We start from the raw sequence: 55943 nt of genomic DNA, 5'->3' as shown, positions 1-55943 counted from the left end.
GGCGTCCGCCAGACCGTCCAGACGGACACCGGCGACAGCGCTCTCTCGATGGCCTCCAATTGCACACTCCACTCGTTCAGCCCCATCGTCCGCGAGAGCAGCAGGGCTGGGGCTATACCCCAGCACAGTACGGGGACGCCGCCCGAGGCGGCGAGATGCTGGAGCGCGGAGCGCACAGGCTTGGGCACGACACCGTCCTCCCGAAGGCAAGTTGCGCCCTCCAGCACGTCGATGTCGGGGATGGTTGCCTTTCGTTCCCGGAGAAGCTTCAGGATGCGCCGGGTGTAGGGGGCCGACCCGGCGGAGTAGCAGGCGTACGCCCGGGCCAGTGTCAATACAGGGTCGGGTTCCCATGCCTTCGCCGCGGAGAGGAGGCTCTTGGGGTCATGCCCACTCAGGCGGCCCAGGGTCAGGAGGTCGTCCCAGTCCGTGGAAGGAGTGGTCGACAGTGGTTCCGCCCGAGGCGCGTCTTCGCTCATGTCCAGTGCAAGAGGGAGGAAAGGATGCAGCGGGAATCTCACACCGGTGTCGGGAAGTGATACCCGGACACCCCACATGGACTCTTTCACTCCCACTTCGAGTAGCCAGTTGCGAGAGTCGGGCAGAGAATATGGGGATATCTTGTCCTGCCAGTCTCCGTGGATTATTGCTTTCCGTGGCTGCCGGCCGATGCCGACGACCGAATACCCTGGAAGATGTTTCCATGTGTCACCAAGTATGGTGACTCTGAGGGGTACGTCACCGCTTCCGACGGTGGACGGCAGTTGCACGCTCTTCGTGAGCCCGTCGAGTACTTCCACCAACTCCGACCAAGACCCCCATGGAAGGTTGACTCGGACCGGGACGAAACCGGGCACCACAGCGATCACCGGGTCTACTGCGATCTCACGCAGGGTTCTTGCTGTCCCGCCGACGGATACGCTGGGAGAATCAATCAAGGGGCCGGATAGCCGCTCTGCGCCACCCTCTGGCAAGGTGATCCGCACTGCGGATTCCGAGAATATCTCAGATTCCTCGATCACTGCGGACGTACCCTCCGGTGCAGTGGTAGCAATGGCGGAGGCGATATCCGAGGCGAATCCCAAGAGCAATTCACGGTCGTCCAGATTTCCGGAGAGGAATAGACCTCCTTCTTCCTTCGAAATCTTGATCCTAGCCGGTGGATCCGTCAGATGTGCTGCGATGCGTCCCTCAACACCAGTCAGCGCGGAGGCGGCTGGGGTTCCGCTGGAATCCACACCCCCGACGTAGACCCAGGTCGGGCTTTCGCCGCTCGGTTTGGCTCTCAGGTAGCGGTCGACGTCATGGGTGGCCGCCCACGACTTGCCGCGGTCGCCGCCTTCCGGTCCGCGCTCGGCAGACGCGGCGCTGCGATCGGCGCGAGGGGGCGATCCCAGGTTGAGGACGATCTGGCGGTCCCTATCGCTGACGCGAAGCCGACGCTCTAGCGGTTTCCGTCGGCGAGTAAGGTTCTTCAGTACGCACTTAACGCTCAGGTTCGTATCCTGGGGCACCCGGTTTTCCCATGGAACGTGCACCGTCTTCTTCGGTGGTACGGGGGCCTCTCTACGCCAATATGGTTCGTCCTCGACCTGCACAAGTATGGCTTTGACGTCCTTCGCCGCGGAGGGCGGTCTGACGCCGATGGACAACTGGACCACCGGAGTCGGCGGCAGGTGGAGGGGCGGCACGCGATGCGCGGTACCAGCTCCGTACACCTCGATCCCGGGCCGCTGACGAACGCGAGGTCGTTGTTCCCAGGCGACCGCCGTGACCTCCGGGCCGACGATCTCGGTGACTGCCTTGCGCAGGTCGATAGTGATCTCACCCGTCTCAAAGTCCAGGTGGAGAACCTGCGGCAGGGGGTCTTGTGTGTCGATGATCGGCAAGAGGTTTTTCAGGAACAACCCCCGACCATCTATCTCTACCGCTCTTTCGCGCTGCTGACACGCAAAACAAAAGACCAGGGTGTTCTCCTGCTTGGCATTGAAGCCCGTCACGCCACTGTGCATGTCGGCCTTGATCGTGGATCTTTGGCTCTCGCTGTACGGAAGGTTCTGACATCCGTCCATGATGAGGAGCTGCTCTGGAAAGTCCATAGATCGGAACAGCTCGATGTACTGCTCAATTCCCAGATTGGTCACCGCGTCCGTCGAGGCTTCTCGCGTGACGAAGAGCCGCTTCGTGGAGGGTTCATAGAGTCCGTGCCCCGAGAAGAATACGAAAAGATGGCTTCCGCTCGATTTGCGAAGCCGGGCAATGGACTGCCATATATCAGGCTCGCTCGCATCACGCCACGGAACACCTGTTCCAAGCGATTCAAGCGAGGGGAGGCTGACGGGCGTCGGCTGTGCGTGCAGCAGAATGTGGCCGTCGGGAACGCCCGCTTTACGCAGCCAGTTGACCGCCTCGCACGCATCCATCACGGCGCCGGTCAGATCCTTGATCTCCGGATCGTCGTACGCGTCGATTCCGACCACCAAGGCCCAACTGTCTTTGTACGTGCTCGTCATGGCCAGTTCTCACCGATCAGGGTGTATGTCTTTTCCTGGAGCCAGTACGCACTGTGCGACTCCGGGAACGGCACGCCGGCGTCAACTTCCCTGTCGACTATCCCATCCACCCCGTCGAACGCGGGCGACGCACGGAAGGATAGAAAGTCTGCCTGGCTGTAGATATTTAGCCAAGGAGTGAAGGGCTTTCTTCCTTTGCCGGGCCGAAGCGACTCGAGGGCGTCCAGGAGGTACAGGTACGGGGCCTGTGAACCGACCGTCACCAGCAAGTTCACGCGCGGTGCTTCTTCTCCGGACAAGAGGTCCACCATGGCGATCCCGCCGAGGCTATGCCCCACCACCACAATGGGTTCGTTCTGAGGCAAGTCGGAGATGGCATTGGCGAGATATTTTCGGACTGCTTCGCCGCGACGTAGATAGAACGCCACGTCACGAATGAAGTCGGAGAACGGATTCATCAGCTTGGCCCGATTCTCCCTGGCCTTGGTGTTTCCGACGCGCAGTGCCAGAGGTCCGATGGTTTTCCAGAGTGCCCGCGTCACCCACGCCCTGGTCGCCACGCCGGCCATAGCGGAGCCAATCGCGATCACCAGCTGCGTTCTTGCGTCTTCGGAGAGCGCGATGGCCGACAGTTGCGGAGGATCGGTCGATCGATGGCGGTGCAGGATGCTGGCCACGACGGATCGGGACACGAATGCGAGCAGCTCCTCGTAGTCGGTATCGCTCGCCGCTCGCGCGGCTCCGATGAGGGCCTCCGAACCGCGGACGAACGAAAGGGCAGAACGGACCTCGTCGGGCGTGACCTCCGCCGCCAGCAGCGCGTCCGTGGATACCTGGACCTCGTCGAGCAGTTGCTGCACTTCGACCTCTCGGGGGTCGCCTCCGAAAATGGGACCCTTTACGGCAGGGGTTGCGGTGGCAAGAATCCGTAGCTCGAACAACGGGTCGTCGATGAGTAGCCCCCACGTGGCTACGTCGGCTTCGCTGCCTTCGAGTGTCTCGTCGTCGACTACAGCACGTGTGCTCATTGAGGGCGGCAGTACCCGCGTCACGTCAAGGTCCGCCGGCCCGAGCTCTTGGCCCCAGGCGGGCCCGGATATGGACTCGGGAGGCAGCTCCAGCCATTTTGATGCGCCATCACGGACCCGCTTGAGCGTTTGCTCAAGCCCCTCGCGAACGCCAGTGCCGTGCACGAGTACCAATGAGCCCCGCATCACTACCCCCAACGCATCTGAAGAGCATATGAAGCTGGCTAGGCGTGGTTCTTCCAGCTTGCAACCATCAGGTGCGGTTGTCCACTGCTTTCAAGGCCCTCTGGCAACCGGCCTGATGGGCCGAGACCGGTAAACTTGGGATTCAGCCCGGTGTGGATGTCCGACGCTCGGGAGGCGAGAGAAGTGGTGGAACGCAATACTTTTGCATTGGAAATCTCGGGCAAGGATGGCAGCTATTCGGTCAGTGCAGCCGCGGGAACCGCACCACCGGTCACGGTTGAGAATGTTTCATTGAATGTCGAAGGTATTAGGGAGCGATTCGGCGTGCTACAGGAGGGCACGCAGCCGACTTCGCTGATCAGTAGATCCCCGCACGGGGCCTCCGCCGCGAGGGGGCTGTCCGCCCGCGAAATCGGTGACGAGATGTTCTGTGCTCTATTTCCCGGTGATGTGGGCGGGCTCTATTCCGAGCGGCGGCGGCAAGCCGCGGCTCGGGGTGAAAAGTTGCGGATGTTGCTCTGCATGGACGCCCCGGAACTGACCGCGCTGCCTTGGGAGTTGATGCACAACAAGGAATTTGGATACGTGTGCCTCGAGGACGAGATCGTCCGCTGTGTGAATCTGTCCCGGCCTCTCGGGCCGCTTTCGACACAGCCCCCGGTCCAGGTGATGGGACTTGCATCCGTGCCGCCCTTCGGAAAGCCCCTAGACGTGGTGAGGGAGCAGCGCGACCTGAGGAACAGTCTGAGACAGCTCACCAAAGGGCGCCTCGCCCAAATGCGCTGGGTGAATGCGGAAAACTGGACCAAGATGCTAGACCAGTTCATCTCCGAGTCCGGTGGGTGCCATGTGCTCCACTACGTCGGCCACGGCGAGTACGACCCTGAGGAAGAAGAAGGCGCACTCGTCTTCGGTGACGAGCTTGGCCGCAAGCTGCTTATCCATGCTGGCACTATGGGCAAGGCCATCCAGCAAGCCCACCCGCAACCGCAACTTGTGGTCCTGAACGGGTGTGAGACCGGAAAGGGGAGCGAGGACGACCTCTTCTCCAGTGTGGCTGCGGCGCTGCTGCGATTCGTCCCGGCCGTGGTCGCCATGCAGTTCAGGGTGACCGATAGGGCGGCGATCGCGTTCTCCCGTTACTTCTACCAGGCACTGGTCGGTCTCGGCCGCCCCATCGACGTGGCGGTGCACCAAGGGCGGCTCGCAATGCTGCTGAGCGACGACAAGAGTCTCGAGTGGGCGACGCCTGTGCTCTACGTACGAGACGACAAGGACATCCGACTGTTCGACTTCGAGCGGCACGAATCCCAGCAGGAAAGGATCGCGGAGGATGTTCGGCGCGACGAGGAGCGGCTGATCGCGACCAGCGCCTCCAAGAGCGCGCATATTAGCGGCAACCCGGTGCTGATCCAGACCAAGCCCGGAGGCTCCACCGAGGTCAGGCCCGGGGAGTTCACACCCAGCGACTTCGAACTGGTCTGCCCCGGGCCGAACTGCGGGCTCATCTACATGCGTCGCAAGAACGACGTCCACGGCGTCCCCTGGGGCGCCCCCTACCCCATCGAGCCGAGCATGGGGAAGATCGACGCGATAGGCATGGTGGAGAGTGCGCTCGGCGAAGGCCGGAGCAGTGTGGAAGTCGTCGCCAGGGTAGGTGAGGAACTGCGCTTCCTGTGGAATGACAGCGGGGAGCCGGCCGATTGGCACCTGTCGCCAGAGCCGATCACCGGGCGGGCGACCGGCAATCCAGCGCTTATCCAGACCAGGCACGGGGAGCCCGGTGACTTTCATCTGGTCTGCCCTGCTCTGGGTGGCGGCCTGATGTTTCTGCGTCGCAGGAACGACATGCAGGGCTATCCGTGGAGCACCCCCTATGTCTTCGCCCCAGACCTCGGAGAGGTCGCGGCGGTGGGCGTGGTGGAGAGCGATCTTGGCGGCGGCCGGGGCAGTCTTGACGTCGTGGCCAGGACGGGGCATACGTTGCGGTTCCTCTGGAACGAGACCGGGGAACCGACCGACTGGCAGGAGATGGCGGGCACCCTTGCCGGTGGGGCGACGGGTAATCCGGTCCTCATCCAGGACCGGACCGCAGAGCCCGGTGACCTCCTCTTGGTATGCCCGGCCGAGAGCGGCGGGCTGATGTTCCTGCGCCGCAGAATCGACGTCGCCGGTGGCCCGTGGAGCCTGCCCTACCTGATCGCGCAGGATCTGGAGATCGCTGCGGTGAGCATGATCCAGAGCACCTTCGGCGGCCAGAAGGGCAGGGCGGGGGCCAATTTGGAGCTCATAGCCAGAGTGGGCGACTCGCTGGAGTTCTTCTGGAAGGGCCCACCGCCGCAATTCTGGATTCACAACACTTTCGGGCCCCAACACCCCCTGGTGGAGGTAGTAGATGCCCCGACACCTCGGACAGCGTGACCCAAGGGCTGGCTGTGAGAGGGGCATGCCGGATCGAAGCGAGCCGCGAACAGACGCTGGCCTAACGCAGGTGGTCCTGAGTTCGACCGTTCCTCACCCGGACCGGACGTACTCGCCCTGGTGTCGGCGTGCTCGTCTACTGAGGTTTAACTCGTGGTGTCGTATGGGCTGAGGGCTGCTGGGTCCGTGCGGTAGGACCGGGGCATGCGGTATCCACAAGGGGGCGGACTGACCGCCGAACGCCAGGAGTTTCGCGAACGGTTAGGGCTCCAGGCCGCGGAGCGGTTCGCTCGGGGTGAGGCGAGTGCGGTGATCGCCAAGGACCTGCGGGTCAGCGTCCGGTCGGTGCAGCGGTGGCGGCAGACGTGGGATGAGGGCGGTCCGCGAACTCGGCGGTCGCAGGGCCGGCGTCGCTGCCGAGGCTGAGTCAGAAGCAGTTCACGCAGCTGGAGGCGGAGCTGGCCAATGGGCCTCCCGCCCACGGCTGGGAGGACCAGCGGTGGACGCTTGCGCGGATCAAGACAGTGATCGGTCGACGCTTCCACCTGACCTACACGATCCAGGGCGTGCGGAAGCAGATGGTACGCAACGGCTGGTCCTGCCAGGTGCCAGCCCGACGGGCCATGGAGCCGGGACGACGACGCGGTGGCCGGGTGGGTCAAGGAGGTGTGGCCCTGCGCGGAAGACTCGTGGCGGCCCGTGGAGCCTGGCTCGTCTTCGAGGACGAAGCCGGATTCTCCAGGACGCCAACAAAGATGTCTGGCCATCCGACTGCTTGAGCACCACGCGACTTCACGGGTTCAACTTCAGTAAGTGGCTCTGGCAAGATTTTCGTAGGTGGAGATCATTTCGCGGCGGCGGCGGTTGATCGGTCGTGCAGTGGGCACCCTCTGGCTGTGTTCTGTTGAACTGCCGAACTTATTACCGCAGTTGGCCAATGTGCTGGTGATCTCGGCCGATGTTTCCGATGCTGCTGTGTCGGTCCGCGCCCGCACGCGGTCCGCTGCTCCAGCGGGATGTACGGGATGCGGCGAGCTCAGTGAGTGGTGCCACAGCCGCTACGTGCGGCACCTCGCCGACTTGTTTATGCGCGCGGCGATCCGGCGCTCACCGTCCGGGTCCAGGTCTTCCTTCAGCCCCTCCGGGTCCCAGCCGCTGTGCCCGCATGCCGGAGTGGTCGCGCAGGATGACGAACTGAAACTTCAGAATGGGTCCAGCGTACGGAAGTTGGCGCGACCGGTGCGCTGATCGTTCATATGATCCACTCGTGCTGTGCACCCCCCGCCCGACGGACGGAGCCGAACTGCACACCCACCCGCTCGAAGCCCCACCCGGCCTCGGCGCAGGCCCGGCGCGTCAACTCGAACGTTTCGGCATCGCGCGGTGCGATGCAGTTGTCGGCCCGGACGTCGACGACCACGGCCGAGCCATCCGCGCGGCGCATGGAGAAGTCCGGGGCATGCCGACGCTCACGCGTACCGTCGTGCCAGTGCAGCCAGAACGCCTGGGAGGCGACACTCACCACAGCCGGGTCGAAATCCATGAGCACGAGACGGTCCCGCTCCAGCCACGACTCGAAACCGACATGCTGCCGAGTCGTCGCCGCCCAGTACCAGCCCGGGAAATAGCGCCCGCCCGGCGGCCACCGAAACGGCCCCGCCGGACGAGCGTCCTTGAGCCTGACCGACACGCAGTCCAACAGCGGACGCCGTCGACGCTAGCGCCTGCCCACCACACTCGACACCTCGACGTACGGCGCCGCCCCTTCCAACCCAGCCGATACCGACATACGACACCCCCAGCCCGCACCCCCTCACGACTAACTTGATCTTTAACGTGCGCCATCGAACGGTACGTCGTACTTGATCACTCGGTTCGGGATCCGCCGTACGCGGAAGCGGCCTTCGTCTGAACATGTGCTCCGACCAAGGAACACACACGTCCAGCACGAAGGCCGTGAGGATGAGTCTGCTGCATCGCGATGTCCGGCAGGAACCGCCAGCCGAACTGTCACGCTTCCGGGGCGAGTTCTACTGCTGTCTCACCGCTCGTTCGGATGCGCTGTTCGAGCTGGCCGACGCGATCTTGTGCGGTGACGGGCCGGTGAAGTCGCCGGTCGAGCTGTCGCTGGTGGGCGAACACCGCCGTGGTCACGGGGGGCCTCTACGCCGCTGTCTCAAAGGGCCGGGTCGACGCGGATCGGATGCGGCAGGCCCTGGCCTCGGTGTCGCTGCCGCGGGCGGCCGATGGCCGGCTGGTCCTGGCCGTCGATGTCACGTGCTGGCTGCGGCCCGACGCCCACACCTCACCAGAGCGGATCCTGTGCCACACCTACGGTCGGAGCAAGGACCAGCACATCCCCGTTCCCGGGTGGCCGTACTCGATCGTCTGCGCGCTGGAGCCGGGCCGCAGCTCGTGGACCGCCCCGCTGGACGCTCTGCTGTCTGGCACCCGGAGACGACACCGCCACCGTCACCGCCCGGCAGCTGCGCGAGCTGATCGAGCGGCTGATCACGGCAGGCCAGTGGCAGGTCGGCGACCCGGATGTCCTCGTCATCGCGGACACGGGATACGACGCACCCCGCCTGGCCCACCTCCTGCGGGATCTGCCGGTCCAGCTCCTGGCCAGGATGCGGTCGGACCGCGTCCTGCGCAGGCCAGCCCCGCCGCGGCAGCCTCACACCACGGGCCGGCCGCCCCGGCACGGCGGCGAGTTCGTCTTCGGGCAGCCCGACACCTGGGGCACCCCGGACACCGAAACCGTCACCGACACCCGCCTCTACGGCACCGCCCGAGCACGCTCGTGGGACCGGCTCCACCCCAAACTCACCCACCGTTCTTCCTGGGCCGCGGCCGACGGCACCCTCCCGATCGTCGAGGGGACCGTGATCCGCCTGGACATCGATCATCTGCCCAGCGGAGCCACCCCGAAGCCGGTCTGGCTGTGGTGGTCGGGCACCGACGCCACCGAAGCGGACACCGACCGACTCTGGCAGGCATACCTGCGTCGTTTCGACATCGAGCACACCTTCCGCCTGTTCAAACAGACCCTCGGCTGGACCTGCCCGAAGGTCCGCACACCCCAGGCGGCGGACCGCTGGACATGGCTGATCCTCGCGGCCTACACCCAACTGCGACTGGCCCGGCCACTGGCGGCCGACCGACATCGTCCATGGGAGAAACCCACCTCGTCCGACCGCCTCACTCCAGCTCGAGTCCGTCGCGACTTCCGGCACATCCGCCCCAACACCGCCTGCCCAGCCCAAGCACCGAAACCCACCCGCCCCGGACCTGGACGTCCACCAGGACGCAAGAACACGCGGCCCACCCCACGTCATGACGTCCACACACCCCGCACAACGGTCACTTCAGCGTCCAGGAAGGCGAAGCCGACGACCCCACGACCCCGCCGCACAGGTTAAAGATCAAGCTAAAGGTTGTCCCGTAACTGGTGTGGCTGCTGCGGCGTTGACTGGGCATGGGTGGGGTGATCGGCTAGCAGCGCGGTCCCGTCGTCCGGGACCGGCATCATCTGAATCGCCGGGCCGGCAGCAACGCACGCGGCAACGACACCGCGACCGCCACCTGCTGCTGATCACCCGGAACGGGGGCCGTCGGACGCGACGGCCCCCGACTTCGTACGTGAGCCGGCCGTGAAGGGATCCTGGCCTGGGATTTCGTGGCAGACGATGGGCTGGACCGCGTCCGTCCGAGGGAACCGACCTCGAACAGGGCACGCCGTGGTGATCGTGGGCCCGCCGACGGGCCATCGTGGTGCGGCAAACCGATGGCGCTACGGATGGGGAACGCGGATGTCCGAATCGACCCGGGCCATGAGCCGGCGCAGTCTGCTCATCGCCGGCGGGGCGTTGGCGACCACCGTCGCTGCCACGGGCGAGTCCAGCGCTCTGGCCAGGGGGGAAGCGGTGCCGCGGGGCTCGGGGAGCGGCGATGACGCCGGCCGGGCAAGGATCGACGTCCACCACCATTTCACCGCTCCGGCATGGGTGGACTGGGCGGAGCGTGAGGGCCTGGTGCGGCGGCAGGAGCTGCTGTGGTGGGCGCGTTGGGATCTGGACTCCACCCTGGCGCTGATGGACCGGGTAGGAATCGCGACCGCGGTGCTCAACCCGACCATGCAGGACCAGTACCGCACCGCGGCGCAGGCCAGGGAAGGTCTCACCGTCGTCTTCGAGGCGATGGCCGACCTGGTGGCCCTCCACCCGGGCCGTTTCGCCGTCCTCGCTCCTGCTGTCCTGGACCATCCCGAAGTGACCACGTGGGCTCTCCGCCGCGCCTTCGACGAGCTCGGTGCCGTCGGAGCCAGCGTGAAAGCCAACCACAACGGTGTCTACCTCGGTGATCCCTCGCACGACCGCTTCCTCGCCGAACTCGACGAGCGCGCCGCGGTCCTCTTCACGCATCCGCTCGACCTCCCGGGCGGAACACCCGGCGTGCCCACCGTCCCCGGAATTCCGAACTTCATGTGCGATTTCCTGCTGGACACCACGCGTGCTGCTGTGAACCTGATCCGTACCAGGACACTCGACCGCTACCCGCACCTGTCAGTCATCCTGCCGCACGCCGGAGGATTCCTCCCTCAGATCGCCACCCGCATGGAGGCCTTCGGCGGCTTCTGCACTCCACCCCTCGATGCTGCCCGTGTACGGGACTACCTCCACCGCTTCTACTACGACACGGCGGGCCCGTCGGCCCCCTCGGGCACTCTGGTGGCCACCGCCGGCGCCGACCGGATCCTCTTCGGCACCGACTGGCCGGCCGCCTCCCCAGACATCATCACCGACTTCACGGTGCCGGCCATCGAGACCGACCCCGTCTTCACCGACCGCCAACGACGCGGCATCAACCGCGACAACGCGCTCCGCCTGTTGCCCGCGCTGAGGCGCGCCTAAGGGCTGTCCCGCTGATCCACCAAGGATTACGGACAGCCCTTAGCGCCGCCTGGAGAGCTGATCGCGATTGAGGACGGCGTTGGTCACGGGCATTCTTGCCGGCTACGGGCGGCGAAGGTGGCCAGTGTCTGCTGGTGTGAGGGTGTACCTGAGCTTGCTCTGGCCCGTGTATGGCCCGGATCTTCTCCACGAGGCGGGATCTCAGCGGGAAACAGCCGAAGAATGAACGGATTCGATTACTGTCATGAGGTTTGAGAGCGGCGCCTGGCAGGGCTTTTATGCAGGCCAGACGCCGTTCTCTCTTGCTTAGAAGAATCCGAGCTTCTTGGGGGAGTAGCTGACCAATAAGTTCTTCGTCTGCTGGTAGTGGTCCAGCATCATCTTGTGCGTCTCGCGGCCGATCCCCGACTGCTTGTACCCCCCGAACGCCGCATGCGCCGGGTACGCGTGGTAGCAGTTCGTCCACACCCGGCCCGCCTGGATCGCGCGGCCCGCGCGGTAGGCCGTGTTGATGTCGCGGGTCCAGACGCCCGCGCCCAGGCCGTAGAGCGTGTCGTTGGCCGTCTTGATCGCGTCGTCGAAGTCGGTGAACGAGGTCACCGCCACCACCGGGCCGAAGATCTCCTCCTGGAAGATCCGCATCCGGTTGTCGCCCTCGAAAATCGTCGGCTGGACGTAGTAGCCGCCCGCCAGCTCGCCGTCGTACTCGAGGCGCTGACCACCCGTCAGGATCTTCGCGCCCTCCTGCTGGCCGATGTCCAGGTAGGAGAGGATCTTCTGCAGCTGGTCGTCGGAGGCCTGCGCGCCGATCATCGTGTCCGTGTCGAGGGGGTGGCCCGGCAGGATCCGCTCGGTCCGGGCGACCGCCGCCTCCAGGAACTCGCTGTAGTGGCCGCGCTGGATCAGCGCGCGCGACGGACAGGTGCACACCTCGCCCTGGTTCAGGGCGAACATCGTGAACCCTTCGAGCGCCTTGTCCCGGAACTCGTCGTCCGCCGACCAGACGTCGTCGAAGAAGATGTTCGGCGACTTGCCGCCCAGCTCCAGCGTGACCGGTTTGAGGTTCTCGGAGGCGTACTGCATGATCAGCCGCCCCGTCGTGGTCTCCCCGGTGAACGCGATCTTCGCCACCCGCGGCGACGACGCGAGCGGCTTGCCCGCCTCCGCGCCGAAGCCGTTGACGATGTTCACCACACCCGGCGGGAGCAGATCGGCGACCAGGCTCATCCAGAAGTGGACGGACACCGGGGTCTGTTCGGCGGGCTTCAGGACGACCGCGTTCCCGGCGGCCAGCGCCGGCGCCAGCTTCCACGTCGCCATCAGGATCGGGAAGTTCCACGGGATGATCTGCGCGACCACGCCCAGCGGCTCGTGGAAGTGGTACGCGACGGTGTCGTCGTCGACCTCGCTCAGCGAGCCCTCCTGGCCGCGCAGGGCGCCCGCGAAGTAGCGGAAGTGGTCGATGGCCAGCGGAATGTCGGCCGCCAGGGTCTCGCGGACCGGCTTGCCGTTCTCCCAGCTCTCCGCGACGGCCAGCTCCTCCAGATGCGCCTCCATCCGGTCCGCGATCTTCAGCAGCACGGCGGCGCGGTCGGCGGGCGCCGTACGGCCCCAGGCCGGCGCGGCCGCGTGCGCCGCGTCCAGTGCGCGCTCGACGTCCTCGGCGGTGCCCCGGGCGACCTCGGTGAAGGGGCGGCCGTCCACCGGGCTCGGGTTCTCGAAGTACTGCCCGCGCGCCGGGGCGACGTACTCCCCGCCGATCCAGTGGTCGTACCGCGACTGGTACGACATGACCGCGCCGTCGGTGCCGGGCGCTGCGTAACGCGTCATCGAACCGCCTCCCTCGGAGCGCACCGGCCGCCCTTGGCCGGCGCTCCCGGCGAGGCTAGGAGCCTTGACGTTGCAACCCCGTTGCACCGGCGGACAGTTCGGCGTCCAGCGCCCGCAGCCGGGCAAGGACCGGAGCCCGGCCGCTCGCCGGAACCACCCGCGCGAGCGCCCGCCACACCACCGGATCGTCCTCGCCCCACGCGCTGTACGCCCAGTCCGCCAGCAGCCGCGGATCGCCTCGGTCCACCAGCGCCGCCCGCAGCTGCCCCGCGAGCCGCTCCCGCAGCCGTACGACCCCGGGGGCGCACGAGCCCGGCAACAGCGGCCCCGCGTACACCCCGAGCGCCGCCGACAGCGCCCCCGAGCCGAGCCTGCGCGCCACCGCGTCGAAGTCCGCGTCGACGGTCCTGGCCAGCCGGTACGGGCGTGAGCGCAGGACGTCCGCGCCGAGCAGCCCCCGCAACCGCGACAGTTCGGCCCGCAGCGTGACCGGCGGCACCGACGCGTCCTCGTACAGCAGCGTCAGCAGCTCCTCACCGCTCACGCCCTCGGGACGGCGCGCCAGCACGACCACGAGCTCGCTGTGCCGACGGCTCAGCCGCACCCTGCGCCCCTCCAGCGTCAGCAGTGCCTCGCTGCGGCCCAGCGCCTCCAGCCGCATCCGGTCCGTGTCCGGGGGAGGGGCGAGCAGCGCCAGCTGGGACTCGGCGGCCCGCGCCACCGCTTGGACGAACGCCAGGCTGTGCGGATGCGCGAGCCGGTCGCCGCCGGTGATGTCGACGGCGCCGAGCAGCCGCCCGCTGTGCGGATCGTGCACCGGCGCCGCCGCGCACGTCCAGGCCTGCACCGACCGCCGGAAGTGCTCCGCCGAGAACACCTGCACCGGCCGGTCCAGCGCGACCGCCGTCCCCGGCGCGTTCGTTCCCGCCGCCGACTCGCTCCAGCGCGCCCCGGCCACGAAATTCATCGGCCGCGCCCTGCGCAGCGTCCCCGGATGCCCCTCCACCCACATCAGCCGCCCCGACGCGTCGCACACCGCGACCAGATGCTCCCCATCCGTCGCATAGGCATCCGTCAGCTCCCGGATCACCGGCATCGCAGGGGCGAGTGGATGCGCCTCCCGGTACGCGGCCAGATCCTGCTCGTCCAGCTCGACACAGGCGGCCCCGTCCGGGCTCACCCTCGCCCGCGCCGAGCGCCGCCACGACTCGGCGACCAGCGCCCGCACCGGCGGCCTTGGCAGCCCCCCGCCCGAGGTGAACGCGTCGTGCGCCCCGCGCAGCGCCCTGGTGTCGGACTCCGGACCCACCCACGCGTCACCGGCCAAACCGGCCTCCCCGTCCAGGACTTCGGCCCTTGTCGGCGGGCCCGCGGCATCATCGTGACCGCACCCCGGGACGCCGACAACCCTCCCCGCCGCACCCTGTCCGGTCTCCGCCCCTGGGCCTCACGTACAGTAGGCGCGGGCCGTGACTGGCGCGTGAGGTGGAGTACCACCGGGGAGCGGCCCGACGGGCTCCGACCGGACTCCGCCACTGCCGTGCGCCTGGGCGACGATCACGACCGATGCTCAGGAGTGGCCCATGCCCACCGTTCCCGCCGCACGCCTCATGGACGGCACCGCGCTCGCCCGCCGCACCGTCGAGGAGACCGCCGCCCGCGCCGCCGAGATCACCCGCCGTACGGGTACGGCCCCGTGCCTGGCGACCGTCCTCGTCGGCGAGGACCCGGCCTCCGTGACGTACGTACGGATGAAGCGCGCCCGCTGCGAGAAGGCCGGAATCCGCTCCCGGCACATAGAGCTGCCGGCCGCCACGACCACCGAGGAACTCGTCGCCACCCTCACCGGGCTCTCCCAGGACCCCGAGGTCAACGGCATCCTGCTCCAGCACCCGGTCGGACCGCACATCGACGAGCGGGCCGCCTTCGAGGCGATCGCGCCGGAGAAGGACGTCGACGGCGTCACGATGACCTCGTTCGCGGCGATGAGCTTCGGCCTGCCCGGCTTCGAATCCTGTACCCCCGCCGGCATCATGCGTCTCCTCGACGCCTACGACGTGAACCCGTCCGGGAAGCGCGCGGTGGTCGTCGGACGCAGCGCGATCCTCGGTAAGCCGGCTGGCATGCTGCTGCTCGCCCGGGACGCGACGGTCACCTACTGCCACTCCCGCACCACCGGCCTCTCGGAGATCGTCGCCGAGGCCGACATCCTCGTCGCCGCCGTAGGCCGTCCCCGCTTCATCCGCGGCGAGGACATCAAGCCGGGCGCGGTCGTCATCGACGCGGGCTACAACCCCGGCAACGTCGGCGACGTCGACTTCGACAGCGCCGCCGAGCGCGCGAGCCTGATCACCCCGGTGCCGGGCGGCGTCGGCCCGATGACCATCGCGGTCCTGCTCGCTCAGACCGTGGACGCGGCCGAGCGCCAGCTCGGGCTGTAGCGGCCGGCTGGCCGGGCGGGCCGCTGCCCCGCGCCGTACGGACCCGGCGGCGGGGGCCGGACCGCCTTCCGCCCCCGGCTGCCGCCCCGGGCCTCCCCGTACGCACCCTGCTAGGGGGCCGGGCCCCCCGGGGCGGCCGGCCCGGCATCCGCCCCGCCGCCCTTCCAGCCCCCACCCCACCCCACCCGGCTACGGTCGGCCCGGCTCCACCGTCACCCCCACCAGCGCCGCCGCCGGATCCGGATCCGCCGGGCCCGAGGGGGTCCAGCGGCCGCGGGACTTGGTGTACGGCCACCAGCGGCCGTCCTCGCCCAGGCGTAGTTGTACGTCTGCGCCGATCACGGTCCAGCGGGCCGGGCCCGTCTGGCGCAGGGGCGGGCGGTCGGGGTCGTCCCAGGCCTCGGCGAGCTGGGTCAGCGCGCGGGCCAGGACGTCCGGGGCCGGGGAGACGTCCTCCTCCAGGACCTTCAGGGCCGGCGCGCCACCCAGGCTCCACGCGCGCGTGGCCAGGTCGAGTTCGGCGCGTCGGCGGCCCGTGCCCGACGCCAGCCGGGCGGCGATCCAGGGCGCGGCCGGGGCCGCGGCCAGCCGGACCGCGTCCTGGCCGACCGTCAGGGCCGGCTCCACCGGGTGCCGGTCGTGCCCCGGTGCCCGGGCCTCGGCCAGCATCCGGTGCGCACGGGCCGCGGCGTCGGCCGCCAGGAACTCCAGCGCCGCGGGGTCGAGCCCGGGCGCGGGGCCCGACTCGGTCTCCAGGGAGGGCGGTTCGCCGGGCGCGCCGGGCAGTGGGGGCGGGGCGGGCAGCGGGGGCAGGATGCCGCGCGCCGCGAACGCCTCCTCGGCGGGGACACCGGCCGCTTCCGCGACGGGCTCGGGATGCTCCGACGCGGCCCGCGCCGCGCTGCGGACCTGGAGCTCGTCGAGGAGCCGTCGCTCACCGCGGCCCCGCATCAGCAGCAGGACGAACGGATCCTGGTCGAGGAGGCGCGCCACCTGGTAGCAGAGCGCGGCGGTGTGCGGGCAGTGGTCCCACGCCTCGCAGGTGCACTCCGGCTCCAGGTCGCCGATGCCGGGCAGCAGCTCCACCCCGGCCGCCGCCGCGTCCTCCACCAGGTCCGGCGGCATCTCGCGGTCGAGGAGCGCCGCGATGTGTCCGGCGCTGTCGACGGCCATGTCCAGGAAGCGGTGCCAGCCCTCCGCCGAGAGCTCTTGGAGCAGGACGTCGCTCCGATGACCCGTGCCGTCCCGGTCCCTGACGACCGCGGTGATCCGCCCGGGCCGGACCGTCACCGCGCCGACCGAGCCATCGCGCGCGTGCTTACGGCCCTTCTTGAGCTGCTGGCCGTCGAGCGCGGTGTCCTCCAGCGCCTTCAGCCAGGCCCGTCCCCACCAGGTCCGGGCGAACGTACCGCCGTGTACCGGCGGCAGCGCGGCGAAGGTCCGCTCCTCCTCCGGGGCGGCCCCGTCCTCGTTGTCGTACGCGTCACTCATCGCCCTCATCGCCCTCATCGCCCGTTCCCTCGCAGCTCCACCAGGTCCGCCAGCTCGGCGTCGGTCAGTTCGGTCAGCGCGCCCTCGCCGGAGCCGAGGACGGCGTCCGCCAGCTCCCGTTTGCTCGCCAGCATGTCGGCGATGCGGTCCTCGATCGTGCCCTCCGCGACGATCCGGTGGACCTGCACCGGCTGGGTCTGCCCGATCCGGTACGCCCGGTCCGTGGCCTGTGCCTCGACGGCCGGGTTCCACCAGCGGTCGTAGTGCACCACATGACCGGCGCGGGTCAGGTTCAGGCCGGTGCCGGCGGCCTTCAACGACAGCAGGAACACCGGCACTTCGCCGTCCTGGAAGCGCTGCACCATCGCCTCCCGCTCCGCCACCGGGGTCCCTCCGTGCAGGAACTGCGTCCGCACCCCCCGGGCCGCCAGATGCCGTTCCAGGAGCCGCGCCATCTGCACGTACTGGGTGAAGACGAGCACGGCCGCCTCCTCGGCGAGGATCGTGTCGAGGAGTTCGTCGAGGAGCTCCAGCTTCCCGGAGCGGTCCGCGATGGTGGGGTTGTCCTCCTTCAAGTACTGCGCCGGGTGGTTGCAGATCTGCTTCAGCGCGGTCAGCAGCTTCATCACGAGGCCGCGGCGCTCCATGCCGTCCGCCTCGGCGATCGCCGCGAGCGTCTCGCGCACCACCGCCTCGTAGAGGCCGGCCTGTTCCTTGGTCAGCGACACGGCCCGGTCGGTCTCGGTCTTCGGGGGCAGTTCGGGCGCGATCCCCGGGTCGGACTTGCGGCGGCGCAGCAGGAACGGGCGGACCAGCGCCGCCAGCCGCTCGGCGGCCGCCGGGTCGCCGCCCTCGACGGCCTGCGCGTAGCGGGTACGGAAGGTGCCGAGGCGCCCGAGCAGGCCGGGGGTCGTCCAGTCCAGGATCGCCCACAGCTCAAAGAGGTTGTTCTCCACGGGCGTTCCGGTCAGCGCCACGCGCGCCTTCGTACCGATGGTGCGCAGCTGCCGGGCGGTGGCCGAATAGGGGTTCTTGACGTGCTGGGCCTCGTCCGCGACGACCATGCCCCAGGCCGGCTCGGCCAGCCGCGCCGCGTCGAGCCGCATGGTGCCGTACGTGGTGAGGACGAACTCTCCGTCGGCCAGGCCGTCGAGGGTGCGGGTCGTGCCGTGGAAGCGGCGGACCGGGGTGCCGGGGGCGAACCTCTCGATCTCCCGCTGCCAGTTGCCCATCAGCGAGGTGGGGCAGACCACGAGGGTGGGCCCCGCGGCGGCCGGGTCGGTCTGGCGGTGCAGATGAAGCGCGATCAGAGTGATCGTTTTTCCCAGGCCCATGTCGTCGGCGAGGCAGCCGCCGAGCCCCAGCGACGTCATCCGGTGCAGCCAGTTCAGGCCACGCAGCTGGTAGTCGCGGAGGGTCGCCCGGAGCGCGGCGGGCTGGGCGAGGTCCTGTCGCCCGCCCTCCGGGTCGGCCAGCCGCTCCCTAAGCCGTGCCAGCCACCCCGACGCCTCGACCGCCACCGGGCGGCCGTCCACCTCCGTCGAGCCGGTCAGTACGGCACCCAGCGCGTCGATCGGGCTGACCTTGCGGTCCTGGCTCTCCCGGGCCCGCAGCGCCTCCGCCGGGTCGACCAGCACCCACTGCCCGCGCAGCCGCACCAACGGCCGCCCGGCCTCGGCGAGCTGGTCGAGCTCCGCGCGGGTGAGGGTGTCGTCGCCCACGGCGAAACGCCAGTTGAAGGAGAGCAGGGCGTCGGCGGAGAGGAACGAGGGCATGCCGGAGCCGTCCCGGTCCCGACCGTGGTCGTCGCCGGCGGGCGGCCCGATCACGGCCCGCGCGGTCAGCTTGCGCGCCAGCTCCCTTGGCCAGTGCACCTGCATGCCCGTCGCCGCGAGCGCCCGCGCCGCCTCGCCGAGCAGCTCGGTGATCTCCTCGTCGGCGAGGTCGACGGCGTCGGGGACGGCGGCGGACAGGAGCGGGGTCAGCGGCGCCCAGGCGCGTGCGGCTCGGCGCAGCGCGAGGAGCGCGTCCATCCGGGCGCGCGGCCCGAAGGCGCCCGCCGCGGGCCCGCTGCCCGCCCACACCTCCGCGGCGTCGGCGACCAGCGCGGCGTCGCTGACGCTGTGTATCTGCAGGACGGCCCGGAAGGCGGGCGCCTCCGGAGCGTCGGCTCCGGCGCCGAGCCCCGACACTTCGACGCGCAGCGAGAGCCGTACGCCCGCGTCGTACCCGGCGGCCACGTCCGCCGCCCAGCCGCGCTGTGCCGGCACCTGCTGCGCGGGAAGCGCCGCGAAGGCCGGGCCGCCGGCGGCGAGGGGCGCGGCGGGGGTGCGCGGTAGCCCGTCGGCGACGGCGTCCAGGAAGGCCCGCAGCAGCCCCTCGGGCTCCGGCAGCCGCGGGGAGGCGCCGTCCACCGCGGGCAGGGGTACGGCATGGGCGCCCGGCGGCATCGACGCCGCCAGCGTCCGTACGAGCTCCAGGTCCTCGGGCGACAGCGGACCGATCCGCCAGGCGTCCCGGTCCGCGGCCGTGAGCCCGGGCAGCAGCAGCCCGCGCGCCACCAGATGGAGACCGAGGAGCGCCGCCGCACCCCAGAACGCGGTCTCGGGCGACGCGTCCGGCGCCGTCCTCGCGCGCGTGAGGACGGGCATGGCCTCCCGTACGGGCAGCAGCCGGGCCCGCACGATCCGGGTGCGGAGGTCGTCCGCGACCACGGTCAGGTCCTCGACAACACCCAGCTCCTCGCCCCCGCCGCTCTCGTGCCGGGGCGGTCCGTCGCCGTCGCGCCAGAAGGCGACCCGGCCGTCCCGTGCCGGGTCGGCGGGCAGGAAGACAGCCGAAGAGCCGAAGAATTCGGACACGCTCACTGATTCCTCAAATTTGACTAGTGGACGGGGCCGCCGAGGGTACTCGATCATGGCGTGGTGGAGCCAGCACCACCCCGCCCCCTGGGCTGACCCCCACTGAACTCGGGGGATGACGCCATGGTTCCCCACCGGCGCCGCTCCGTACGTTTCTGGGGACCGGGGCGCAGTCGGCGCACCGGCCTCACCAGGGGAGACCGCATGCCACAGGCCGCCGCAACGCTCACGGCACCCGAACGGGCCCTCGCGTCCACCGCCCGGCCCCGGGCCGCCGGCAGCGAGTTCGCCCCGCTGCTGCGCACGGTCAAGGAACAGGGCCTGCTGGAGCGCCGCACCGCCTGGTACGCGCGCGGCATCGCGGTGAACCTGCTGGGCCTGGCCGCCGTCATCACAGGCCTGGTCCTCCTGGGCCCTTCCTGGTGGGCGATGACGCTGGCCCTACCGCTCGCCCTGCTCTCCGCCCGCTGCGCGTTCGTCGGCCATGACGCCGGCCATGCGCAGATCGCCGCCGACCGCCGCACCAACCGGCTCATCCAGCTCGTCCACGCCAACCTCCTCCTCGGCATGAGCCAGGAGTGGTGGAACGACAAGCACAACCGCCACCACGCCAACCCCAACCACCTGGACAAGGACCCCGATGTCGCCGCGGACGTGCTGGTCTTCGCCCAGCACCAGGCGGCGGACCGCACCGGCTTCCGGGCCTGGCTCACCCGGCATCAGGCCTGGCTCTTCTTCCCGCTGACCACGCTGGAGGGCATCGCGCTCAAGGTGTACGGCTTCCAGGCGCTGTTCTCCAAGGACGGTCCCTACCGCAACCGGCGCGACCGCCTCACCGAGGGCGCCCTGCTCCTCGCCCATGTCGTCGGCTACGCGGCCCTGCTGCTGAGCACCCTCACGGCCGGCCAGGCCCTGGTCTTCGCGCTGATCCACCAGATGCTGCTCGGCCTCCACCTGGGCATGGCGTTCGCCCCGAACCACAAGGGCATGGAGATACCCGGCGAGGACGGTGAGCGCTGGGGCCATCTGCGCCGCCAGGTCCTCACCTCCCGCAACATCCGCGGCGGCCCGCTCACCGACTGGTTCCTGGGGGGCCTGAACTACCAGATCGAGCACCACCTCTTCCCGAGCATGCCCCGCCCGCATCTGCGGCTCGCCCAGCCGGCCGTCCGCGCCCACTGCCGCGCCCTGGGCATCCCGTACACGGAGACCGGCCTCGTCGACTCCTACCGCCAGGCGCTCGGCCATCTGTACGAGGTCGGCGAGCCGCTGCGCGCGGCCTGAGCCGGCCGCGGACGACGGCGGTTCCTCGGGGGAACCGCCGTCAGGTTTCGGGCGTTCAATGGAAGAAGGCGGCCCAAGGCCGCGAAGGAGGCACGAAGATGTCGACAAACGGGAAGATCGCCCTCGGGGGAGTGGTCGTAGGCCTTGTCCTGATACCGCTGATCGGTTTCTGGCTCTCACTGCTGGTGATCGTCGGCGTCCCCGCCGTGGCCTACCTCGCGCTCGACCCGAGCCAGCGCCGTCGGCTGCGTCGGGTCTCACGCAAGCAGATCGGCAGGTAGCGGCCTGGCCCGATAGGCTCCCCGAAGATCTTTCGAGCAGGATGAACTTGTTCGAACGCGGAGAGGGGAGCCCGGGGGATGGGCGCGACGGTCACCACGGTGAGCAGCAACGGCAGCTACTCCTTCACGAAGCCGAACCGGGAGAGCATCACCCTGCTCGCCGGGCTCGGGGTGGAGGGGGACGTCCACGCGGGAGTGACGGTCAAGCACCGCTCCCGGGTGGCCAAGGACCCCACCGCCCCGAACCTCCGTCAGGTCCACCTCATCCACGAGGAGCTGTTCACCGAGGTCGCCGAGGCCGGATTCCGGGTCGGGCCCGGAGACCTTGGCGAGAACATCACCACCAGCGGTGTCGATCTCCTTGGCCTCCCCACCGGCACCCTGCTGCACATAGGTCCTGAGGCGGTCGTGGAGGTCACCGGACTGCGCAACCCCTGTGTGCAGATCGACACCTTCCAGGACGGGCTGCTGAAGCGGGTCGTCGGCCGCGACGCCGCCGGGCGGCTGATCCGCAAGGCCGGAATCATGAGCGTGGTGCGGACGGGTGGTGTGGTCCGGCCGGGCGACCCGATCGAGATCGAGCTCCCGACCGGGCCGCACCGCCCCCTGGAGCGGGTCTGATCGACGGGGCCCCGCCGCCCGTTCCGCACTATCCGCGCAGGGCGCAGGAGTTGACCACGTCCCCGCCCGAGGGCCGGGCGACCGTACGGCTCCCGGGCGGCGGCGTACCCTTCTCGACCCATGCCGTCAGCGCTGAGAACGCCGAGCGGTAGCAGGGCAGGATCGGCCGCAGCCGGTCCGGATGGGTGTCGTACAGGCCGTCGGCGTGCGTGCCGTACTCGATCCGGTAGTACCGGTGCAGCCCGCCGGGCCCCTTGTGCTCGATCATGCGCGCGTACACATCGGAATCGGTCGCGATCGGCAGCAAGGCATCCAGATCCCCATGCAAGGTGATCAGGGGGCGTCCGATTCTGCCTGTCAGGGCGACCTTCGCGACCGCCCGCCGGACGGACGCAGGCCGCGACGTGTAGGAGTAGGCCGCGTCGGAGGGGCAGGCGGCGAAGATCTGCTCCGGCGTCGTACCGGCCGAGGCGCCCGGGCAGGCCGGATCGTACGCGGGGTCGAACTCCGCCCGGAACGCCTTCTGGGTCAGCCCCCAGTAGACCTTCTCGTGGTACGGCCACAGGAACCGCGACCCGGGCGCGAACCCGGCCGCCAGCAGATCGTCGTCATCGGCCTCCCCCAGGGAGCGGGCCACGGTGACCGGCAGACCGGTCAGCAGGTTCGGCCCGCGCGTCGTCCACAGCACGCCCTCCCAGTCCACCCCGCCGTCGTACAGATCGGGCCGGTTCTCCAGCTGCCAGCGCGTGAGATAGCCGCCGTTGGAGATGCCCGTCATGTACGTGCGCAAGGGGCCGTGCCCGTACCGCTGCCGTACGACCCGCTGGGCGGCGACGGTCAGTTCGGTGACCCGGCGGTTCCACTCGGCGACCGCGTCCCCCGGGCGCCGCCCGTCGGTGAAGAAGTCGGGTCCGGTGTTGCCCTTGTCCGTCGCCGCGTACGCGTACCCCTGGGCCAGGACCTGGTCGGAGATGAGCGTGTCCGTGGAGTACTGCCGACGGGTGCCCGGCGCGCCCGTCACCACGAGTCCGCCGTTCCACCGGTCGGGCAGCCGGATCACGAACTGGGCGTCGTGCCGCCAGCCGTGCGTGGCGTTCAGCCGTGAGTCGTCCGGGAAGTAGCCATCGATCTGGATCCCCGGCACCCCCGACGGATTGCGTGTCCCGCGCGCGGAGAGTCCCGCCTGGTCGGCCATGTCGGTGTACGGAGTACCGGCCAGCGCCGCCGTCGTCAGATCGCCCAGACAGGCCGTCCGCTGGTGCGCCGCGCCGGGGACGGCGAGCGCTGCCGGACGGGCGCACGGCTCCGGAGGGCCGGTCGTGGCCCCGGCGGGGGCGGTGAGGGTGAGCCCCGTCAGGAGCGCGGTGAGCAGGGTAACGCCTCGCAGCAGGCGCATGGACGGCCTCCGGTGGGACGACGGCTGGGTGTCACGCGCCGACCATCGTCCGGGCACCCTCACCGCCCGGCCATGGTCCGGCACCCCACCTCGCGCGACTCACGCATGTGCCCCGGACCCGTCTCCCCAGCGGCGCGTGGCTCAGGACGGGCGGACCGCCATGGCGTCCAACGCCTCCAGCAGGGCCGGGAGCTTGGGGCCACGGGCCACCGGCAGGACCTCGCGCGGTTCGTCGTCCAGGAGCACGAACGCCATGTCGTCGGTGCGGGCGACCAGGGACCAGCCGGGTCCGTCCGCGCGCAGCATCCGGGCGTCCGCGGTGGCGAAGGTGGACCGCACCCGGCCGACCGGTGGCGGCTCCTGGAGGTACCCGCGCAGTTCGGCGAGCGCGCGCCGCACCCCGTCGTACGGGTCGGCTTCGGCCTCCGCGTCCGCGGCGGTGGTCTCGGACGCAGGGTCGGACCCGGCCTCCGCGTCTGCGGCGGTGGTCTCGGACGCGACGTCGCCGGGGTCACCGCCGGACGAGCCGTCGAACTCCGCCCGCCACGCCTCCCACTGAAGCGCTATGGCGTCCGCGCCCATACGCCGCTGGGCGGGCCCCCACTCCCCGGCGTCCAGCGGAGCCAGTACCGGCGGGTCGCCCTCCTCCGGCTCCGGATCGTGCGGCGCGGGCAGATCCGGCGCCGCGGTCGCCACGGCCAGCGGCCACCCGGGGAGCGCGGCCACCACCGACCGCTCGTCGGGCGACAGGTCGTAGGCCATGCCGCAGTCCCAGGACGCGATGGCCACGGCGACCAGCGACACGTCGTCGACCACGACGGTCCAGCGCGCTCCCGTACCGTCCTGGCCCAGCACCAGCCCGTAGCCCTCGGCGTACGCCTCCAGGCCCAGGGACGCGCAGGCGGCCGGGTAGTCGTCGCCGAGGACGGTGGGGAACTGCGCGGGTGTCAGCAGGACGGCCGTCAGCACATACAGCGCGTCGTCGTCGACGTTGTCCGTCCCGGCCACGGCGGCCTCCTCATCCCGATCGTTCGTCGGCGCACCTTAACCAGCGGTAGCCCAGCCGTCGAGAGTCCGCGGGGAGTCCGGGGTCGGCCCCTGGGGAGCCGGTGGCGGGCAAAGCGGTACGAACTGGCCGGAGCGGCTCGCCCTTCCCCGCTCTCTCAGGCGTCCCGGCGGGCGAGCGCGAGGAAGCGGGCGTCCTCGTCGACGTACGACTCCAACCGCCAGCCGGCGCGGGAGAGCAGCGGCCGCAGGTTCGGCTCGGCGCGCAGGTCGTCGTCGGTGATCGCCCGGCCATGGCGGGCGGCGAGGGCGGCGCGCCCGATCGGGTGGAACAGCGCGAGCAGCCCGCCGGGCCGCACCACCCGCGCCAGCTCGCGCAGATTCTCCTGCGGCCGGGGCAGATGCGAGATGAGCCCAGCCCCGAACACAGCGTCCAGCGCCCCCGTGGCGAGCGGCAGCGCGCCGACGTCGGCGAGCAGCAGCTGTCCGTACGCGTCCCGGCCGGCGCGTACCGCCGCCTCCAGCATCGCCGGGGTCAGATCGGCACCGAGGACGGTGCCGCCGGGGCCCACGGCGTCGCGCAGGGCGGGCAGGGCCCGTCCCGTGCCGCAGCCCGCGTCGAGGACGGCGGCACCGGGCCGCAGGCCCAGCTCCGCGACGGCGGCGGCGTAGGCCGGCCCGTCGTCGGGGAAACGGCTGTCCCAGTCGGCGGCCCGGGCCGTGAAGAATTCCTGTACCTGCGTGGGGTCGTCGCTCATGCCGTCATGATCCCTCAGGGATCCGGGGAGAGTTCAGCCTCTTCGGTGAATCACCTGTGCGCACGTTCGAGCGCTGCGCGATCGTTCAGGAACATCTCTGTGTCATATTCCAACAGCTTTCGAAATGCGCCCCTGTCGTGCGCCCCTATGAGGACTAGCGTCCCTGAGCCATGGGACACCTGGACCACGCCACATTCGGCTGGCTGACCCCCGTGCTGTCGTACGCGATGGCCTGCATCGGCGCCGCCCTCGGGCTGCGCTGCACCGTCCGAGCGCTGGAAGCCACCGGCCGGTCCCGGCGCAACTGGCTGCTCACCGCCGCCTCCGCCCTCGGCACGGGCATCTGGACGATGCACTTCGTCGCCATGCTCGGTTTCGGCGTCAGCGGCACCGACATCCGTTACGACGTGCCGCTGACCCTCCTCAGCCTCCTCGTCGCCGTGCTCGTCGTCGGCGTGGGCGTCTTCGCCGTCGGGCACGGCCGCGACCGGCTGCGCTCGCTCCTCCTAGGCGGCCTCACCACCGGCCTCGGCGTGGCGAGCATGCACTACCTCGGCATGGCCGCCCTACGGCTGCACGGGCAGGTGCGCTACGACCCCCTCATCGTCGCCCTCTCCGTCGCCATCGCGGTCGTCGCGGCGTCCGCGGCCCTGTGGGCGGCCCTGAACATCAAGTCGCCCGTCGCGGTCGCCGTCGCCTCACTCGTCATGGGCGCGGCCGTCAGCAGCATGCACTACACCGGAATGCTCGCCGTCGAGGTCGAGGTGGCGCCCTCCCACGGCACGCTCCCCGGGGCCACGGCGATGCAGTTCATCTTCCCCCTCGCCGTCGGCCTCGGGTCCTACCTCTTCCTCACCTCTGCCTTCGTCGCCCTGACCCCGACCGCCAGGGAACGCGCCGCCTACGCCTCCGCCGAACGAGCCACCGCGGACCCGGCCGACCCGGACGGGCCGCGCGACGGCTCCCTGCCCGGCACGACGACGGCACGACCGCCCGCCCCCGCATAACCCGGCCCCGGCGCGGGCCGCCGCACCCAGCCCCGTACCCGGAACGAGGAGGCCATGCGAACTCCCCGCCACACCACCCACGACACCAGCTCGCCACCGCCCACGCCGGCCGCGCGAGGGCGCCGCGCCCACGCCGGACCGCCCGCCGACGAACAGGGCGCAGGGGGCCAGGGCGACGGGACGGGAGCACAGAGCCCGTCGGGAGGACAGAGCGCGACGGAGGCGCAGGCCCGGCGAAGTGCCCACCTGCGCCCCCGGACCGTCCGCGCCAAGATCGTCTCGCTGCTGATGGTGCCCGTCGTGTCGCTGCTGGGCCTGTGGGGCTTCGCGACCGTCACCACCGCCCAGGACATCGCCCGGCTCCGGCAGCTCCAGCGCATCGACGCGGAGATACGGGCACCCTTCGCGGCCGCCGTCACCGCCCTCCAGGCCGAACGCCGCGCCGCCGTACGGCAGATCGCCGCGCCGGGACCCGGACGGGCCGCCGAACTGAAGGAACAGGGACGCGCCACCGACACCGCCGTCGCCCGGCTCGACCTCGGCGGCGGACACACCGTCGCGGACACCGGCGGCCTGCCCGCCGACGCCTCCCGCCGGGTGGAGAGCTTCATCGAACGCGCCCGCGCCCTGCGGACGGTGCGGAGCGCCGTCCTCGACGGCAAGACCGACTGGGACACCGCCTACACGCGATACACCGACACCATCTCCGCGGCCTTCGCCGCGAGCGGCGCACTGACCGGCGTCCAGGACGGCACGACCGGCTCCGACGCGCGCGTGCTCCTCGAATTCGGCCGGGCCACCGAGATGCTCGCCCGCGAGGACGCCCTCCTGTCCTCCGCCCACCTCGGTACGGAACTGGGCGCGGCCCGCCAACGCGCCTTCGCCGGCGCCGTGGAGATCCGCCGCCACCTCGCCGAGACCGCCGGGGCCGACCTGCGCGGACCCGACCGCGACGCCTGGCGCGCCCTCACCGCCCAGCCCGCCTACCAGCAGCTCACCGCCGCCGAGGACCGGGTCCGTACCGCCCCGCCGGGCCGCAAGGCCGCCACCGCCGTCCCCGCGAGCACCTGGGACAGCGCCTACGACCCCGTCAGCGCCGCACTCGACACGCTTGAGGCCGACGCCCGGCGCAGCGCCGCCGACCGCGCCGACCCGTTCGCCGACGGCGCGCTCACCCCGGCGGGCGCGGCGGTCCTCTTCGGCCTCGCCGCGGTCGCCGCCTCCCTCGTCATCTCCGTACGCATCGGCCGCGGCCTCGTCGTGGAGCTCGTCAGTCTTCGCAACACCGCCCTGGAGATCGCCCGCCGCAAACTGCCCCACGCTATGCGGCGGCTGCGCGCCGGCGAGGAGATCGACGTCCGGGCGGAGGCGCCGGCCGGTCCCGCCGAACAGGACGAGATCGGGCAGGTCGGCGAGGCGCTCGGCACCGTCCACCGCGCCGCGCTGAGCGCCGCCGTCGAACGGGCCGAACTGGCCAGTGGAATCTCCGGCGTCTTCGTCAACCTCGCCCGCCGCAGCCAGGTCCTGGTCCACCGTCAGCTCAACCTCCTCGACAGCATGGAGCGCCGCGCCGACGATCCGAGCGAACTCGGCGACCTCTTCCGTCTCGACCACCTCACCACCCGCATGCGCCGCCACGCCGAGAGCCTGATCATCCTGTCCGGGGCCGCCCCCGGCCGCGCCTGGCGGATGCCGGTCCCGCTCACCAACGTCGTACGGGCCGCCGTCTCCGAAATCGAGGACTACGCGCGCGTGGAGGTACGTCACCTGCCCGAGACCTCCGTCGTCGGCGCGGCCGTCGCCGACCTGACCCATCTCCTCGCCGAACTGGTCGAGAACGCGGCGCAGTTCTCCCCGCCGCACACCAAGGTCCGGGTCAGCGGCGAGCCCGTCGGCAACGGCTACGCCCTCGAGATCGAGGACCGCGGGCTGGGCATGGGCAAGGAGACCCTCGCCGATGCCAACCGCCGGATCGAACAGTCCGAGGCGCTCGACCTGTTCGACAGCGACCGGCTGGGGCTCTTCGTCGTCAGCCGCCTCTCCGCCCGGCACGGCATCAAGGTCCACCTGCGGACCTCGCCGTACGGCGGTACGACCGCGGTCGTCCTGCTGCCGACCGCACTGCTCCAAGGGGCACTGACGGCCGGGGCGCCGGCGTCCGCGGTGGCGGCGGCCTCCCGTACGGACCGCGCGGCGCCGCCGGAGGGCCCCGTACCCGCCGCGCCCGCCGGACAGCGGCTGCCCCCGCCCGTCGCCGTCGCCCCGTCCGCGGCCCGCCGCGCGCTCCGGCCCGGGGAGCCTGAGACCACGCCGGCGCCCGCCGCCGTGACGACGCTCCGGAAGCGCGGCCAGGAGGACGCGGGCCCGGAGGCGGGCGCCACGGACGGCTTGCCGCGCCGCGTACGCCAGTCCCACCTCGTATCCCAGCTGCGTGAGGCACGGCCGCCGGCCCCGCCCCACGAACCGGCCGGGCCCGACACCGACCGACGGACCCCCGAACAGGCCCGGGACCGTATGACGGCCTATCGCGACGGCTGGGCCCGCGGCGGCGGCGCCGCCCCCGGCACGCCCACCGACCGTCCTCCCACCGACCGCACGCGCAGAACCGGTTTCGGCAGTGAAGGAGACGACAGATGATCGAGCACGAGAGGATCGCCCCCCACCGGTCGGGCGAACTCGACTGGCTGCTGGACGATCTGGTCCTGCGGGTCCGCGAGGTGCGCCACACGGTCGTGCTGTCCAACGACGGCCTCGCGGTCGGCGCCTCCAGCGGCCTGACGCGGGAGGACGCGGAACATCTCGCGGCCGTCGCCTCCGGGTTCCACAGCCTGGCCAAGGGCGCCGGACGCCATTTCCACGCCGGAGGAGTGCGCCAGACGATGGTGGAGATGGACGACGGCTTCCTGTTCGTCGCGGCCGCCGGGGACGGATCGTGCCTCGCCGTCCTCAGCGAGGTCACCGCCGACATCGGCCTGATCGCCTACGAGATGGCCCGGCTCGTCAAGCGCGTCGGCGAGCACCTGTACGCACCGCCGAGGAGCACCCCTGCCCCGCCGGCCACCGGCTGACCGCCGCGACATCCAGCGGAGCCTTCCACCGGAGAGACATCCATGACCGAGGACAGCGGCGCCGACCAGCCACCGGGCGGCCAGTGGTACGACGCCGAGGCAGGACCCCTCGTCCGCCCGTACGCCATGACCGGCGGTCGTACGAAACCGGGGCCCAGCAACGTACGGTTCGACCTCATCGCCCTGGTCGTCGTCGACGACCACCCACCCGACGGGGCCGAGGAATCCCTCCTAGGCCCGGAGCACCGCGCCCTGCTGACCCTGTGCCGCGCCGAGACCCAGTCCGTGGCGGAACTCGCCGCCGACGCCGACCTGCCCGTAGGCGTCGTCCGGGTCCTCCTCGGCGACCTGCTCGAAGCCGGCTACGTCAAGGTCAGCAGGCCCGTACCGCCCGCGCAGCTGCCCGACGAGAGGATCCTGCGGGAGGTCATCGAAGGACTCAGAGCGCTCTGAAGCGGCGGACGGACGGTCACGGAACGCGAGTGGTGATCGTGAACATACCGCCGTCGGGATCGCGCAGCATGGCCCAGCTGTGGTCCTCCGTGGCCTCGACCGGCGCCACCAGCGTGCCGCCCAGCTCGGTGGCCGTCTCCAGCGCGAACTCGATGTCGGGAACGTAGAAGTGCACATGCCAGCGCGGCCTGACCTGCGGGTCGGGCGCGGACTCCAGGGCGCCGCCGGTGATCCGTGCGATGGCGATGTCGCCGTGGCGCAGCACCACATGCTCTTCCTCGTACGCCACCTCGCAGCTGCCGGGCCGGCCGCACGCCCAGTCGAGGACCTCGCCGTAGAAGATCGCCGCGTCGAAGGCGTTGCGCGTACGCAGCTCCAGCCACGCGGGGGCCTTGTCCCGGCCGTCACACCAGTCGGGGATGGCCTCGCCCTGCCAGATCCCGAAGATCGCCCCGTCCCGGTCGGCGGCGAGCGCGGCCCGGCCGGTACCGAAGGTGAGCGGTCCGACCGCGAGCGTCGCACTGCGCTCACGAATGCGGGCGGCGGTGGCGTCGGCGTCCTCGACGGCGAAGTACGGGGTCCAGGCGACGGCGATGTTCAGGCTGCCGGCGACCGCCCCGATACCGGCCACCGGGGCCCCGTCGTGGAAGGCGACGGAGAAGTCCTCGCCCAGGCGGGTGGGCCGGAAGTCCCACCCGAAGACGGCGCCGTAGAAGTCCTCCGCGGCGCGCAGATCACGGGCCATGAGACTGACCCAGCAGGGAGCTCCGAAGACCGCATGACTTGACGTCGACACCACTGCCACCCATTCGCGTCACACGCGTGACAAGACTCCTCCACCGTACCTCTCGCGCCCCCGGGAGACGCAGAGGCGCAGGCGGCGCGCGTGTGAGACCGTGCGAGAGGGAGGCAGGCCATGACCAGTGCCGGAACGAGCGCCGAGAAGGCAGCCCGGTTGCTGCGCGAGCACGGGCGCACGTACGCCGAGGAAGCGGGCATCACCCTGCGTGACGCCGCGGCGCCCCTGTACCAGCTGCTCGTACTGACCGTCCTCTGCTCGATCCGGATCCGCGCGAAGACGGCCACCGACGCCGCCCGCGAGCTGTTCACGGCAGGGCTCCGCACACCTGCGGCGATGGTCGAGTCCACCTGGCAGCAGCGCGTCGATCTGCTGGGCCGCGCGCATTACGTCCGCTACGACGAGTCCACCTCGACCGCTCTGGGGGAGGGCGCGCAGCTCGTCCTCGACCGGTTCGACGGCGATCTGCGCAACCTGCGCGAGGAAGCCGGAGGCGACCAGGGCCGACTGATCGAGCTCCTCCAGGAGGTGCCGAGAATCGGTCCGGTGGGCGCCGGAATCTTCTGCCGCGAGGCCCAGGCCGTCTGGCACGACCTCCGCCCCTTCTTCGACGAGCGCTCCCGCACCGCCGCCGCCGACCTCGGCCTCCCGCACACCCCCCGCGGCCTGTCCCACCTGGTCCCGCCCGAGGACCTGGCGCGCTTCGCCGCCGCGCTGGTACGGGCGAGCCTGTCCCACGGCAAGGACGGGGACTGACGCGTATCGCAGAAGGCGGTGGCGGCGAAACCACGCGATTGGCAGGTGAGGGACCGGGCGCGCCCCGGGAAGTCATGGACCCATGGCCATCACCGAACTGCGGATCCTTCCGCCGCTGGCCATCGGTCGCTTCGGGTCGTCCGACCAGCCGATGGACAATTACCACGCCGTGGTCGGCGAACCGACCGGGTATCGCGAGTTGCAGCCCGCGCCGACCTTGCGTGTCGACCCGGCCAGCGGAGCGATCTCGGAGGAGACACATCCGGCGGAGGTCCGGTTCCGGGACTCCGAGGGCCGGATCCGTCCGGTGGCGCCCTTCCTGGAGGTGTGGGCCCGCTTCGACACCGGCGACCTGGAACCCCTCACCACCGCACACCTCGAAGCCGTCGGCCTGACCCCCGCCGACCTGCGCTGGCGGGTCGTGGTGGCCAATCTCAAGGCGCAGCGGCGCACCGGGGACGTCGACGACGGGATCCACGCCGACACCGGGCCGTTCAGCGACCACGCCGAGCACCCGCTGACCGGTCGCGCCGCCAATTTCAAAGCGGGCAAGTCCGTTTCGCTCGGCATGGTCCGCTTCATCAGGCCGACGGCCGAGTTCCCCGAGATCCGGATGCGCTTCATGCCCGCCCGGGGCGCGGTGTTCGGGGTACGGGAGGGGGATCCGCAAGTCAGCGACGACGTGTACGACCCGGCGGCCGGGCGCTGGGACGACCACTTCGACGGCGACCCGGCCGCCCCACTGGTGACCTTCCCGGCCCAGACCTACGAGGGCGTGCTCGACCAACAGGGGCAGCGCTACATCTCCAAGGGCTACGTCGACGACGCCTGCGACGGAATCGTGAGCGTCGAGGCCACCGTCGGCGGCCAGGTGCTCGGCGCGTCGGCCCGGATCTGCTCCGGAGTGCCCGACTTCGCGCCGGACAGCTTCCATGTCCGCACGCTGCAGGACGACCTCGTCCAGGCGCTGCTCGGGCCCGGCGTCTCCGGTGAGCTGGACCGGGACGAGGTGGAGGACACCCTGCGCCGCGCCCTGGAGACGGTGCGCCTGATGAACACGATGGCCATGAACGCGGACCAGGGGATCGGCGGCGTGACGACGAACGCCACCAACCAGGCGCGGCATGAGACGGCCGAGTACGAGCGCGCCTTCGAACCCGTCTTCGGCCAGGGCGAGGCCCCCTACCACCAGGTCCTGGCCATTCACGAGCAGCTCATGACGAGCTGGCAGAAGGGCGTACTGCCCATCCCGCGTGATCTGATCCGTTCCTACGACGAAGCCGGTGATTTCTCGACCATGGCACGCCAGAAGATGCCGGCGCTCATGCGCGGCAGCGACACCCTGGAGCTGGCGCTCACCCGCCGTCAGATCGAGCTCCTGCGTCGTGCAGCCCTGGAGACGCAGGCCACGACCGAGCCCGAGCGCATGATGCTCCGCCTCGTGGAGTTCTTCCGCACGATGGCCCCTCTCCATGAGCACATTCCCACCGAGTCGGGTTCCCTGTCGGAGCTCTTCGTCCATCCCCTGGAGCTGCTGGATCACCTCCGTACGGCGAACGCCCAGGGACCGCTCGCGGAGGCGGAGGCCGGGCAGCGGCTGGTGACCCCGGGCGACCCGGAGGCCTCGGCGTTCGTGCGCCTGCTGCGCCGCGAGGACCACCCCATGCACGGACCGTTCAGCCGCACCGTGCCCGACACCGGCAAGACCGGCCTCGAGATCGTCGAGGCCTGGATCGCCGCGATGCCGCCGGACGGCGACGAGTGACGACCGCCACCAACGCCGCCACCGCAGAGCCAGAGCCAGAGCCCAGGAGTAGCCGTGGAACCGATTTCGCCCCGGAACCTGACCGCCCAACTCGCGTACCGGGCACGCGGCAACCCTCCCGCTACGACCCCGGCGTCCTCCGTCGGCAACTTCTACCCCGGCCTTGAACTGGACCTGCGCAATCTGTGGCGCCGCGTCTTCGCCGGAATCGAGCTGCACGAGGCGGTCGCCCTGGTCCTGGCCGCCGACGACGACGCGCCCGAGGAGGTGCGGGCGCTTGTCGGCGAGATCCTGCTCGCCGTCGACGGGCATCCGGTCTGGATCGAGGTCACCGGCCCGCGCTCGCCCGGAGGGGCCAGCGAGAGTCTGGGCAACTGGTCCTTGGAATGGTCCAACGCCCTTGCCGACGTCGCCCAGAAGGCAGGGCAGGAAGTCCGGTGCACCTTCACCAAGGGCGACGACGGCGAGCAGGACGTCTCGCTGAGGGTCCGGAAGATCTTCGAGGAGTCCGGCCCGGAGGGCGGGGAGGACGCCCGCACCGCGGTGCTCAGCCGCGAACTCGCCCAGCCCGGTGAGCTGACGCAGAGCCTCTGTTCCCCCTGGCAGAACGACTTCATCGGCTGTGGCTGCTACTACTGGGCCGCCAGCAGGCCCGACTACGTCAACGTCGAGGCCGACGAGGCCGACGGCAGCCGTGGTCACAACTGGCTCCAGCGTGATCGGACACCCACCACCCCCAAGGTCTACACGCTTCGTCAGGCGGACCTGCTCCAGCACGCGGACATCATCGCCGGCTGGGAGGACAAGCTGAGCTTCGTTCGTGAGGGAAAGGACCACGATGAACGCGACGGTGACTGAGCCTCGGGTCCGCGGCTATCACCTGTTCGACGGAGGGACCGGCCCGCACATCCTCGTCTCCGAGGGTTCGCTCGTCTACGCGATCCCGCCGGAGGTCCGGGGGCTCTTCGACGACGCGGCCGTGGCCCGGGACGAGGCCGCCGCGAGCGCCCTGCTCGCCCGGTTCGGCCTGGACGTCCCCGTGTCGCTCGACGAGACCCCCGCCGAGGTCCCGCTGCGCTCCATCTCCCTCGCCATCGCACAGACCTGTAACTTGGGTTGTACCTACTGCTACGCGGAACAGGGCGACTTCGGCGGTGCCGCCAAGCTCATGTCCGAGCAGGTCGCCCACGCGGCGGTCGACCGCCTGGTGGACGACGCGGCCCCCGGGGAGCAGGTCACGCTCGTGTTCCTCGGCGGCGAGCCGCTCGCCAATCGCCGCGTCCTGCGGTCCGCCACCGAGCACGCCGCCGCGCGCGCCGCCGAGCGCGGAGTCCGCGTCGGATACTCGGTCACGACGAACGGCACCCTGGTCACGCCCGACGACGCCGAGTTCTTCGCGCGGCACGGATTCGCCGTCACGGTCAGCCTCGACGGCGTGGGCGCCGTACACGACCGCCTGCGCCCCACGAGGAACGGACGTCCCACCTACGATCGGGTGCTCAGGCGTCTGGAGCCGCTGCTGAACGACCGACGGCGACCCATGAGCGTCTCCGCCCGCGTCACCGTGACACCGCGGAACCTGTCTCTTCCGGAGACGCTGGAGGAATTCATCTCCCTGGGGTTCGACAGTGTCGGGTTCTCGCCGATGCTCAGCTCGCCCACGGGCGCCGACGAGATGGCCGGGTCCGACCTGACCGCCATGCTCGAACAGATGACCGCTTGCGCCGAGCGTTTCGAGGAGCGGGTCGAGAACGGCAGGGACTATCCCTTCCTCAACGCCGTCAATGCGCTGCGGGAGATCCATCGGGGCACCCACCGCCCGTACCCGTGCGGTGCCGGGGCGGGATATCTGGGTGCGTCCGCCGACGGGGAACTGTTCGCCTGCCACCGCTTCGTCGGCGACGACGAGCGCAAGATGGGCGACGTCCTCACCGGCGTTGATCCAGCACGGCAGTTGAAGTGGCTGGACGACCGGCACGTGCATCGCCAGCGGCCGTGCTCCGACTGCTGGGCGCGGTACCTGTGCGGCGGAGGCTGCCACCACGAGGTGATCGGGCGTGGCCGCCCGGCCTGTGACTACATCCGGGGCTGGCTCCACCACTGCCTGTGCATGTACGCGCGGCTGAGGGAGAAGCGGCCCGAGTACCTCGACACGATCGCCCGCGGCCGGTGACGGCGACCGTCAGGGCGGACATCTGCGTGATCGGCGGCGGCCCCGCGGGCTCGACCGCCGCCCGCCGGCTCGCCCTGCTCGGGCACTCAGTCCACCTCGTGGAACGCGCGGCGTTCCCCCGCCGCCGGCTCGGCGAATGCCTGGCACCAGGAATCGCGCAGGTCTTGGACGCGCTGGGCCATCCCACCCCCGCCGGTCTGCGCCCCGCGGAGCTGCTCGCGCGGTGGGCGGGCGACGAGCACCGCTCACCGACGTTCGTCGCCGACCGCGCTGTGTTCGATGCCTTCCTCCTGGACGAGGCGCGAAGGGCCGGAGTGCGGGTGTCGCAACCCGCCCTCGCCCGCCACCCGCGCCGGCACGAGGGCGGCTGGCGCGTCGAAGTGCGGCAGTCCGGTCAACGGTTCGAGCTGGATTGCCGGTTCCTCGTCGACGCCGGCGGACGGACAGGTCTCCTGCGCCACAACCGCCACCGCGCGGGCGCGCGGACCACCGCCCTCTACGGATACTGGCGCCCCGGAGAGTGGGACGGACCGGACGTCCGGGTCGAGGCGGGGCACGACGAGTGGCTCTTCGCCGCGCTGCTTCCGGACACCACGGTCAACGCGATGGTCTTCATGGAACGCGACCGGTGCACCGCACTGGACAAACACGGACGGCATCGGCTCTACCGCTCGCTGCTGTCCGCCTGGGACCTGGCGGGCTCCGGCCTGGGTACACAGCTCACCGGAACGTACGCCTGCGATGCGACGGGCTCGATCGCCGAGCACACCGTGGGCCCCGACTGGATCAAGATCGGCGAGGCGGCGCTGACCCTCGACCCGCTGTCCGCCCAAGGCGTTCAGACCGCGATGACCACGGCCATGCAAGCCAGCGTGGCCGCCCACAGCATCCTCCGGCGGCCCGCCGCCGCCTCCACGGCCGCCGCCTTCTACCAGGAGCACGTGCGGCGCCTTGCCCGACATCATGACGGGCTGGGCGCGGAGCACTACCGGCGTCAGCACCGGGTGCGGGACGGGCGGTTCTGGACCCCGCGGGCCCTCGCGCCCTCCTCAGCCGGCCTGCTGCCGCCACCTTGACGGGGGGACTTCGCAGTCGGTGATGTGAGCCTCCCGCTGACCGCACCTCGTCAGCGGCAGAGCGCGTCTATGTCCTCGTCGAAGGTGGGGAATTCGGCCTGTGCCTCGGCGATGATGTCCCGGGCCGGTCGGCGCGGCGTCGTCGCGTGGCGGGCGGCGAGCTTTGCCAGGGTCGGGTTAGGGCGGACGGTCCGCTCCGGGTACAAGGCCGCCTCCATGGGTCCGAAGCCGTCGGCGAGCACCCACAGGAAGCCGGAAAGGTCGCCCGCCACCACGCCGCGTTCGCCCTCCGAGCCCATGAACACCACCGGTTGCTCGGCGAGGGGCCGCCCGGGCCTGACGCACCAGACGGCGGCGAGACCGCCGGTGCCGTCCTGACCGAAGACGCGGAAGGCGTCCCCGCTGAGCTCGTGGTTGCCGGTCCAGTGGCGCAGCCAGTCGGTCGTCTCCTCCGCGGAGTCGAAGGCGCCGTACGGCTCGAAGTCGACGCCCTCGCCCTCCTCGCCGTACTCGAACTCCACCCGGGCCACCTCGGCCAGGGCGGGCGGAAACACCCGGTCGTCGCTCATCGTTTCGATCATGCCCGCAGGCTAGCCGCCCCCACTGACATCGCCCCGACCGGCGCCGCCCCGACGAGCCGGAGCATGTGGCGGGAACCGGCCATGGCGGAAAATCGCTCTAGCTCGCTTCCGAGGCTGATGATCGAATCAACGCCGGAAAATATTTCTCACAACGGAAGTGGCCACGTGAATTCGATGTCGTACGTCGATCTCCACCGGAAAGTCTCCCAGGAGATCGACGCGGAATTGGAAGCAGCTCTCGAACTGCTCGGCTCGTCCCCGAACGTGAAGAACGCGGTCTCCGCCCTCATGCGACATCAGCAACTGCGGCATCCTTTGTCGGTCCTGCCTCTGCTGGTGCACGCCGTCGAGACGGGCGCATTCCGCCCCGCCCTTCCCCTTTCCGCCGTGCACGTCCTGTGGTGGACCTCGGCGTGCTATCTCGACGACCTCGCCGACGGGCAGGGCACCCTCCCCGCCGGTGACCTCGGTGTCGATGAATCGGTGCTCGCGGCCGTCATCACCGGAAACGCGCTGCCCATGCAGGTCATTCAGGCGCAGCCGCTGCCCCACGAGGTGCGCGGCGCGCTGACCGCCGAGCTCATGAACGGCTGGATCGCCGGCACCGAGGGCCAGCTGGTCGACATGCGCGGAGACATCCGAAGCGCCACACGGGAGTCGGTCACCGCCATATACCGAGGAAAATCCGGCGGCCCCTTCGGGATGATCACCGCAATGGCCGCGACATGGGCGAAGGCATCCGGCGAGCGAATAGAACTCTGGCGCGAGTTCGGCGATGTATTCGGCATTCTGTGGCAGCTGTTCAACGACCAGGAAGACATTCTCTCCGGCCGTAACGAGGACCTGCTGAACGGAACGGTCACCTATCTGCTCGCCTGCGCCCTCGAGGACGCTTCCCCCGACTCCCGGGAGCACATCCTGACCCTCCACGCCGCCTCGCGGGGCTCCGACCGGGCGCGGTCCGAGCTCGCACACCTGCTGCTGGCACCGGAGGTCCTGGGTGCCTACGCCGACGACCTCGACGCCTTCCGGCGCGAGGCCCACCGTCTCCTGGACGAGCTGAACGGCGACGTAGCCCACACGCCCATCCTGCGAGGACTCGTGGACCACTCGGCCCAGATGCTGCTCCAGGCTGATCTCGCCCCCGTAGGGGCGGCCTCCTAGCCCGCTCCCGGCGCGCCTACAGTCCCGCTCCCGGACCCAGCTCCCCGCTGCGGACGAGCAGGTGTCCGACGTCAATGCCGGCGATCAGCAGGACGGCCCGGAACGGCACCTGAGGAGGGATCAGGGTGGCCGGGGCGCACGCCGCCAGCGCCAGGGTGCCCGTGGCCGCCGTCACCAGCCATCCGTACGGCGCCGTGGGCCCCGGCGGTCCCACGGCCAGGACGACGGACGAGGCGAGGACCAGCAGGGCTGCCAGCCGCCCCGAGCGCCGTGCGCCCAGCCGCTGCGGCAGGCCCAGCACACCCGTCGCCACATCACCGTCGATGTCCGGCAGCACATTGGCGACATGGGCGCCCGCGCCGAGGAGCGCGGCCGCCGCCGTCAGCCACAGCGGCGGCCACGGCGACCCGGGCAGGCTCAGGGAGACGAACGAGGGCAGCAGGCCGAAGGCGACGGCATACGGCAGCCAGGAGGCGCGCGTGCGCTTCACCCAGAGGTTGTACGACCACGCGGCCGCCACACAGCCCAGGTGGACGCAGCCCGCGAGCCACCCGCACGCCCACGACAGTGGAAGGCACAGGGCGAGCGCGGTGGCCGCGGCGGCGGCCACCGCGCCGGGCGAGACCTCACCCGTCACCAGCGGTTTGTCACGGCGGCCGGTGGCCAGGTCCCGCCCCAGGTCGACGCGGTCGTTGCACCAGCCGACCGACAACTGCCCGGCGGCGACGGCCAGTACCACGAGCGTTCCGTCGGCGGCGCCGTGTCCCATGGCCACGACGAGTGCGGCGGTGACCGCGGTGACCGCCGCGGCCGGCAGCGGATGGCAGGCCTTCAGCAGGCCGACGACCGGCCTCGGCGTACGGGACGGGGTGACCGCGGGCGCCCGCCGTCGCCCCCCTCCGGGGGGCCCGGGCGGCCGCCGTCTTCTCTCGGTGGTTCTGCTCGGCACCCCGCCACGCTAGGCCACGGCGCGCCGGTTATGTCCGATTTCATGAGCTTGTGTCAAAACCTTTCTATGTTGGGGCAATGACACGTGTGCTGGCAGTGAGCGCGGTGTTCCCACCCCACCGCCACCCGCAGCGGGAGATCACGGAGGCCATCGCCCGCTGCCTGCCGCCCGGATCCGACCGCGCCCTGCTGCGCCGTGTCCACGCGTCCGTGCAGGTCGACACACGCCATCTGGCCATGCCGCTGGACCACTACGCCGCGGCCCGCGGGTTCACCCACGCCAACGACATCTTCATCGAGACGGCCCTCACCCTCGGCGTCCGGGCGGTCGGCCTCGCCGTCGCCGAATCGGGGCTCCGCGCCGAGGACGTCGACCTCGTCATGTCGACGACCGTGACCGGCATCGCCACCCCCTCCCTCGAAGCCCGCCTCGCCGCCACGGCCGGACTGCGCCCGGACGTACGGCGCGTCCCGCTCTTCGGCCTCGGCTGCGCCGCAGGAGCCGCCGGGGTGGCGCGCCTCCACGACTACCTGGCGGGCCGCCCCGGCCACGCAGCGCTGCTGCTCTCCACCGAACTCTGCTCCCTCACCCTGCAGCGCACGGACACCTCGATGGCGAACCTCGTCGCCGGGGCCCTGTTCGGGGACGGCGCCGCCGCGTTGCTTGCGGTGGGCCGCGACCATCCCCTGGACGGCGCCCCAGGACCCACCGTGGTGGCCACGCGCAGCAGGCTCTACCCCGGCACGGAACAGCTGCTCGGATGGGACATCGGCGAGTGGGGTTTCCGCATGGTGATGAGCCGCGAGGTGCCCGACCTGATCCGTCTGCACGTCGCCGAGGAAATCGAGTCGTTCCTCGCCGCCCACGACCTCAAACCGTCCGACGTGGCCACCTGGATCTGCCACCCCGGCGGGCCGAAGATCCTCGACGTCCTCTCCGGCGCGCTGGGCCTGCCCGACACGGCGTTCGCGGCAAGCCGCCGGTCGCTGGCCACCGCGGGCAACCTCTCCTCCGCCTCCGTCCTGCACATCCTGCGGGACGTGCGGGACGCCGAACCCCAACAGCCCGGAACGGCGGGTCTGATGATCGCCTTCGGGCCCGGCTTCTCCTCCGAACTCGTCCTACTGCGCTGGTGACAGCAGGTGACCCACGCCATGACGCCCACCCTCACCCACGCCCTTCCCCTGACGACGGCCCTGTACTCGGCGCTCGTCCTCCTCGTCGCGTGCGAGCGGCTCGCCGAACTGAGCACCGCCCGTACCAACACCGCCTGGAGCCTTGCCCGCGGCGGACGGGAACACGGCCGCGGCCACTACCCCGCCATGGTCGTCCTGCACACCGCGCTGCTCATCGGCTGCCTCGCCGAACCCTGGCTCGCGGACCGCCCGTTCCTGCCCCTGATCGGCTGGCCCGCGCTCGTGCTGGCCCTCGGCGCGCAGGGCCTGCGCTGGTGGTGCGTGGTCAGCCTCGGACCCCGCTGGAACACCCGCGTGATCGTGGTGCCCGGCCTCGCGCTGTCGACCGCCGGCCCCTACCGCCTGCTGCGGCACCCCAACTACCTCGCGGTCGTGGTCGAAGGCATCGCCCTGCCCCTCGTCCACACCGCCTGGCTCACCGCCCTCTGCTTCACCGCGCTCAACGCCCTGCTGCTGGTCGTACGCATCCGGTGCGAGGAAACCGCCCTGGGCACAGCCCTGGGAGCCGCCACGGATGACACCAGGGGCGGCCACGGTGCGCCCGCCGCCATGGCGACGGGCCCGGCGCGATGATCGACCTGCTGATCGCGGGCGGCGGACCCGCCGGACTCGCCACCGCCATCCACGGCGCCCTCGCCGGACTGGAGGTGGTGGTCGCCGAGCCCCGCCCCACCCCCGTCGACAAGGCCTGCGGAGAAGGGCTGATGCCTGCGGCCGTACGCCGGCTGCGTGAACTGGGCGTCTCCGTGGGCGGCCAGCCGTTCCACGGCATCCGCTACCTGGACGCCGTCACCGGGGCGGGCGCCGACGCCTACTTCCACACGGGCCACGGCCTTGGCACACGCCGTACGACCCTGCACGCGGCCCTCGCCGCACGCGCCGCCGAACTGGGCGTACGGTTCCTGCCCCGCCGGATCGAGGAGCTGCGCCAGACCACCACGCGCGTGGTGGCCGGCGGGATGACCGCCCGCTATCTGGTGGCGGCCGACGGACTCCACTCGCCGCTGCGGCGCTTCCTCGGCCTGCACGGGACGCCCATGAAGGGCCGGCCGGCCCGCTACGGACTGCGCCGCCACTACGCCGTCGCCCCGGCCGACGAGCTGGTGGAGGTCCACTGGTCGGCCGGCTCGGAGGCCTACGTCACCCCGATCGCCCCCGACAGGGTGGGCGTCGCCGTGCTCACCGCCCAGCAGGTCCCCTTCGACGCCCAGCTCGCCCGTTTCCCGCTGCTGAGGGAGCGGCTGTCCGGGGCGGCCTGTACGCCCGTGCGCGGGGCGGGGCCGCTGCGCCAGCACGCGCGCGTGCGGGTCGCCGGGCGTGTGCTGTTCGTCGGGGACGCGGCGGGGTACGTGGACGCGCTGACCGGTGAGGGCCTCACCGTCGCCCTGTCGGGGGCCGGTGAGCTCGTACGCTGCGTACGGGCCGGCCGTCCCGACGAGTACGAGCGCGCGTGGCGGCGGATCTCGCGCAGCTACCGGCTGCTGACCGGCTCCCTGCTCTGGGCCCGCCACCAACCCGCTCTCGCCCCGCGGATCGTCCCGCTCGCGGCGCGGCTGCCCCGGGTGTTCACACGCGGCGTGAACCTGCTCGCCTGAACACCGACCCGGCGAGGCCTGGCGTACGTGACCTGTCGCCCGCCGGCCGGGGAACGACGGATCTCGGGCGCAGGCGAACAGCATCGAGCGGGAATCGGTCACATCACGTAAAGAACGGTCCGCCCCGCCGGTTGGGGGCCGCGATTGCCATACTGCTGCCCCGGCTTGAGAACACATGTGCAGCCGACGGCCGACCGCTGACCGAACCATCCCCCCGCACCACCTCTGAACTGGGGTTCCTCTTCCCGCTGGCCCTGACGAGAGAAGTGAACGATGGCCCCCGAGCGCTCCGACACCGTCGACGCGGACCCCCTCGGCGACGACGACACCGCCGCCCTCGCGCTGAAGATCCTCGTAGCCGGCGGTTTCGGCGTCGGCAAGACCACCCTGGTGGGAGCGGTCAGCGAAATCCGGCCCCTGCGTACCGAGGAACTGCTCAGCGAGGCCGGGCAGAGCGTCGACGACACCGGGGGAGTCGGCCAGAAGACCACCACGACCGTGGCCATGGACTTCGGCCGCATCACCATCCGCTCCGGGCTCTCCCTCTACCTCTTCGGCACCCCGGGGCAGGACCGCTTCTGGTTCCTGTGGGACGAACTGTCCCAGGGGTCACTGGGAGCCGTCGTCCTCGCCGACACCCGACGCCTGGAGGACTGCTTCCCCGCGGTCGACTACTTCGAGCACCGCGGCATCCCGTTCGTCGTCGCCGTCAACTGCTTCGCGGGCGCTCGCGCGTACGGCGCGCACGACGTGTCGCGAGCCCTCGATCTCGACCGCGGAACGCCTGTCGTGCTGTGCGACGCCCGCGACCGGGACTCGGGCAAGGAAGTCCTGATCCGGCTCGTCGAATACGCGGGCCGGATGCACACCGCCCGCCTCCTCGACTCCGTCGGCTGACGCGGCCGCTGACCACGGTCGGTCGGAGACACCGGCCTCGGTGGGGTGCTTGCTCTGCTCACGTCAGTACGCAAGGCTTACGGACGCAAGGCGGCACAACGGGACGACCACGGGGACCACGGGGAACGTAACGGGGAGGACCGAACATGGCGCTGGACAAGGGACTCGACTGGCTTCTGGACGACCTGACAGAGCGGGTCGCGTCGATCCGGCACGCGCTCGTACTGTCCAACGACGGGCTGGTGACCGGGGCGAGCACAGGACTGGCCCGTGAGGACGCGGAGCATCTGGCCGCCGTCTCCGCCGGACTGCAGAGCCTCGCACGGGGATCGGGACGCCACTTCCGGGCGGGCAAGGCACGGCAGACGATGGTGGAGTTCGACGAAGCACTCCTGTTCGTCACCGCGGCGGGCGAGGGCAGCTGCCTGTGCGTCCTGAGCGCGGCCGAGGCGGACGTCGGTCAAGTCGCCTACGAGATGACGCTACTGGTCAACCGCGTCGGCGAACACCTGGGCGTGGCGGCTCGCCAGCCCGACGGAAGCGGCGCCGCCAGGCGCGGCTGACCGGCCACCCGGGAGGGTTATCCACAGGCCGAGCGGGCCGGGCCGCGTCGGCGCTACGGTCGTCACCGAGAGTATTCGCACTCACGGGGGAGGACCGTCATGACCGTGACGGAAGTCGTACGTACGCTCGCCTTCGGGCGCGCCGCACAGCAACTGGAGCTCAGGCGAGGCGAGCTGGAGCTCGCCGTGCAGCTGGGGCACGTCCGCTCCGTCCCGGGCGCGCCGGGGACGCGACCGAGAGTCACCGAGGAGGAGGTCGGCAGGCTCCGCCGGTCGCCGGACTTCCCGGACGGCCTGCGTGAAAGGGTCCGTGCGGTGGGCACGACCGAGGCCGCCGCACTGCTCGGCGTTCCACCGGACCGCTTCACCAGGCTGGCCCGCACCGGCCACATCAGCCCCGTCCGCTTCTATCTCAACCGCTACCGCGCGGTCGTCTGGCTCTATCTGGCCGGCGGAGTTCGCGAATTCGGCGCCGGGCATCCTGACCTGCTGAGCGGAAGGCTGCCGCAGGAGCTACGGGCCAAACTCGACGACGGGGTGGACCACCGGCCCCGCAACTGGCGGACCCACCGCCTCGGGCTGCTGCTCCGTGGCACCGACGATCCCTGGGAGCAGGCAGCGGCCATCGCCTCCCTGCTCGACCCGGTCCAGCTGGCCGAAGTCGTGGCCGACCCGTACGAGCGCGCCTATCTCGACCGGCTGCGCCCCGATCCGCCGTACCGTCCGGAGTCGGCCTCCGCGCGGGAGCTCGCCGACCGGCTGATGCTGGCGGACGATCCGGACGAGATCCTGTGGCACCGGACGCAGCTGGGCGAGACCCTGGGCCGCGCCCGGGTGGTACGGGCCGCGCCCCGCCCGGAGCCCGATCGCACGGCCGCGGTCGCGGGCACGGCTCCGGGCGCCCGGACGCGCCCCTTGCCGCTGCCGCCGATGACCGCGCTGCCCGCGCACGTGCCGCTGCATCTGGCGCTGCCGCGGCCGGCCGTGCAGCGCCCGCCGGTGCGGCGGGTGCGGCGGGTGCTGCTGGACCGACTGCTGCGGGGGAGGGAGGCGCGGGCCAAGCGCTGACCTGGGGCTTCGCCCACGCCGACGGGTGGTGCGGCGGTCACTGGCCGCGCGGGACCACCGAGGACAGGACGGAGGGCAGGGGGTACCAGTCCGCCGACACCACGTTCGCATGGCGGCCGGCGAGCAGCCCGACCCGCTCGCGGGCCTGGGCTTCGGTGGGGCGGGTGCCGTCGATGGCGGGGGCGACGTTGTGCGCGTCCGTCATGACGACGAGGTAGTTCCGGCTCGCGTACCAGGCCGTGTCGATGGAGCTGCCCGTATAGGTGGATGCGTCGCCGTCGAAGAGGACGAACCACGGGCGGATGCCGGCGTCCGCGTACCGTGTTCGGGGGTCGCCCGCCTGGGCCCGGTGGACCGCAGGGAACGCGGCTGCCTCACGCAGCCGTCCGGCCGCCGCCAAGTCCCGCAGGTGCATGGCGTATTCGCGGTCGGTCCACAGGGTGTCGGCCGGGTTGTCCTCCTCGACCGTGCCCGGTATCAGTTCCACGAGGAACTTCCCGGCCAGAGCCGAGCGGCTGGGCCAGCCGCCGGCGCGGACCGCGGTGTCGAGGTCGGGGTGGCCGCCCACCACGTCCGCGGGCCGCAGCAGCGCGTCGCCCAGCTTGGCCGTCAGCAGGGCGTCCAGTGCGGCGGGTCCCCGTCCGTACTTCCCCTGGAAGCCGTCCTTGAGCTCGACCTTGAGCAGCACGGGCCGGTGACCGGGGTGGGCGTTGTGCCAGGCCTGGATGTCGGCGAGGCAGCCGCCGAGATCCTGGTTGCGGGACTTGGTGCGCAGCTCGCCGGCGTGTGCCGCGTTCTCGCAGTTGTTGTCGTTGCCGAACGGGTTGCTGTGCGAGACCCGCCAGCCCCGGCCGAACGCGTTGGTCCACACGTCGATTTCGAGCATCGCGGCGCCGGATTCCAGCGCGTCGGCGAAGTGCGGGTACTTCGACTTCTCGTAGGCGTTGTGCACGCCGACCCCGGTAGTCGCCGAGTAGGCGAGCTGACCGGGGTCGGCGGAGCGGGCCTGGCCCGGCAGGAACGCGACCGCGAGCACCCCCGCCGCCACGGTGGTCGCGGCTGTGCGCAACGGCTTCCTCATGGTCCCCTGCCCTCCGTCGAAGCGCGTCAAGTCGGAGGGACAGTAGAGGAGTTGAGTGTCCTACGGGAAGCGTGCTGCTGGACGTACGATGACCGGACGGCTCAGCTGACCAACCGTCAGCGAACCAGCCATTCGTCGAGGATGCCGGGCGCGGCCGTGGCCGCGAACGCCGGTGCCTCTTCGGCGTCCAGGTCGGGGATGCGATAGCCGTGTCCGCCCGCGGCCACCGCGGCTGTCAGGGTGACCAGCCCATGGCGCCGGCCGTACGGGGAGGTGGTGAGGGTCCAGGCGGCGATCGCGTCGCGCTCCAGGGCCAGCGTGTCGCGGCTGAACGTACCGGAGCGGGCGAGCAGATACGGCCCGCTCAGCCCGTGGCCCAGGTTTCGGTGGGCGTCGCGGGCGAGGAGCCACACGGCGATCGTCGCGACCGTCGCGTACATCCAGGCGCAGGGCAGCAGCACGGGGGTGAGCAGGACGCCGAGGCCCAGCAGGGCGACGGCCGGCGGCAGCACGGCGACGTACAGCCCGCGCCGCACGCGCTGGTGCAGCGCCGCGCGCGGGTGCGCGGTGAGCGAGGGCTGCCCGAACGGCGAGGCCTGCGACCGGCGCAGGGCGCCCGCGGCGACCCGTAGCGCCGTCGCGCGCGGGGCGGGCGGCAGCAGGGCGCCGCGCCGCCGGGCCTCCTCGGCATCGCCCAGGCCGCCCGCCACCGCCTGGACGGTGGCGCCTCCGCCCGCTCTCAGCAGCAGCGGCTCACGGAGCATCACCCCTCGCAGCCGGTCCCGTTCGATCCCCACCGACCGGGTCGTCAGCAGCCCCCGGCGTACGGTCAGGGTGCGGTCGTCGCTCCACTCGGTCCGCAGCCCCCACCAGTTCTCCACGTACAGCGCGAGCGCGCCGAGGGACCCGGCCGTCAGGACGGCGATCAGCAGCGCGGGCACGGTCACCCACAGCACGCTCCGTCCGAACTCGTCGAAACCGTCGCGGACAAGGCCGGTCTTCCACCACTCGACGTCGGCCGCGTCCAGGACGCGCAGCACCGTGCCGACGGCCACGCCGACACCGCCGATCACCCAGAAGGTGAGGGGCGCGTACCGCAGCCAGCGCCAGTCGATCCGGGCGAGCAGCGGCTCGTGGTCATCGAGGGAGGCCGTGCGCCCGGCGTGCTGCGAGGCGGCGGCCCTCAGCCGTTCGCCCTCCTTGACGGTCAGGGCGTTGAGGGTGATCTCCCCGGCCGTCCCCGAGCCTGCCGTGCCGGCCCGGACGACGGTCAGGCCCAGTATTCGGTGCAGGGGAGTGGCCGTCAGGTCCACCGACCGTATCCGGGACAGCGGCACGCTGCGCCGCCGTCGGTTCAGCACGCCGCTGTGCACCTCCAGGCTGTCCGCGCTCACGCGGTAGCGCGTACGGCTCCAGCTGAGACCTCCGACCAGGGTGAGCACCGCGAACGTGCCGGCGATGGAGGCCAGCGTGATCAGCCCGGCGGTGCCGATGCGGCCGCCGGTGGCCAGCGCGGTGAGGACGAGCGATCCCAGGGGCGCGGCCAGCCAGCCGCAGTGCACCAGGAGGGTGCGCGCGGCGGGCCTGCGCCAGCGTCCTCCGGCCCGGGTGCCTTGGGGGCGCGCGCCCGTGGCAGTGGCCGTCCCCTGACCCCCGGTCGGCGCGCTCACGCGGCGTCTCCCGGAACGGCCTGGGCCGCCTCACCGATCCGCCGGGCCAGCTGTTCGGCGTCCGCGTCGGAGAGTCCGGCGATCCGGATGTCGCCGGCTGTGGAGGCGGTGGTGACCGTGACCGTCGCCAGGCCGAAGCGCCGCTGCACCGGCCCGCGCACCGTGTCCACCGTCTGGACCCGGGACAGCGGGGCGACCCTTCGCCGCTGCCATATCCAGCCTCCCGCCGCGTACACCGAATGCTGCCCCAGCTCCCAGGCCTGGACGGCGTACCGCCCGCGGGGCATCAGCGTCAGATAGCCGACGGCGGGCAGGACCAGCGTGACCAGCAGGAGCGGGCCGAGCCAGGCGAAGGCTCCCGCGAAGAAGAGGGCGCAGAGTGCCGTGAGCGTGAGCGCGACCAGCAGCATCGGTCCGCTCACGGTCAGCAGGGCCTGGACGGTCCACCAGCGCAGGGCGCGTGGATCCGCCCGATGGCGGGGCGGCCTGAGCACGGGTGCGGCGGGCGTGGACATGGGCGGTACCGCTTTCCAAGTCAACTGTATTGGATAGCGATACGTTACAACAGTACAAGTGACTTGCGAAAGGGAGTGGGAGCGAAAATGCCCAAGAAGGTCGACCACGAAGCCAGACGCCAGGAGATCTCCGAGGCGCTCTGGCGGATCGCCAGCACCCGTGGCCTGGACGGCGTGAGCCTGCGGGACGTCGCCGCGGAGGCGGGCATCTCGCTCGGCAGGCTGCAGCACTACTTCCGCACGAAGGACGAGATGCTGCTCTTCGCCCTGCGCTACATCAACACCCTCGGCGCCGACCGCATCCGCACCCGGATCGAGGAGATGGCCGCCGGCATGGTCGAACAGCCCCCGCCCCGCGCCATCCTGCGCGCCTGCCTCGGCGGCATGCTTCCCCTCGACGACAAGAGCCGCATCGGCCACCGCGTCTCCGCCGCCTACTTCGCCCGCGCCGTACACGACAAGGAGCTGCGCGCCGAAGCCCGCGAGGGAATCCCCAAACTGGCCGCGTTCTTCGCCGACCTGCTACGCCAGGCACAGGACCGCGGCGAGATCGCCGCCGACCGCGACCCCGACGCCGAGGCCATGCTGCTGATCAGCCTGGCCGACGGCCTCACCGCGTACACCCTGCTCGACGTGCAGACCCCTGAGCGGGCCGAGCAACTGCTCGACCAGCACCTCGGCCGTCTCTTCACCCCCGCCGACGATTCCCCCGGGCAGCCATAGGAGGCGTCCAGCCCGCGCCCGGGTGCGGCCGGAGCGCCCCGCGTGCACCATGGCGGCATGCTGCTGGCCCGCCTCGCGGACGTCTCGCGCCGCATCGCCGCCACCTCCGCCCGGTCGGAGAAGATCGCCGCGCTGGCCGCCCTGTTCGCCGAGGCCCGCCCCGAGGAGAGCCCGCTGGCCATCTCCTACCTCGCCGGCCAACTCCCGCAGGGCCGCATCGGCGTGGGCTGGAGCACCCTGAAGGACGCCCTGCCGCCGGCGATCCCGCCCGCCGACGAGCCCACCCTCACGCTCGCCGACACCGACGCCACGATGACCGCCCTCGCCCGGCTCTCCGGCCCCGGCTCCCAGACCGAGCGCAAGCGCCTCGTCCGCACCCTCATGGCGGCCGCCACCTTCCCCGAACAGGAATTCCTGCTCAGGCTGCTCAGCGGGGAGGTACGGCAGGGCGCACTCGACGCGATCGCCCTGGAGGGCGTCGCCCGCGCGGCCGGCGTACCCGCGGCGGACCTCCGCCGCGCCGTGATGCTCGAAGGCTCGCTGCCCCGCGTCGCCCAGGCCCTGCTCGACCAGGGCCACACCGCCCTGACCGCCTTCGGTCTACGGGTCGGCCGCCCCGTCCAGCCCATGCTCGCCCACACCGCGGCGTCCGTCACCGAAGCAGTCCGCACGCTGGGACCTTGCGTCGTCGAGGAGAAGCTCGACGGGATCCGCATCCAGGTCCACCGCTCCGGCGACGACATCCGCGTGCACACCCGCTCCCTCGACGACATCACCGACCGGCTGCCCGACGTCGTCGCCGTGGCCCAGGACGTACCCGCCGACGCCTTCATCCTCGACGGCGAGGTCATCGCCCTGGACCCGGCCGGACGGCCCGCCGCCTTCCAGGACATCGCCTCCCGCGTCGGCTCCCGACTCGACGTCTCCACCGCGCGCGCCACCCTGCCCCTGTTCCCGGTCTTCTTCGACGTCCTCGCCGCCGACGGGGAGGTACTCATCGACCGGCCCGGCCGTGAACGCCACCTGGTCCTCGCCCGGCTCCTGCCAGAGCCCCTGAGAGTCCGCCGCCTCGTCGTCGAGGACCCCACCTCGGCCCCGCAGACCGAGGCGGCCGAAGCCTTCCTCGCCGAGACCCTCCACCGCGGCCACGAAGGCGTCCTGGTCAAAGCGCTCGACGCGCCCTACACCGCGGGCCGCCGCGGCCGTTCATGGCTCAAGGTCAAACCGGTCCACACCCTCGACCTCGTCGTCCTCGCCGTCGAATACGGCCACGGCCGCCGCACCGGGCTGCTCTCCAACCTCCACCTCGGCGCCCGCGCGGCCGACGGCGGCTTCGTGATGCTCGGCAAGACGTTCAAGGGCCTGACCGACGAGATGCTCCGCTGGCAGACCGAACGGCTGCGTGAACTGGCCGTCGAGGATGACGGGTTCACCGTGCGCGTGCGCCCCGAACTCGTCGTGGAGATCGCCTACGACGGCCTCCAGCGCTCCACCCGCTACCCGGCCGGGGTGACCCTGCGTTTCGCCCGGGTCCTGCGCCACCGCCCCGACAAACCCGCCGCCGAGGCGGACACCGTCGAGGACGTGCTGAGGACTCAGCCGCCGCTGGTGTAGCGGTGGCGTGCCCACAGCGGCAGCACGTACCAGCACAGCAGGTACCAAGCGATCAGCCCCGCCACCAGCCATGGGATGAACCCGCCGTCACTGGCCACCCGCAGGATGAGCAACAGCGCCGACGTCAGCGTCGCGAGGAGCAGCACCAGACCGATGAAGGTGAGCCGCGAGGCCCATTCCACGGTCTGCGGCTTGATGCGTCGGCCCGCCACGATCCGGTGGAACGAGACCGGCCCGATCAGCGCACCCGTCGCCGCGGCACCCAGTGCCACGGTCACGATGTAGATGGTCCGTTCGGTCGGCGCCAGCTCCGGGAAACGCGGGGTGAAGACGACAGTGAGCAGGAAGCCGAAGAGGATCTGCACACCCGTCTGGGCGACCCGGATCTCCTGCATCAGTTCGATCCAGCGCCGGTCGGCCCGCTCCTCAGGCGTCTCGTCCCGGCCCTTGCCCTCGACGCGCGCCTGCCTGTCCCGCCGGTCCCGCTCACTCTCCTGCGAGCCCTGGCGTATCTGCTCGGACATTCGACCTCCCGAATCCGGCCCCACATCAGGCGGATAACCACACCGGCGCTTCCCAATCCCGCTGTACGCCACCTCGCACCTGGAATCGCGCACCCGGAATCCCGCCAGTACGGCACCCGGACGAAACCCACGGGTGTCGCACCACCGGAGCGTGACCGCCCGTCGCCGCCCCCTCATGCTCGTACGGTCGCCCCACTTCCGCCGCTCGGCAGGAGGGACACCCCTACGTGCGCACGATCGCCCGGCTCGCCGTCCTCACTCTGATGGCGGCCGTCCCGCTGAGCGGCTGTGCGGTGCCCCAGGACCGACAGGAGGCCGTGAGGAAGGCGACGGAACGGTTCGCCGCCCTCCATGCCGCGGGTGACTTCCGTGCCGCCTGCGCACTGCTCACCCCCGCCACCAGGGAAGAAGCGGTCCACACCGGCGGCCCCACCTGCGCCCAGTCGCTGGCCGAGGCGGACCTGCCCGAGCCGGGCGCGATCCGTTCCACCGACGTGTACGGCCGCCAGGCCCGGGTCGAACTCGCCACCGACACCTACTTCCTCACCTCCTTCCCGGACGGCTGGCGGATCAGCGCGGCAGGCTGCACACCCCGCGAGGGCAGGCCCTACCGCTGTCTCCTGAAAGGAGACTGAGGACCGATGCGCGTCATGTTCGTGATCTACCTGGTCGGGCTGGTCTGCGGGCTTGTCTACTTCTCCGTCGTAGGAGCGCTCCACGGATGACCCGCCTGTCACGCTTCCTCAAGGACAACGGCATCTCGGTCGTGTTCGGCATGGGATTCCTGCTCAGCCTGCTCGGCCAGGCCTTCGCGGGCCGCGCGGAGTTCAACGAGGAGCTCCAGTCGGACGGGGCACGCCCGGTCGGCTTCTTCGAGTACGTCGCGACCTCCCACTTCGCCGTCGACGTCACCGAGAACTGGCAGTCCGAGTACCTCCAGTTCTTCCTCTTCCTCTTCAGCACCGTCTGGCTCCTCCAGCGGGGCTCGCCGGAGTCGAAGGAGCTCCACAAGGCCGGCCTCGAATCCGACAAGGACCAGCGCGTGGGGCGCCACGCGCGCGAGGACTCCCCGCGCTGGGCCGCCGCGGGCGGAGTGCGCCAGGCCGTGTACTCGCGATCCCTGGGCATCGTGATGCTCACCGCGTTCCTCGGCTCATGGCTCGCCCAGTCCATCTCCGGCGCGGCCGCGCTGAGCGAGGAACGCCTGCGCGGCCTCGAGGAACCCGTCCCCTGGGCGAGCTACCTCCTCTCGGCCGACTTCTGGAGCCGCACCCTCCAGAACTGGCAGTCCGAGCTGCTGGCCGTCGGCTCGATGGCGATCTTCGCCGTGTATCTGCGCCAGCGCGGATCACCGGAGTCCAAACCGGTCGGGGCCTCCCATGACGCCACCGGGATCGAGGGGTGATCTCGTTCCGCCCCGCGGGACCAGGGGGCCACCACACTGCACAAGGGGCTCCGAAAAGGGATGCTGTAAGAAGCAAGGGAGCTGGGGACGCCGTCCGTGCCGTCCCTCCGGGTCACGAGGAGATGAACGACGTGGAGGACAGGAACATCGACACCGACGTCACGGTGCAGCTGAGCGGCTGTGTCCAGGCAGACGCGAAGGCCGTGTTCGACGTACTGGACCGGGTCTTCGTGTGTGAGGACATGTCCGTCTCCAAGGAGCCGACCCCGCAGGGCCCGGAGACCACGGTCTGGCTCGCCACGTTCGACACGGCCCGCCCGGCAAGCCGGGAGCCGCTGCCACCCGCGCATCTGACCGCCGAGGTCGGCGCGCTGCTCACCGGCGGCTACCACGCCGTGGACGAGATCGAGAAGGCCCTCGCCGGCAGCTTCGACGTACGGTCGCTGCAGTCGGTCTCGGGCGACCAGGAGACAGAGGCGCGGATGCTGCTCGCCTCCCGCTGACGACACGGGCGCAAGGACCGACCAGGCTCCTCCCGGCCCCCGCCGGTACTCACCGGCGGGGGCCGTCGTGCGCCCGCCGCCCGCCTTCCCGCTGACCTCCTGACCTCCCCACAGGGGTGCCCAGGCGTGCCCACACCCCCTATACATGCCATGTATACACCGCGTGTAGAGTGCACGGCGTGCCAGTTGATCACGCCTGCCCGGGCCCGGTCGGGTGTGCTCACGCCGAACACCGTGAAAGTGAGTTGTGCATGATCAGGAAGAAGAGGGTTGCCCGCCGGAGGACCGGAGTCGCTCTGCTGGCGATGGCCTCCCTGGTCCTCGCGCTCGGCGGCTGCGGCGTCGATCCGGTCTCCCCGGTGGACGTCAGGGACGAGGCCGGCGCCGACGCCAAGGCCCCCGCGGGCGCGGTCGACTGTCGCAAGGCCAAGTGCATCGCCCTGACCTTCGACGCCGGCCCGGGCAAGGACACGCCCCGCCTGCTCGACACCCTCAAGAAGGAGAAGGTCCCGGCCACCTTCTTCCTGCTCGGCAAGAAGCACGTCGACCGCTACCCCGAGGTCGTGCGCCGGATCGCCGCCGAAGGGCACGAGGTCGCCAACCACACGTGGACGCATCAGATCCTCACCGACCTGGAGCCCGAAGAGGTCCGCGCGGAGCTCTCCCGCACCCAGGACGCCATCGAGAAGCTGACCGGTCGCAAGCCGACCCTGATGCGGCCCCCGCAGGGCCGGACCGACGACACCGTCTCCGACGTCAGCCGTGAACTCGGCCTCGCGCAGGTGCTCTGGAGTGTCACCGCCAAGGACTACTCCACGACCGACTCCAAGCTCATACAGCAGCGCGTCCTCGACGGCGCGGAGAAGGACGGGATCATCCTGCTGCACGACATCTACGACGGCACCGTGCCCGCCGTGCCCGGCGTCATCGACGAGCTGAAGAAGCGGGGCTTCACCTTCGTGACCGTGCCCCAGCTGCTCGCCCCGGGCAAGGCGGAGCCGGGCGAGGTCTACCGGCCGTAGCCCCGGCACCGCACATGACCTGGCGGTGAGGTGGCTCACACCGACTATCGGACAGCCTCGGGAACCCATCCCGATGGTTTATTGTTCATGCATATGTGACCGCGCAGGGCACGGCATCCCGGACCCGCGCTGTCACCACGAACGGCCCCGGTTGGAATCCCCCGTCCAACCGGGGCTTCGTCGTACCCGGCCCCGCCGCCCCTCATCTCGCCGTGATGACGACTCCGTATCGACGGCTCCATGTTGACGACTCGCACCCGCATTCGACGGCCCCGGCGAATCGGTTCATCGGTTGCCCCGCCCGGCGCCCCGGACCGCACGGCTTTCCCGGGTCCCCGCGCGCCCCTTTCTCCTTCGGGTGACACCTCGCATCTCCGTGCCCGAGGCGGGCATCGAAAGTGATGTACCCCCGACGATCGAGGACCGGGGCCCGCACCCCGAGGAACCACCATGCTCCGCAGGCTCGCCCCGGCCGTCACCGCCGCCGCGCTCCTCCTGACCGGCTGCACCACCCCCGTCCCCGCCCCGGCCGCCCCGACCCGGAACCCCGCCCCCGTCACGGACCCGGCCGACGACGACCTCCTCAAGGCCGCCCAGCTCACCCTCGTCACTCGCTGCCTCGCACGACAGGGGCTGGCCCTCCCCACCCGGACCCGCAGCACCGAAGACCCTCGGCTCCAGGCCACGCTGTTCGGCACAGGACCGAGCGAACTGTCCCTCACGCTCCCCACCGGGGCCACCGTCACCGCCCACACCGACGGATGCCTCGCCGACGCGTTGCACACCCTCTACGGCGACCAGCGGCGCTGGTTCCACGCCCAGGTCACCGTCAACAACCTGCGGGCCCTCGCCGCGGACCGCATGAAGACCGACCCCGCCCACCGTGCCGCCATGGCTCGCTGGACCGACTGCGCCGCCCCGCCCCGCGGCTCCCTGCCCGACCGCGTCCCCCCGGCCGTCGCGGACCGCTGCGCCGTGCAGAGCGGGCTCGTACGGGTACGCGCCCGGTTGGAGCCGGCCGAGCTGGCCCGCGTGCGCGCCGAACGCCGCGATCAGCTCACCACCTACCAGCAGCTGCGCACCCGCGCACTGCGGCGGGCGTCGGCGCTCATGGGCGCCGACCCCGCGATCACCATCCAACCGAAAGGCACACACGGCACATGAGCCTGAAGCACAGCCTCGTCGGCGCCGCCGCGGCGCTGCTCCTCGCCACCGGCGGCCTCGCCCTCGCCGCACCGGCCGGCGCGGCCGACTGTCCCAGCGGCCACTTCTGCACCTGGACCAACGCCAACTTCGACGGCCAGAGGGCCAACTGGAGCGGCGACGACGGCTGGTGGGAGAGCTGGATCGCCGACGAGGACTCCTCCTGGGCCAACCACGGCATCTCCGGTCCGGGCGTCAAGGACCATGTGAAGGTGTTCTCGCGCGCCCACCAGGGCGGGCACATGACGATCTGTCTGGCCCCGGGGCAGGAGGTCGGCTACAACGGCGCGGCCAACGACCACGGCGACTCCCACACCTGGGCCATGAGCTGCTGATCACGGCCACCCGCATCCTGGCCTTCAGGATGACCCTCGTCCGGGGCCCCAACCCGGGCCCCGGACGAGGGGGGAGTGACCTCGTAGCGGGATGTCCGCCGCCCGCTCCCGGGCTTGCGAGCGACCGTTGTCGATCATGTATGGTTGCGGCTCCGGTACGCAGACCAAGGAGGTGAGACCCATCAACGCCAGTTCAGGCAGGGTGCTCTCGCCTCACGGATGTGCGGTCTGACCGACAAGGTCGACCACGGGAGCGCCCCAGGGCATCCCGAAAGGCCGTCTTGTCCCTCACCGTTTCACCCCGTATGCACGCCACCGTCATCACCAAGCTCCGCTCCGCCGGCTGTGTCTTCGCCGAGGACGAAGCCGAGCTGCTGATCTCCGCAGCCCGCACGGACGCCGACCTCGACACCATGGTCGACCGCCGCGTCGAAGGGCTCCCCCTGGAACACGTCCTCGGCTGGGCCGAGTTCTGCGGTCTGCGGATCACCGTCGACGCCGGTGTCTTCGTTCCCCGCCGCCGAACCGAATTCCTGGTCCAGCAGGCCGTCGCCCTGGCCCGCCCCGGGGCGGTCGTCCTCGACCTGTGCTGCGGCAGCGGCGCCGTCGGCGCCGCCGTGGCCGCCGCCGTCGACGGCATCGAGCTGCACGCCGCCGACGTCGACCCCGCCGCCGTGCGCTGCGCACGGCGCAATGTCACCGCTGTCGGGGGCCGCGCCTACGAGGGCGACCTCTACGCACCCCTCCCCGCCGAGCTGCGGGGCCGCGTGGACGTGCTGGTTGCCAACGCCCCGTACGTACCGTCCGAGGCGATCGGCTTCCTGCCGCCGGAGGCCCGCGACCACGAGCCGCTCGTTGCCCTCGACGGCGGTGCCGACGGCCTGGACGTCCAGCGCCGCGTCACCGAAGGGGCCACCACCTGGCTGGCACCCGGCGGAAGCCTGCTCATCGAGACGAGTGAACGCCAGGCACCGCACACCGCGGCCGCGATGAACGCCCATGGTCTGGTCCCGCGGATCGTCGGCTGCGACGACCTGGACGCCACCGTGGTCGTCGGGTCGCGCCCCTCCCTCGGCCGGCCGGAAGAGCGCTGATGAAGCTGGGCGCCGCGTCTGCCGCGCGGCAGACGCGGCGCCCCGCCCGTGGGCGGGCCGAGACGCTCCCGCACTACCGGGAGCCGGCTACACACGTGCGTGCGTGGGGATGTTC

Annotated in this window: 50 protein-coding genes, 2 pseudogenes and 1 riboswitch (1 of these 53 cut by a window edge); of the genes and pseudogenes, 35 read left to right on the top strand and 17 right to left on the bottom strand. The window is 71.0% G+C overall.

Annotated elements, in window-relative coordinates; translation table 11 throughout:
* A protein-coding gene (locus ACZ7LT_RS07460; RefSeq protein ID WP_471235034.1) for a caspase family protein crosses the window boundary here: on the bottom strand, window positions 1-2513 show its 5' portion. It extends 4 nt beyond the left edge of the window; only the first 2513 of its 2517 coding nucleotides appear in the window; the start codon lies at window positions 2511-2513; the stop codon falls past the left edge of the window.
* On the bottom strand, window positions 2510-3706 hold the full coding sequence (locus ACZ7LT_RS07455; RefSeq protein ID WP_471235033.1) for a hypothetical protein: 1197 nt from the start codon (window positions 3704-3706) through the stop codon (window positions 2510-2512). The genes ACZ7LT_RS07460 and ACZ7LT_RS07455 overlap by 4 nt, the downstream gene beginning before the upstream one ends.
* Before the next feature lie 204 nt (window positions 3707-3910).
* On the opposite strand from ACZ7LT_RS07455, the gene ACZ7LT_RS07450 reads away from it, so the two are divergent.
* The 3 genes and pseudogenes from ACZ7LT_RS07450 (at window position 3911) to ACZ7LT_RS07440 (ending at window position 7396) form a co-directional block, all read left to right on the top strand.
* Window positions 3911-6148 (top strand): CHAT domain-containing protein, encoded by a 2238-nt coding sequence (locus ACZ7LT_RS07450; protein WP_471235032.1) that lies wholly within the window; start codon window positions 3911-3913, stop codon window positions 6146-6148.
* Window positions 6149-6352: 204 nt separating this feature from the next.
* Window positions 6353-6894: pseudogene (locus ACZ7LT_RS07445) on the top strand (winged helix-turn-helix domain-containing protein); the annotation flags it as partial.
* A 91-nt stretch (window positions 6895-6985) separates the two neighbouring features.
* Window positions 6986-7396, top strand: a complete 411-nt coding sequence (locus ACZ7LT_RS07440; RefSeq protein ID WP_471235031.1) for a hypothetical protein — start codon at window positions 6986-6988, stop codon at window positions 7394-7396.
* 4 nt (window positions 7397-7400) lie between these two features.
* Here ACZ7LT_RS07440 and ACZ7LT_RS07435 read toward each other — a convergent pair whose 3' ends face one another.
* The gene (locus tag ACZ7LT_RS07435; protein WP_471235030.1) at window positions 7401-7838 is read right to left on the bottom strand and encodes a TnsA-like heteromeric transposase endonuclease subunit; all 438 of its coding nucleotides are present in this window, start codon (window positions 7836-7838) and stop codon (window positions 7401-7403) included.
* Between the two features lie 513 nt (window positions 7839-8351).
* On the opposite strand from ACZ7LT_RS07435, the pseudogene ACZ7LT_RS07430 reads away from it, so the two are divergent.
* From ACZ7LT_RS07430 to ACZ7LT_RS07420, 3 genes and pseudogenes are all read left to right on the top strand, one after another.
* Window positions 8352-8600 (top strand): annotated as a pseudogene (locus ACZ7LT_RS07430) (transposase); the annotation flags it as partial.
* Complete coding sequence (locus ACZ7LT_RS07425; RefSeq protein WP_471235604.1) at window positions 8593-9570, top strand: transposase; 978 nt, start codon at window positions 8593-8595, stop codon at window positions 9568-9570. The pseudogene ACZ7LT_RS07430 and the gene ACZ7LT_RS07425, both read left to right, overlap by 8 nt.
* Window positions 9571-9960: 390 nt before the next feature.
* Window positions 9961-11061 (top strand): amidohydrolase family protein, encoded by a 1101-nt coding sequence (locus tag ACZ7LT_RS07420; RefSeq protein ID WP_471235029.1) that lies wholly within the window; start codon window positions 9961-9963, stop codon window positions 11059-11061.
* 306 nt (window positions 11062-11367) lie between these two features.
* Here the strand turns inward: ACZ7LT_RS07420 and exaC are convergent, their stop codons facing one another.
* Both exaC and ACZ7LT_RS07410 read right to left on the bottom strand, forming a co-directional pair.
* On the bottom strand, window positions 11368-12891 hold the full coding sequence (gene exaC / locus ACZ7LT_RS07415; RefSeq protein ID WP_471235028.1) for an acetaldehyde dehydrogenase ExaC: 1524 nt from the start codon (window positions 12889-12891) through the stop codon (window positions 11368-11370).
* Window positions 12892-12946: 55 nt separating this feature from the next.
* The gene (locus ACZ7LT_RS07410; RefSeq protein ID WP_471235027.1) at window positions 12947-14218 is read right to left on the bottom strand and encodes a GAF domain-containing protein; all 1272 of its coding nucleotides are present in this window, start codon (window positions 14216-14218) and stop codon (window positions 12947-12949) included.
* 132 nt (window positions 14219-14350) lie between these two features.
* Window positions 14351-14450: riboswitch (ZMP/ZTP riboswitch) on the top strand.
* 24 nt (window positions 14451-14474) lie between these two features.
* Between ACZ7LT_RS07410 and ACZ7LT_RS07405 the strand changes: the two genes are divergently transcribed.
* Window positions 14475-15332 (top strand): bifunctional 5,10-methylenetetrahydrofolate dehydrogenase/5,10-methenyltetrahydrofolate cyclohydrolase, encoded by an 858-nt coding sequence (locus ACZ7LT_RS07405; protein WP_471235026.1) that lies wholly within the window; start codon window positions 14475-14477, stop codon window positions 15330-15332.
* Window positions 15333-15521: 189 nt separating this feature from the next.
* Here the strand turns inward: ACZ7LT_RS07405 and ACZ7LT_RS07400 are convergent, their stop codons facing one another.
* Entirely contained in the window at window positions 15522-16832 is a 1311-nt protein-coding gene (locus ACZ7LT_RS07400; protein WP_471235603.1) for an SWIM zinc finger family protein, read from the bottom strand.
* Window positions 16833-16837: 5 nt separating this feature from the next.
* Window positions 16838-19741, bottom strand: coding sequence for a DEAD/DEAH box helicase (locus tag ACZ7LT_RS07395; protein WP_471235025.1), 2904 nt, complete (start codon window positions 19739-19741; stop codon window positions 16838-16840).
* A gap of 147 nt (window positions 19742-19888) precedes the next feature.
* On the opposite strand from ACZ7LT_RS07395, the gene ACZ7LT_RS07390 reads away from it, so the two are divergent.
* From ACZ7LT_RS07390 to ACZ7LT_RS07380, 3 genes are all read left to right on the top strand, one after another.
* The gene (locus ACZ7LT_RS07390; RefSeq protein WP_471235024.1) at window positions 19889-20968 is read left to right on the top strand and encodes a fatty acid desaturase family protein; all 1080 of its coding nucleotides are present in this window, start codon (window positions 19889-19891) and stop codon (window positions 20966-20968) included.
* Window positions 20969-21066: 98 nt separating this feature from the next.
* Window positions 21067-21249 carry a hypothetical protein gene (locus ACZ7LT_RS07385; protein ID WP_471235023.1) on the top strand — a complete coding sequence of 61 codons (183 nt, stop codon included), beginning with the start codon at window positions 21067-21069 and terminating at the stop codon, window positions 21247-21249.
* 78 nt (window positions 21250-21327) lie between these two features.
* A complete protein-coding gene (locus ACZ7LT_RS07380) occupies window positions 21328-21870 on the top strand; it encodes an MOSC domain-containing protein (RefSeq protein WP_471235022.1) in 543 nt (180 codons plus the stop codon).
* A 28-nt stretch (window positions 21871-21898) separates the two neighbouring features.
* On the opposite strand, the gene ACZ7LT_RS07375 is transcribed toward ACZ7LT_RS07380, so the two are convergent.
* The 3 genes from ACZ7LT_RS07375 to ACZ7LT_RS07365 all read right to left on the bottom strand — a co-directional run bounded on the left by ACZ7LT_RS07375 (window position 21899) and on the right by ACZ7LT_RS07365 (window position 25029).
* Entirely contained in the window at window positions 21899-23266 is a 1368-nt protein-coding gene (locus tag ACZ7LT_RS07375) for a tannase/feruloyl esterase family alpha/beta hydrolase (RefSeq protein WP_471235021.1), read from the bottom strand.
* Window positions 23267-23407: 141 nt separating this feature from the next.
* Complete coding sequence (locus ACZ7LT_RS07370) at window positions 23408-24274, bottom strand: hypothetical protein (protein ID WP_471235020.1); 867 nt, start codon at window positions 24272-24274, stop codon at window positions 23408-23410.
* 155 nt (window positions 24275-24429) lie between these two features.
* Complete coding sequence (locus ACZ7LT_RS07365; RefSeq protein WP_471235019.1) at window positions 24430-25029, bottom strand: class I SAM-dependent methyltransferase; 600 nt, start codon at window positions 25027-25029, stop codon at window positions 24430-24432.
* A gap of 170 nt (window positions 25030-25199) precedes the next feature.
* Between ACZ7LT_RS07365 and ACZ7LT_RS07360 the strand changes: the two genes are divergently transcribed.
* Genes ACZ7LT_RS07360 through ACZ7LT_RS07345 form a run of 4 tightly spaced genes read left to right on the top strand, consistent with a single transcriptional unit; the run spans window position 25200 to window position 29557 of the window.
* Window positions 25200-26036: an MHYT domain-containing protein gene (locus tag ACZ7LT_RS07360; RefSeq protein WP_471235018.1), complete on the top strand. Its 837-nt coding sequence runs from the start codon at window positions 25200-25202 to the stop codon at window positions 26034-26036.
* A 54-nt stretch (window positions 26037-26090) separates the two neighbouring features.
* Window positions 26091-28673: a sensor histidine kinase gene (locus tag ACZ7LT_RS07355; RefSeq protein WP_471235017.1), complete on the top strand. Its 2583-nt coding sequence runs from the start codon at window positions 26091-26093 to the stop codon at window positions 28671-28673.
* Entirely contained in the window at window positions 28670-29104 is a 435-nt protein-coding gene (locus tag ACZ7LT_RS07350) for a roadblock/LC7 domain-containing protein (protein ID WP_471235016.1), read from the top strand. Before ACZ7LT_RS07355 ends, ACZ7LT_RS07350 begins: the two co-directional genes overlap by 4 nt.
* Before the next feature lie 42 nt (window positions 29105-29146).
* Entirely contained in the window at window positions 29147-29557 is a 411-nt protein-coding gene (locus tag ACZ7LT_RS07345) for a DUF742 domain-containing protein (protein WP_471235015.1), read from the top strand.
* Window positions 29558-29573: 16 nt separating this feature from the next.
* Here the strand turns inward: ACZ7LT_RS07345 and ACZ7LT_RS07340 are convergent, their stop codons facing one another.
* Entirely contained in the window at window positions 29574-30302 is a 729-nt protein-coding gene (locus tag ACZ7LT_RS07340) for a VOC family protein (protein ID WP_471235014.1), read from the bottom strand.
* Between the two features lie 171 nt (window positions 30303-30473).
* On the opposite strand from ACZ7LT_RS07340, the gene ACZ7LT_RS07335 reads away from it, so the two are divergent.
* From ACZ7LT_RS07335 to qhpG, 5 genes are all read left to right on the top strand, one after another.
* Entirely contained in the window at window positions 30474-31112 is a 639-nt protein-coding gene (locus tag ACZ7LT_RS07335; protein WP_471235013.1) for an endonuclease, read from the top strand.
* A gap of 82 nt (window positions 31113-31194) precedes the next feature.
* Complete coding sequence (locus ACZ7LT_RS07330; protein WP_471235012.1) at window positions 31195-32877, top strand: hypothetical protein; 1683 nt, start codon at window positions 31195-31197, stop codon at window positions 32875-32877.
* A 54-nt stretch (window positions 32878-32931) separates the two neighbouring features.
* The gene (locus tag ACZ7LT_RS07325; protein WP_471235011.1) at window positions 32932-33735 is read left to right on the top strand and encodes a hypothetical protein; all 804 of its coding nucleotides are present in this window, start codon (window positions 32932-32934) and stop codon (window positions 33733-33735) included.
* Window positions 33728-35050, top strand: coding sequence for a radical SAM protein (locus tag ACZ7LT_RS07320; RefSeq protein ID WP_471235010.1), 1323 nt, complete (start codon window positions 33728-33730; stop codon window positions 35048-35050). The genes ACZ7LT_RS07325 and ACZ7LT_RS07320 overlap by 8 nt, the downstream gene beginning before the upstream one ends.
* Window positions 35047-36126 carry a flavin-dependent monooxygenase QhpG gene (gene qhpG / locus ACZ7LT_RS07315; RefSeq protein WP_471235009.1) on the top strand — a complete coding sequence of 360 codons (1080 nt, stop codon included), beginning with the start codon at window positions 35047-35049 and terminating at the stop codon, window positions 36124-36126. The genes ACZ7LT_RS07320 and qhpG overlap by 4 nt, the downstream gene beginning before the upstream one ends.
* 50 nt (window positions 36127-36176) lie before the next feature.
* On the opposite strand, the gene ACZ7LT_RS07310 is transcribed toward qhpG, so the two are convergent.
* Entirely contained in the window at window positions 36177-36707 is a 531-nt protein-coding gene (locus tag ACZ7LT_RS07310; RefSeq protein WP_471235008.1) for an SMI1/KNR4 family protein, read from the bottom strand.
* Between the two features lie 174 nt (window positions 36708-36881).
* On the opposite strand from ACZ7LT_RS07310, the gene ACZ7LT_RS07305 reads away from it, so the two are divergent.
* Window positions 36882-37871, top strand: a complete 990-nt coding sequence (locus tag ACZ7LT_RS07305; RefSeq protein WP_471235602.1) for a polyprenyl synthetase family protein — start codon at window positions 36882-36884, stop codon at window positions 37869-37871.
* Between the two features lie 16 nt (window positions 37872-37887).
* Here the strand turns inward: ACZ7LT_RS07305 and ACZ7LT_RS07300 are convergent, their stop codons facing one another.
* Window positions 37888-38820: a UbiA family prenyltransferase gene (locus tag ACZ7LT_RS07300; RefSeq protein WP_471235007.1), complete on the bottom strand. Its 933-nt coding sequence runs from the start codon at window positions 38818-38820 to the stop codon at window positions 37888-37890.
* Window positions 38821-38897: 77 nt separating this feature from the next.
* Here ACZ7LT_RS07300 and ACZ7LT_RS07295 point away from each other — a divergent pair, with 77 nt between their 5' ends.
* From ACZ7LT_RS07295 to ACZ7LT_RS07270, 6 genes are all read left to right on the top strand, one after another.
* Window positions 38898-39956, top strand: coding sequence for a type III polyketide synthase (locus tag ACZ7LT_RS07295; protein ID WP_471235006.1), 1059 nt, complete (start codon window positions 38898-38900; stop codon window positions 39954-39956).
* Window positions 39957-39974: 18 nt separating this feature from the next.
* Complete coding sequence (locus tag ACZ7LT_RS07290; protein WP_471235005.1) at window positions 39975-40589, top strand: isoprenylcysteine carboxyl methyltransferase family protein; 615 nt, start codon at window positions 39975-39977, stop codon at window positions 40587-40589.
* A complete protein-coding gene (locus tag ACZ7LT_RS07285; protein ID WP_471235004.1) occupies window positions 40586-41611 on the top strand; it encodes an NAD(P)/FAD-dependent oxidoreductase in 1026 nt (341 codons plus the stop codon). Before ACZ7LT_RS07290 ends, ACZ7LT_RS07285 begins: the two co-directional genes overlap by 4 nt.
* A gap of 273 nt (window positions 41612-41884) precedes the next feature.
* Window positions 41885-42508 carry a GTP-binding protein gene (locus tag ACZ7LT_RS07280; RefSeq protein WP_471235003.1) on the top strand — a complete coding sequence of 208 codons (624 nt, stop codon included), beginning with the start codon at window positions 41885-41887 and terminating at the stop codon, window positions 42506-42508.
* A 146-nt stretch (window positions 42509-42654) separates the two neighbouring features.
* On the top strand, window positions 42655-43071 hold the full coding sequence (locus tag ACZ7LT_RS07275) for a roadblock/LC7 domain-containing protein (RefSeq protein ID WP_471235002.1): 417 nt from the start codon (window positions 42655-42657) through the stop codon (window positions 43069-43071).
* A 99-nt stretch (window positions 43072-43170) separates the two neighbouring features.
* Window positions 43171-44139: a DUF6397 family protein gene (locus tag ACZ7LT_RS07270; RefSeq protein ID WP_471235001.1), complete on the top strand. Its 969-nt coding sequence runs from the start codon at window positions 43171-43173 to the stop codon at window positions 44137-44139.
* A 37-nt stretch (window positions 44140-44176) separates the two neighbouring features.
* On the opposite strand, the gene ACZ7LT_RS07265 is transcribed toward ACZ7LT_RS07270, so the two are convergent.
* The 3 genes from ACZ7LT_RS07265 to ACZ7LT_RS07255 all read right to left on the bottom strand — a co-directional run bounded on the left by ACZ7LT_RS07265 (window position 44177) and on the right by ACZ7LT_RS07255 (window position 47405).
* The gene (locus tag ACZ7LT_RS07265) at window positions 44177-45220 is read right to left on the bottom strand and encodes a phosphatidylinositol-specific phospholipase C domain-containing protein (protein WP_471235000.1); all 1044 of its coding nucleotides are present in this window, start codon (window positions 45218-45220) and stop codon (window positions 44177-44179) included.
* 116 nt (window positions 45221-45336) lie between these two features.
* A complete protein-coding gene (locus tag ACZ7LT_RS07260) occupies window positions 45337-46890 on the bottom strand; it encodes a PH domain-containing protein (protein ID WP_471234999.1) in 1554 nt (517 codons plus the stop codon).
* On the bottom strand, window positions 46887-47405 hold the full coding sequence (locus tag ACZ7LT_RS07255) for a PH domain-containing protein (RefSeq protein WP_471234998.1): 519 nt from the start codon (window positions 47403-47405) through the stop codon (window positions 46887-46889). Before ACZ7LT_RS07255 ends, ACZ7LT_RS07260 begins: the two co-directional genes overlap by 4 nt.
* 87 nt (window positions 47406-47492) lie before the next feature.
* On the opposite strand from ACZ7LT_RS07255, the gene ACZ7LT_RS07250 reads away from it, so the two are divergent.
* Together ACZ7LT_RS07250 and ACZ7LT_RS07245 are read left to right on the top strand one after the other, a co-directional pair.
* On the top strand, window positions 47493-48128 hold the full coding sequence (locus ACZ7LT_RS07250) for a TetR/AcrR family transcriptional regulator (RefSeq protein ID WP_471234997.1): 636 nt from the start codon (window positions 47493-47495) through the stop codon (window positions 48126-48128).
* 57 nt (window positions 48129-48185) lie between these two features.
* On the top strand, window positions 48186-49742 hold the full coding sequence (locus tag ACZ7LT_RS07245) for an ATP-dependent DNA ligase (RefSeq protein ID WP_471234996.1): 1557 nt from the start codon (window positions 48186-48188) through the stop codon (window positions 49740-49742).
* On the opposite strand, the gene ACZ7LT_RS07240 is transcribed toward ACZ7LT_RS07245, so the two are convergent.
* The gene (locus tag ACZ7LT_RS07240; RefSeq protein ID WP_471234995.1) at window positions 49724-50266 is read right to left on the bottom strand and encodes a DUF6328 family protein; all 543 of its coding nucleotides are present in this window, start codon (window positions 50264-50266) and stop codon (window positions 49724-49726) included. The genes ACZ7LT_RS07245 and ACZ7LT_RS07240 overlap by 19 nt on opposite strands.
* Before the next feature lie 227 nt (window positions 50267-50493).
* On the opposite strand from ACZ7LT_RS07240, the gene ACZ7LT_RS07235 reads away from it, so the two are divergent.
* The 7 genes from ACZ7LT_RS07235 to ACZ7LT_RS07205 all read left to right on the top strand — a co-directional run bounded on the left by ACZ7LT_RS07235 (window position 50494) and on the right by ACZ7LT_RS07205 (window position 55828).
* The gene (locus tag ACZ7LT_RS07235) at window positions 50494-50901 is read left to right on the top strand and encodes a hypothetical protein (RefSeq protein WP_471234994.1); all 408 of its coding nucleotides are present in this window, start codon (window positions 50494-50496) and stop codon (window positions 50899-50901) included.
* 86 nt (window positions 50902-50987) lie between these two features.
* Window positions 50988-51671, top strand: coding sequence for a DUF6766 family protein (locus ACZ7LT_RS07230; protein WP_471234993.1), 684 nt, complete (start codon window positions 50988-50990; stop codon window positions 51669-51671).
* 122 nt (window positions 51672-51793) lie between these two features.
* The gene (locus tag ACZ7LT_RS07225) at window positions 51794-52174 is read left to right on the top strand and encodes a hypothetical protein (protein ID WP_471234992.1); all 381 of its coding nucleotides are present in this window, start codon (window positions 51794-51796) and stop codon (window positions 52172-52174) included.
* A gap of 305 nt (window positions 52175-52479) precedes the next feature.
* Window positions 52480-53196 carry a polysaccharide deacetylase family protein gene (locus ACZ7LT_RS07220; protein WP_471235601.1) on the top strand — a complete coding sequence of 239 codons (717 nt, stop codon included), beginning with the start codon at window positions 52480-52482 and terminating at the stop codon, window positions 53194-53196.
* A gap of 450 nt (window positions 53197-53646) precedes the next feature.
* Window positions 53647-54360 (top strand): hypothetical protein, encoded by a 714-nt coding sequence (locus ACZ7LT_RS07215; protein ID WP_471234991.1) that lies wholly within the window; start codon window positions 53647-53649, stop codon window positions 54358-54360.
* Window positions 54357-54734, top strand: a complete 378-nt coding sequence (locus tag ACZ7LT_RS07210; protein ID WP_471234990.1) for a peptidase inhibitor family I36 protein — start codon at window positions 54357-54359, stop codon at window positions 54732-54734. Before ACZ7LT_RS07215 ends, ACZ7LT_RS07210 begins: the two co-directional genes overlap by 4 nt.
* A 305-nt stretch (window positions 54735-55039) precedes the next feature.
* Entirely contained in the window at window positions 55040-55828 is a 789-nt protein-coding gene (locus ACZ7LT_RS07205; protein ID WP_471234989.1) for a putative protein N(5)-glutamine methyltransferase, read from the top strand.
* Window positions 55829-55943 lie beyond the last annotated feature (115 nt).

Source organism: Streptomyces sp. NPDC039465 (genome assembly GCF_055639315.1).
This window is presented reverse-complemented; position numbering and strand designations above follow the sequence as displayed.

Excerpts from the sequence above, each read along its gene's own strand:
- ACZ7LT_RS07295 (WP_471235006.1), top strand. The coding sequence starts at position 38,898 with ATGACACGTGTGCTGGCAGTGAGCGCGGTGTTCCCACCCCACCGCCAC.
- ACZ7LT_RS07390 (WP_471235024.1), top strand. The coding sequence starts at position 19,889 with ATGCCACAGGCCGCCGCAACGCTCACGGCACCCGAACGGGCCCTCGCG.
- ACZ7LT_RS07305 (WP_471235602.1), top strand. The coding sequence starts at position 36,882 with ATGTCGTACGTCGATCTCCACCGGAAAGTCTCCCAGGAGATCGACGCG.
- ACZ7LT_RS07405 (WP_471235026.1), top strand. The coding sequence starts at position 14,475 with ATGCCCACCGTTCCCGCCGCACGCCTCATGGACGGCACCGCGCTCGCC.
- ACZ7LT_RS07330 (WP_471235012.1), top strand. The coding sequence starts at position 31,195 with ATGGCCATCACCGAACTGCGGATCCTTCCGCCGCTGGCCATCGGTCGC.
- ACZ7LT_RS07225 (WP_471234992.1), top strand. The coding sequence starts at position 51,794 with ATGAACGACGTGGAGGACAGGAACATCGACACCGACGTCACGGTGCAG.
- ACZ7LT_RS07360 (WP_471235018.1), top strand. The coding sequence starts at position 25,200 with ATGGGACACCTGGACCACGCCACATTCGGCTGGCTGACCCCCGTGCTG.
- ACZ7LT_RS07365 (WP_471235019.1), bottom strand. The coding sequence starts at position 25,029 with ATGAGCGACGACCCCACGCAGGTACAGGAATTCTTCACGGCCCGGGCC.
- ACZ7LT_RS07285 (WP_471235004.1), top strand. The coding sequence starts at position 40,586 with ATGATCGACCTGCTGATCGCGGGCGGCGGACCCGCCGGACTCGCCACC.
- ACZ7LT_RS07310 (WP_471235008.1), bottom strand. The coding sequence starts at position 36,707 with ATGATCGAAACGATGAGCGACGACCGGGTGTTTCCGCCCGCCCTGGCC.
- ACZ7LT_RS07245 (WP_471234996.1), top strand. The coding sequence starts at position 48,186 with ATGCTGCTGGCCCGCCTCGCGGACGTCTCGCGCCGCATCGCCGCCACC.
- ACZ7LT_RS07355 (WP_471235017.1), top strand. The coding sequence starts at position 26,091 with ATGCGAACTCCCCGCCACACCACCCACGACACCAGCTCGCCACCGCCC.
- ACZ7LT_RS07340 (WP_471235014.1), bottom strand. The coding sequence starts at position 30,302 with ATGGCCCGTGATCTGCGCGCCGCGGAGGACTTCTACGGCGCCGTCTTC.
- exaC (WP_471235028.1), bottom strand. The coding sequence starts at position 12,891 with ATGACGCGTTACGCAGCGCCCGGCACCGACGGCGCGGTCATGTCGTAC.
- ACZ7LT_RS07215 (WP_471234991.1), top strand. The coding sequence starts at position 53,647 with ATGCTCCGCAGGCTCGCCCCGGCCGTCACCGCCGCCGCGCTCCTCCTG.
- ACZ7LT_RS07205 (WP_471234989.1), top strand. The coding sequence starts at position 55,040 with ATGCACGCCACCGTCATCACCAAGCTCCGCTCCGCCGGCTGTGTCTTC.
- ACZ7LT_RS07250 (WP_471234997.1), top strand. The coding sequence starts at position 47,493 with ATGCCCAAGAAGGTCGACCACGAAGCCAGACGCCAGGAGATCTCCGAG.
- ACZ7LT_RS07400 (WP_471235603.1), bottom strand. The coding sequence starts at position 16,832 with ATGAGGGCGATGAGTGACGCGTACGACAACGAGGACGGGGCCGCCCCG.
- ACZ7LT_RS07385 (WP_471235023.1), top strand. The coding sequence starts at position 21,067 with ATGTCGACAAACGGGAAGATCGCCCTCGGGGGAGTGGTCGTAGGCCTT.
- ACZ7LT_RS07395 (WP_471235025.1), bottom strand. The coding sequence starts at position 19,741 with ATGATCGAGTACCCTCGGCGGCCCCGTCCACTAGTCAAATTTGAGGAA.
- ACZ7LT_RS07350 (WP_471235016.1), top strand. The coding sequence starts at position 28,670 with ATGATCGAGCACGAGAGGATCGCCCCCCACCGGTCGGGCGAACTCGAC.
- ACZ7LT_RS07280 (WP_471235003.1), top strand. The coding sequence starts at position 41,885 with ATGGCCCCCGAGCGCTCCGACACCGTCGACGCGGACCCCCTCGGCGAC.
- ACZ7LT_RS07345 (WP_471235015.1), top strand. The coding sequence starts at position 29,147 with ATGACCGAGGACAGCGGCGCCGACCAGCCACCGGGCGGCCAGTGGTAC.
- ACZ7LT_RS07210 (WP_471234990.1), top strand. The coding sequence starts at position 54,357 with ATGAGCCTGAAGCACAGCCTCGTCGGCGCCGCCGCGGCGCTGCTCCTC.
- ACZ7LT_RS07265 (WP_471235000.1), bottom strand. The coding sequence starts at position 45,220 with ATGAGGAAGCCGTTGCGCACAGCCGCGACCACCGTGGCGGCGGGGGTG.
- ACZ7LT_RS07375 (WP_471235021.1), bottom strand. The coding sequence starts at position 23,266 with ATGCGCCTGCTGCGAGGCGTTACCCTGCTCACCGCGCTCCTGACGGGG.
- ACZ7LT_RS07275 (WP_471235002.1), top strand. The coding sequence starts at position 42,655 with ATGGCGCTGGACAAGGGACTCGACTGGCTTCTGGACGACCTGACAGAG.
- ACZ7LT_RS07335 (WP_471235013.1), top strand. The coding sequence starts at position 30,474 with ATGACCAGTGCCGGAACGAGCGCCGAGAAGGCAGCCCGGTTGCTGCGC.
- ACZ7LT_RS07230 (WP_471234993.1), top strand. The coding sequence starts at position 50,988 with ATGACCCGCCTGTCACGCTTCCTCAAGGACAACGGCATCTCGGTCGTG.
- ACZ7LT_RS07270 (WP_471235001.1), top strand. The coding sequence starts at position 43,171 with ATGACCGTGACGGAAGTCGTACGTACGCTCGCCTTCGGGCGCGCCGCA.
- ACZ7LT_RS07420 (WP_471235029.1), top strand. The coding sequence starts at position 9,961 with ATGTCCGAATCGACCCGGGCCATGAGCCGGCGCAGTCTGCTCATCGCC.
- ACZ7LT_RS07290 (WP_471235005.1), top strand. The coding sequence starts at position 39,975 with ATGACGCCCACCCTCACCCACGCCCTTCCCCTGACGACGGCCCTGTAC.
- ACZ7LT_RS07255 (WP_471234998.1), bottom strand. The coding sequence starts at position 47,405 with ATGTCCACGCCCGCCGCACCCGTGCTCAGGCCGCCCCGCCATCGGGCG.
- ACZ7LT_RS07220 (WP_471235601.1), top strand. The coding sequence starts at position 52,480 with ATGGCCTCCCTGGTCCTCGCGCTCGGCGGCTGCGGCGTCGATCCGGTC.
- ACZ7LT_RS07240 (WP_471234995.1), bottom strand. The coding sequence starts at position 50,266 with ATGTCCGAGCAGATACGCCAGGGCTCGCAGGAGAGTGAGCGGGACCGG.
- ACZ7LT_RS07380 (WP_471235022.1), top strand. The coding sequence starts at position 21,328 with ATGGGCGCGACGGTCACCACGGTGAGCAGCAACGGCAGCTACTCCTTC.